General features: G+C 63.8%; 51 protein-coding genes (1 of these 51 only partly in view). 31 read left to right on the top strand and 20 right to left on the bottom strand.

Annotated elements, in window-relative coordinates; translation table 11 throughout:
- Positions 1–221, bottom strand: a 221-nt coding sequence (locus tag ABD654_RS03960; protein WP_344702499.1) for a hypothetical protein, incomplete at its 3' end; no start/stop codon positions are given.
- Positions 222–848: 627 nt separating this feature from the next.
- On the opposite strand from ABD654_RS03960, the gene ABD654_RS03965 reads away from it, so the two are divergent.
- Together ABD654_RS03965 and ABD654_RS03970 are read left to right on the top strand one after the other, a co-directional pair.
- Complete coding sequence (locus ABD654_RS03965) at positions 849–2,027, top strand: methyltransferase (protein WP_344702500.1); 1,179 nt, start codon at positions 849–851, stop codon at positions 2,025–2,027.
- 35 nt (positions 2,028–2,062) lie between these two features.
- Positions 2,063–2,338 (top strand): TIGR03643 family protein, encoded by a 276-nt coding sequence (locus ABD654_RS03970; RefSeq protein ID WP_344702501.1) that lies wholly within the window; start codon positions 2,063–2,065, stop codon positions 2,336–2,338.
- A gap of 67 nt (positions 2,339–2,405) precedes the next feature.
- Here the strand turns inward: ABD654_RS03970 and ABD654_RS03975 are convergent, their stop codons facing one another.
- Positions 2,406–3,947, bottom strand: coding sequence for a cryptochrome/photolyase family protein (locus ABD654_RS03975; protein WP_344702502.1), 1,542 nt, complete (start codon positions 3,945–3,947; stop codon positions 2,406–2,408).
- Positions 3,948–4,068: 121 nt separating this feature from the next.
- Complete coding sequence (locus ABD654_RS03980) at positions 4,069–5,316, bottom strand: dicarboxylate/amino acid:cation symporter (RefSeq protein ID WP_344702503.1); 1,248 nt, start codon at positions 5,314–5,316, stop codon at positions 4,069–4,071.
- A 173-nt stretch (positions 5,317–5,489) separates the two neighbouring features.
- Between ABD654_RS03980 and ABD654_RS03985 the strand changes: the two genes are divergently transcribed.
- Both ABD654_RS03985 and ABD654_RS03990 read left to right on the top strand, forming a co-directional pair.
- Positions 5,490–6,518: a CNNM domain-containing protein gene (locus ABD654_RS03985; RefSeq protein WP_344703080.1), complete on the top strand. Its 1,029-nt coding sequence runs from the start codon at positions 5,490–5,492 to the stop codon at positions 6,516–6,518.
- A gap of 65 nt (positions 6,519–6,583) precedes the next feature.
- Positions 6,584–7,360, top strand: coding sequence for a ZIP family metal transporter (locus ABD654_RS03990; protein WP_344702504.1), 777 nt, complete (start codon positions 6,584–6,586; stop codon positions 7,358–7,360).
- Positions 7,361–7,448: 88 nt separating this feature from the next.
- Here ABD654_RS03990 and ABD654_RS03995 read toward each other — a convergent pair whose 3' ends face one another.
- Positions 7,449–8,468, bottom strand: a complete 1,020-nt coding sequence (locus ABD654_RS03995) for an isocitrate dehydrogenase (protein ID WP_344702505.1) — start codon at positions 8,466–8,468, stop codon at positions 7,449–7,451.
- A 252-nt stretch (positions 8,469–8,720) separates the two neighbouring features.
- Between ABD654_RS03995 and ABD654_RS04000 the strand changes: the two genes are divergently transcribed.
- Together ABD654_RS04000 and ABD654_RS04005 are read left to right on the top strand one after the other, a co-directional pair.
- Complete coding sequence (locus ABD654_RS04000) at positions 8,721–10,205, top strand: SulP family inorganic anion transporter (protein ID WP_344702506.1); 1,485 nt, start codon at positions 8,721–8,723, stop codon at positions 10,203–10,205.
- A 63-nt stretch (positions 10,206–10,268) separates the two neighbouring features.
- A complete protein-coding gene (locus tag ABD654_RS04005) occupies positions 10,269–11,129 on the top strand; it encodes a universal stress protein (RefSeq protein ID WP_344702507.1) in 861 nt (286 codons plus the stop codon).
- Here ABD654_RS04005 and ABD654_RS04010 read toward each other — a convergent pair.
- Positions 11,126–12,301 (bottom strand): FAD-dependent monooxygenase, encoded by a 1,176-nt coding sequence (locus tag ABD654_RS04010; RefSeq protein WP_344702508.1) that lies wholly within the window; start codon positions 12,299–12,301, stop codon positions 11,126–11,128. The genes ABD654_RS04005 and ABD654_RS04010 overlap by 4 nt on opposite strands.
- Positions 12,302–12,388: 87 nt before the next feature.
- On the opposite strand from ABD654_RS04010, the gene ABD654_RS04015 reads away from it, so the two are divergent.
- The 4 genes from ABD654_RS04015 (at position 12,389) to ABD654_RS04030 (ending at position 16,184) form a co-directional block, all read left to right on the top strand.
- Entirely contained in the window at positions 12,389–13,267 is an 879-nt protein-coding gene (locus ABD654_RS04015) for an NAD-dependent protein deacetylase (protein ID WP_344702509.1), read from the top strand.
- A 42-nt stretch (positions 13,268–13,309) separates the two neighbouring features.
- Positions 13,310–14,779: a protein adenylyltransferase SelO gene (locus ABD654_RS04020; RefSeq protein WP_344702510.1), complete on the top strand. Its 1,470-nt coding sequence runs from the start codon at positions 13,310–13,312 to the stop codon at positions 14,777–14,779.
- Between the two features lie 33 nt (positions 14,780–14,812).
- Entirely contained in the window at positions 14,813–15,859 is a 1,047-nt protein-coding gene (gene dinB / locus ABD654_RS04025) for a DNA polymerase IV (protein ID WP_344703082.1), read from the top strand.
- A 73-nt stretch (positions 15,860–15,932) separates the two neighbouring features.
- Entirely contained in the window at positions 15,933–16,184 is a 252-nt protein-coding gene (locus tag ABD654_RS04030) for a YkoF family thiamine/hydroxymethylpyrimidine-binding protein (protein WP_344702511.1), read from the top strand.
- A 13-nt stretch (positions 16,185–16,197) separates the two neighbouring features.
- On the opposite strand, the gene ABD654_RS04035 is transcribed toward ABD654_RS04030, so the two are convergent.
- The 3 genes from ABD654_RS04035 to ABD654_RS04045 form a co-directional block, all read right to left on the bottom strand.
- Positions 16,198–17,124: a sensor domain-containing diguanylate cyclase gene (locus tag ABD654_RS04035; protein WP_344702512.1), complete on the bottom strand. Its 927-nt coding sequence runs from the start codon at positions 17,122–17,124 to the stop codon at positions 16,198–16,200.
- A gap of 175 nt (positions 17,125–17,299) precedes the next feature.
- On the bottom strand, positions 17,300–18,556 hold the full coding sequence (locus ABD654_RS04040) for a cytochrome D1 domain-containing protein (RefSeq protein WP_344702513.1): 1,257 nt from the start codon (positions 18,554–18,556) through the stop codon (positions 17,300–17,302).
- 3 nt (positions 18,557–18,559) lie between these two features.
- The gene (locus ABD654_RS04045) at positions 18,560–18,946 is read right to left on the bottom strand and encodes a c-type cytochrome (protein ID WP_344702514.1); all 387 of its coding nucleotides are present in this window, start codon (positions 18,944–18,946) and stop codon (positions 18,560–18,562) included.
- Positions 18,947–19,286: 340 nt separating this feature from the next.
- On the opposite strand from ABD654_RS04045, the gene ABD654_RS04050 reads away from it, so the two are divergent.
- The 9 genes from ABD654_RS04050 to ABD654_RS04090 all read left to right on the top strand — a co-directional run bounded on the left by ABD654_RS04050 (position 19,287) and on the right by ABD654_RS04090 (position 27,268).
- Positions 19,287–21,008, top strand: a complete 1,722-nt coding sequence (locus tag ABD654_RS04050; RefSeq protein WP_344702515.1) for a cytochrome D1 domain-containing protein — start codon at positions 19,287–19,289, stop codon at positions 21,006–21,008.
- A gap of 78 nt (positions 21,009–21,086) precedes the next feature.
- Positions 21,087–21,647: an Lrp/AsnC family transcriptional regulator gene (locus tag ABD654_RS04055; RefSeq protein WP_344702516.1), complete on the top strand. Its 561-nt coding sequence runs from the start codon at positions 21,087–21,089 to the stop codon at positions 21,645–21,647.
- Positions 21,644–22,156 (top strand): siroheme decarboxylase subunit beta, encoded by a 513-nt coding sequence (gene ahbB / locus ABD654_RS04060; RefSeq protein ID WP_344702517.1) that lies wholly within the window; start codon positions 21,644–21,646, stop codon positions 22,154–22,156. Before ABD654_RS04055 ends, ahbB (ABD654_RS04060) begins: the two co-directional genes overlap by 4 nt.
- Positions 22,156–22,623, top strand: coding sequence for an Lrp/AsnC family transcriptional regulator (locus ABD654_RS04065; RefSeq protein ID WP_344702518.1), 468 nt, complete (start codon positions 22,156–22,158; stop codon positions 22,621–22,623). The genes ahbB (ABD654_RS04060) and ABD654_RS04065 overlap by 1 nt, the downstream gene beginning before the upstream one ends.
- Entirely contained in the window at positions 22,598–23,143 is a 546-nt protein-coding gene (ahbB, locus tag ABD654_RS04070; RefSeq protein ID WP_344702519.1) for a siroheme decarboxylase subunit beta, read from the top strand. The genes ABD654_RS04065 and ahbB (ABD654_RS04070) overlap by 26 nt, the downstream gene beginning before the upstream one ends.
- 14 nt (positions 23,144–23,157) lie before the next feature.
- On the top strand, positions 23,158–24,360 hold the full coding sequence (nirJ, locus tag ABD654_RS04075) for a heme d1 biosynthesis radical SAM protein NirJ (RefSeq protein WP_344702520.1): 1,203 nt from the start codon (positions 23,158–23,160) through the stop codon (positions 24,358–24,360).
- 27 nt (positions 24,361–24,387) lie between these two features.
- A complete protein-coding gene (gene cobA / locus ABD654_RS04080) occupies positions 24,388–25,251 on the top strand; it encodes a uroporphyrinogen-III C-methyltransferase (RefSeq protein WP_344702521.1) in 864 nt (287 codons plus the stop codon).
- Complete coding sequence (locus ABD654_RS04085; protein WP_344702522.1) at positions 25,248–26,804, top strand: cytochrome D1 domain-containing protein; 1,557 nt, start codon at positions 25,248–25,250, stop codon at positions 26,802–26,804. Before cobA ends, ABD654_RS04085 begins: the two co-directional genes overlap by 4 nt.
- Positions 26,805–26,872: 68 nt before the next feature.
- Positions 26,873–27,268: a ribonucleotide reductase subunit alpha gene (locus tag ABD654_RS04090; RefSeq protein WP_344702523.1), complete on the top strand. Its 396-nt coding sequence runs from the start codon at positions 26,873–26,875 to the stop codon at positions 27,266–27,268.
- Positions 27,269–27,290: 22 nt separating this feature from the next.
- Here the strand turns inward: ABD654_RS04090 and ABD654_RS04095 are convergent, their stop codons facing one another.
- Genes ABD654_RS04095 through ABD654_RS04125 form a run of 7 tightly spaced genes read right to left on the bottom strand, consistent with a single transcriptional unit; the run spans position 27,291 to position 35,340 of the window.
- Positions 27,291–27,830, bottom strand: coding sequence for a nitrous oxide reductase accessory protein NosL (locus ABD654_RS04095; RefSeq protein ID WP_344702524.1), 540 nt, complete (start codon positions 27,828–27,830; stop codon positions 27,291–27,293).
- A 31-nt stretch (positions 27,831–27,861) separates the two neighbouring features.
- A complete protein-coding gene (locus ABD654_RS04100) occupies positions 27,862–28,686 on the bottom strand; it encodes an ABC transporter permease subunit (protein WP_344702526.1) in 825 nt (274 codons plus the stop codon).
- Positions 28,683–29,609, bottom strand: coding sequence for an ABC transporter ATP-binding protein (locus ABD654_RS04105; RefSeq protein WP_344702528.1), 927 nt, complete (start codon positions 29,607–29,609; stop codon positions 28,683–28,685). Before ABD654_RS04105 ends, ABD654_RS04100 begins: the two co-directional genes overlap by 4 nt.
- On the bottom strand, positions 29,606–30,961 hold the full coding sequence (locus ABD654_RS04110) for a nitrous oxide reductase family maturation protein NosD (RefSeq protein WP_344702530.1): 1,356 nt from the start codon (positions 30,959–30,961) through the stop codon (positions 29,606–29,608). The genes ABD654_RS04105 and ABD654_RS04110 overlap by 4 nt, the downstream gene beginning before the upstream one ends.
- A 5-nt stretch (positions 30,962–30,966) precedes the next feature.
- Complete coding sequence (gene nosZ / locus ABD654_RS04115; protein ID WP_344702532.1) at positions 30,967–32,841, bottom strand: TAT-dependent nitrous-oxide reductase; 1,875 nt, start codon at positions 32,839–32,841, stop codon at positions 30,967–30,969.
- Positions 32,842–32,844: 3 nt separating this feature from the next.
- Positions 32,845–34,980, bottom strand: a complete 2,136-nt coding sequence (gene nosR, locus ABD654_RS04120) for a transcriptional regulator NosR (RefSeq protein WP_344702534.1) — start codon at positions 34,978–34,980, stop codon at positions 32,845–32,847.
- Positions 34,981–35,037: 57 nt separating this feature from the next.
- Positions 35,038–35,340 carry a c-type cytochrome gene (locus ABD654_RS04125; protein ID WP_344702536.1) on the bottom strand — a complete coding sequence of 101 codons (303 nt, stop codon included), beginning with the start codon at positions 35,338–35,340 and terminating at the stop codon, positions 35,038–35,040.
- A 306-nt stretch (positions 35,341–35,646) separates the two neighbouring features.
- On the opposite strand from ABD654_RS04125, the gene hemN reads away from it, so the two are divergent.
- Both hemN and ubiT read left to right on the top strand, forming a co-directional pair.
- A complete protein-coding gene (gene hemN / locus ABD654_RS04130; RefSeq protein ID WP_344702538.1) occupies positions 35,647–37,032 on the top strand; it encodes an oxygen-independent coproporphyrinogen III oxidase in 1,386 nt (461 codons plus the stop codon).
- Positions 37,033–37,051: 19 nt separating this feature from the next.
- Positions 37,052–37,525, top strand: coding sequence for a ubiquinone anaerobic biosynthesis accessory factor UbiT (gene ubiT, locus ABD654_RS04135; RefSeq protein ID WP_344702540.1), 474 nt, complete (start codon positions 37,052–37,054; stop codon positions 37,523–37,525).
- Between the two features lie 14 nt (positions 37,526–37,539).
- Here ubiT and ABD654_RS04140 read toward each other — a convergent pair whose 3' ends face one another.
- The 3 genes from ABD654_RS04140 to ABD654_RS04150 all read right to left on the bottom strand — a co-directional run bounded on the left by ABD654_RS04140 (position 37,540) and on the right by ABD654_RS04150 (position 42,135).
- A complete protein-coding gene (locus ABD654_RS04140) occupies positions 37,540–38,463 on the bottom strand; it encodes a U32 family peptidase (RefSeq protein ID WP_344702542.1) in 924 nt (307 codons plus the stop codon).
- Positions 38,464–38,501: 38 nt separating this feature from the next.
- Positions 38,502–39,497 (bottom strand): ubiquinone anaerobic biosynthesis protein UbiU, encoded by a 996-nt coding sequence (gene ubiU, locus ABD654_RS04145; protein WP_344702544.1) that lies wholly within the window; start codon positions 39,495–39,497, stop codon positions 38,502–38,504.
- 136 nt (positions 39,498–39,633) lie between these two features.
- Positions 39,634–42,135, bottom strand: a complete 2,502-nt coding sequence (locus ABD654_RS04150; protein WP_344702546.1) for a penicillin-binding protein 1A — start codon at positions 42,133–42,135, stop codon at positions 39,634–39,636.
- Between the two features lie 188 nt (positions 42,136–42,323).
- Here ABD654_RS04150 and pilM point away from each other — a divergent pair, with 188 nt between their 5' ends.
- The 10 genes from pilM (at position 42,324) to eno (ending at position 52,753) form a co-directional block, all read left to right on the top strand.
- A complete protein-coding gene (gene pilM, locus ABD654_RS04155; RefSeq protein ID WP_344702548.1) occupies positions 42,324–43,388 on the top strand; it encodes a type IV pilus assembly protein PilM in 1,065 nt (354 codons plus the stop codon).
- Entirely contained in the window at positions 43,385–43,975 is a 591-nt protein-coding gene (locus ABD654_RS04160) for a PilN domain-containing protein (RefSeq protein WP_344702550.1), read from the top strand. The genes pilM and ABD654_RS04160 overlap by 4 nt, the downstream gene beginning before the upstream one ends.
- A complete protein-coding gene (locus tag ABD654_RS04165; RefSeq protein ID WP_344702552.1) occupies positions 43,972–44,631 on the top strand; it encodes a type IV pilus inner membrane component PilO in 660 nt (219 codons plus the stop codon). The genes ABD654_RS04160 and ABD654_RS04165 overlap by 4 nt, the downstream gene beginning before the upstream one ends.
- On the top strand, positions 44,628–45,164 hold the full coding sequence (locus ABD654_RS04170; RefSeq protein WP_344702554.1) for a pilus assembly protein PilP: 537 nt from the start codon (positions 44,628–44,630) through the stop codon (positions 45,162–45,164). The genes ABD654_RS04165 and ABD654_RS04170 overlap by 4 nt, the downstream gene beginning before the upstream one ends.
- Positions 45,165–45,218: 54 nt before the next feature.
- The gene (locus ABD654_RS04175; RefSeq protein ID WP_344702556.1) at positions 45,219–47,021 is read left to right on the top strand and encodes a type IV pilus secretin PilQ; all 1,803 of its coding nucleotides are present in this window, start codon (positions 45,219–45,221) and stop codon (positions 47,019–47,021) included.
- Complete coding sequence (gene aroK / locus ABD654_RS04180) at positions 47,021–47,578, top strand: shikimate kinase AroK (RefSeq protein WP_344702558.1); 558 nt, start codon at positions 47,021–47,023, stop codon at positions 47,576–47,578. Before ABD654_RS04175 ends, aroK begins: the two co-directional genes overlap by 1 nt.
- Positions 47,579–47,618: 40 nt before the next feature.
- Positions 47,619–48,719: a 3-dehydroquinate synthase gene (aroB, locus tag ABD654_RS04185; RefSeq protein ID WP_344702560.1), complete on the top strand. Its 1,101-nt coding sequence runs from the start codon at positions 47,619–47,621 to the stop codon at positions 48,717–48,719.
- Between the two features lie 137 nt (positions 48,720–48,856).
- Positions 48,857–50,521, top strand: coding sequence for a CTP synthase (gene pyrG, locus ABD654_RS04190; RefSeq protein ID WP_344702562.1), 1,665 nt, complete (start codon positions 48,857–48,859; stop codon positions 50,519–50,521).
- A 6-nt stretch (positions 50,522–50,527) separates the two neighbouring features.
- The gene (kdsA, locus tag ABD654_RS04195) at positions 50,528–51,391 is read left to right on the top strand and encodes a 3-deoxy-8-phosphooctulonate synthase (protein WP_344702564.1); all 864 of its coding nucleotides are present in this window, start codon (positions 50,528–50,530) and stop codon (positions 51,389–51,391) included.
- 72 nt (positions 51,392–51,463) lie between these two features.
- A complete protein-coding gene (gene eno, locus ABD654_RS04200; protein WP_344702566.1) occupies positions 51,464–52,753 on the top strand; it encodes a phosphopyruvate hydratase in 1,290 nt (429 codons plus the stop codon).
- 607 nt (positions 52,754–53,360) lie between these two features.
- On the opposite strand, the gene fdxA is transcribed toward eno, so the two are convergent.
- Both fdxA and mutS read right to left on the bottom strand, forming a co-directional pair.
- Entirely contained in the window at positions 53,361–53,684 is a 324-nt protein-coding gene (fdxA, locus tag ABD654_RS04205; protein ID WP_344703084.1) for a ferredoxin FdxA, read from the bottom strand.
- 160 nt (positions 53,685–53,844) lie between these two features.
- Positions 53,845–55,749, bottom strand: partial view of a DNA mismatch repair protein MutS gene (gene mutS, locus ABD654_RS04210; RefSeq protein ID WP_344702568.1) — the 3' portion only. It continues 666 nt past the right edge of the window; only the last 1,905 of its 2,571 coding nucleotides appear in the window; the start codon falls outside the window, past its right edge — the gene reads right to left on this strand; it ends in the stop codon at positions 53,845–53,847.

Below are 55,749 nucleotides of genomic sequence, written 5' to 3' on the forward strand. Positions count from 1 at the left end.
GTTACCGGAACGAGGCCAACTTCATCGCGATGATCTACCTGATCGGCAGCCCGGTGGGCCGCCTGCTGGATCAGGCCAAATCCACATGAAACGACGAAGAACCCATATAAAGCATCCTTTCCTGGCGGGACCATATTTATACTCAATGAGACAACTGACGTAGAAGAATGCGATGTCATACTACGTAATCCGCCGAGCGGCAAAGATGAACGTAGCATCATTACTGAAGCCACCTTTTATAGGCATAGCGTGTCCTGAATGGGTGCCCACTATCAGATCAAATATCGAAATCAAATATCGAAAAGGTGGGCAAGTTGACATGAGGAGATCAAGTCAAACTATTAATATTTACGGATCTCAGTAAGTTTGAGTAGGCGACTATAATATCCAAAGTATAATCAATTCTTTTGAGGCCTTAGTAAAGAAGATTGAATCTTCTGAGGTTCCGCCTGAGCAGAAGGAAGAGGCTAAAGGTATTCTTAACAAGCTCTTAGAGCATTCTGCAGTAGTGTCTGTTATTGGGGCGGTAGCCAATGAGATTTTTTTAACAAGTGAAACGAAAAACAGCTAAAACCACAAATAGCCGAAGGTTTGTTGATCGCGGATACAGTGATTTTAACTGCATCCGTAATGCTGCTTTTGGATATAGCACTCACATGAGGAGCAATGCAGAATTTACCAATCTATTTACCATTTCTCGCACCTTCGCATGGAGACACTGAACTGAGTGATAGCCAGGCGGCGTCAACCAAAGGCGTGAATCTGCTATCGTAGCGCTTGGTCAGCTATCGAAAAGCCGGAGCGGGCCAAGGCCCTGCGCTTATCCCACAAATCCACAAAATAAAGGTATGAACGTGTCCCAGGCAGAAAAACCGTACGTGCAGTGGCAGGAGGGGCAAACGCCTCGCCAGGCGCTTTGGCTTTCCGAGAGTGGTTACACTGCGCCGGCGCATATCGTACCCGTGGATGACCAGACGACGGCCGATCACGCTTACCGCCTGGCGTGCGAGGGCAACTACCTGCTGTGGCGCGGGGATTTTCATAATGCCCTGCAGCTCATGCAGGCCATGAACCGGCGTATCAAGCGGACCGAGCAGCGCAAGGCCAGCAAAGCCGCCAGGTCTGCCAAAAAGACTTCAGCCGAAAACACCACGGCCAACGCCTTCCACCAGCAGCGTCAGGCTCAGGCCCAGCGGGCGAGAACGCTGGGGCGGCTGCTGTTGGAGCTGGATGCCGGCTATGCCTGTGGCCTGCGCCGTGCGCCTGACCTGAGCGCCGCCTGCGAGGCCGCTTTTGGCCCGCTGGATGAGCCGTGCCTGATCTCGTTGCGCGACCTGCAGGGTGCACTGGGGGCCGCCCAGTGGCGCGAGAAAGGCGTTCGCATTGACGGGCTGGATCAACCGATTTTTCCGCATTACGGGGTGTTTGCGCCCACGCGGCATGAGTATGTGCCGCTGATGCAGGAGGCGCCGCTACCGGCCAAACACGACGTGGCCTTTGATATCGGCACCGGTACGGGGCTGTTGGCGATTATTCTGGCGAAGCGCGGGGCGGGGCAGGTCGTCGCGACCGACTCCAACCCCCGGGCGCTGGCCTGCGCTGAAGATAATCTTGAGCGCTCAGAGCTCTCGGGAGTACAGCTGCAGGAGGTTGACCTGTTTCCGACGGGGCAGCCGTTGGCCGACCTGATCGTGTGCAATCCGCCCTGGCTGCCGGGGAAGCCCAGCTCGTCGCTTGAGCTTGCCGTTTACGACCCCAAAAGCCGGATGCTGCGCGGCTTCCTGCAGGGCGTTCGTGCGCATCTGGCACCGCAAGGTGAGGTGTGGCTGATTCTGTCCGATCTGGCCGAGCATCTGCAGTTGCGCACCCGAGACCAGCTGCTGGCGTGGTTTGCCGAGGCGAAGCTGGACGTGAAATACCGGCTCGATACCCAGCCCAAGCACGGCCGCAGCCAGGACAGCTCAGACCCGCTCCATGCCGCACGCAGCGCGGAAGTGACCTCGCTGTGGTGTTTAACGCCGGCATAGGCGGGGATAGAGAAACGTTTGCTTCAGGAGGCGGCATGTCATCAGACACGCAGCAGCGAATCGACCGGTTCGGCCCGGCCGACACCTCGCGCATTATCGAAATGGCCTGGGAAGACCGGACGCCGTTTGAGGCGATTGAAACGCTTTACGGCCTGAACGAAAAGCAGGTCGTGGCCTTTATGCGCGATCAGCTTAAGGCGCGCTCCTTTCGGCGCTGGCGCAAGCGGGTGAGCGGGCGTAAAACCAAGCACCGCCAGCTGCGCCCGGCCGGGGTGCTGCGCGCTTACTGCCCTACGCAGTACAAGCCCTGACGTGCCGGCAGCACGACGCGCTCCCGCAATGGCCAGCGGCCCTGAGCGGCGCGGGGCACCGGCGCCGCTAGACGCGCTCGCCACTCTCAAGCCGGTGCAAAAAGCCTTCCGCCTGCTCCCAGAGCGCTTCGCGTTTTTCCGGGGCCATGCGGTCCAGGTTGCGGTAGGGCATGCGCAGGCGGTGATTGTCGCCGAGGGTGTCGCGCTGGCGCATGAGAAAGTGCCAGTAAAGCGCGTTGAATGGGCAGGCCTTCTCGCCGGTTGACCGGCTGACGCTGTAGCGGCAGCTTTTGCAGTAGTTCGACATCCGCTGGATGTACTTGCCGCTGGCGGCATACGGCTTGGAGGCGAGCAGGCCGCCGTCGCCGTACAGCGACATGCCCAGCGTGTTGGGCAGCTCGACCCACTCGTAGGCGTCGGCGTAGACGCTCAGATACCAGTCGCAGACCTCTGCCGGCGTAACGCCGGTGAGCAGGGCGAAGTTGCCGGTGACCATCAGCCGCTGGATGTGGTGCGCGTAGGCGTGGTCACGCGTCGCGCCGATGGCCTCGCTCAAGCAGTGCATGTCGGTGTCGCCGGTCCAGTAGAACCACGGGAGCTTGCGCGTGTGGCCAAGGGCGTTGTGCTCGGCGTATTCGGGCATGCCGTGCCAGTAAATGCCGCGAACAAACTCGCGCCAGCCCAGAATCTGGCGGATAAAGCCCTCCACGGCGTTCAGCGGCGCGTGCCCTTCGCGCCCGGCAGCCTCGGCGCGATCGATCAGATCCCGGGCGTCAAGCAGGCCCATGTTCAGGTACGGCGAGAGCACGCTGTGGAACAGCCACGGCTCGCCGGTGCGCATGGCGTCCTGGTAGTCGCCGAACAGCGGCAGCGCGTGTTCCATGAAATGGTCCCGGGCGCGCTCGGCGTCGGCGTGGGTGGTGCCCCAGGCAAAGGCGTCGAGCGTGCCGAAGTGCCGGCCAAAGCGGGTGCCCACCAGCTCGATCACCTCGCGGGTGACGGCGTTCGGCGTAAAGCGCGGCGGGGTTGGAATATCCAGCCCCTCGCGGGGCAGCGGCTTGCGGTTTGAGGTGTCGAAGTTCCACTGGCCGCCGGTGGGCTCGTCGTCGTCCATGAGCACGCCGTACTTGCGCCGCATGGCGCGGTAGAAGTCCTCCATGCGCACCCGCTTGCGGCCCTTTATCCAGCGTGAAAACTCGGCCGGCGTGCAGAAAAAGCGGTCGTCGTCGTGGCGATGAACCGGCACCCCCAGCCGCTCGGGCCAGCTGTCCATGTCGTGCGCCAGGCGCCACTCGCCGGGCTCGGTCACGTGCACCGCCCGGGCCTGATGGCGGTTAACCGCCCGTTCCAGCTCGCCGATCAGCGAGCCGGTGTTGTCGGCATCGTCCAGAGCAACGTACTCAACCGTTTGCCCGGCCGCGCGCAGCTCTCGGGCGAACTGGCGCATGGCGGAAAACACCAGCGCAATTTTTTGCTGGTGGTGGGCGACGTAGGTGGCCTCGTCGGCCACCTCGGCCAGCAAAACGACGTTATCGGCCGGGTCGGTGCCGCGCAGCGCGGCAATGTTGGGCGTCAGCTGGTCGCCGAGAACAAGGGTAACGGTGGTCATGGGCGCTCCTGCAGGAAAACCGGGGGCAACGAAAGGAAGGCAGCCGTTGCGGTAACCGGACGAAAAAAAACGCCCTCTCCGCACGGCGAAAAGGGCGCTTGCTTGCAAGCTACTTAACGCATCAGGCCTTGTTGGGGCCGTTGTAGATTTCTTCGTCCAGTTCGCCTTCGCTTTTGCCCACCAGCGTTGTCACCATCAAATCGCCGGCGACGTTGACGCTGGTGCGGGCCATGTCGAGGATGCGGTCGATGCCCGCGACCACGGCGATGGCTTCCAGCGGCAGGCCGACCTGGGCCATGACGATGGAGAGCATGATCAGCCCCGCGCCGGGCACGCCGGCGGTGCCGATGGAGGCGAGCGTGCCGGTCAGGATGATCATGCCGTAGTCGGCCATGCTCAGGTCAACGCCGAGCATCTGGGCGATAAACAGCGTGACCACGCCCTGGTACAGCGCGGTGCCGTCCATGTTGATGGTGGCACCCACCGGCAGCACAAAGCCTGATACACCTTCGGAGACGCCGAGGTTTTTCTGCGCGCAGCGGATCGAGACCGGCAGCGTTCCGGAGGACGACGCCGAGGAGTAGGCCACCACCAGCGCGTCGATGATGCCGCTCAGGTAGCGCTTGGGATTAAGCCGGCCGAGCAGGCTGAGCAGCCCGCTGTACACCACCAGCACATGGATAACGCTTGCCAGATAGGCCACGCCGATGACCTTGGCCAGCGGCAGCAGCACCGCAAGGCCGTAGTTGCCGGCGACAAACGCAATCAGGCCGAACACGCCGAAGGGGGCAAACGCCATGACGATCTCGGTGAGCTTGTACATGGCCTCGGCAAAGCTTTCGAAAAGACGTACTACCGGCTCGCCTTTCTCGCCGATCAGCATCAGCGAAATGCCCAGGCCCATGGCAAACACGATGATCTGCAGGATGTTGCCCTCGGCCAGCGCGTCGATGGGGTTTTGCGGCACCAGGTTGACCAGTATCTCCACCAGCGACGGCGCTTCGTTGGCCTGCATGGGCTGGTCAAAGCTCATGTCGACCCCGGCACCGGGCTGAAACAGCGTCGAGGCCAAAAGTCCGATGGCGATGGCAAACGCGGTGGTGATCAGGTAAAGCCCGATGGTGCGCGCGCCGATGCGCCCCATCTTTTGCGGGTCACGCATGGCGGTAATGCCCACCACCAGCGTTGAAAATACCAGCGGCACGATCAGCATCTTGATCGCGCTGATGAAAATATCGCCCAGCGGCTTGAACACGCCGGCGTTTTCGCCCATCAGCGCGCCGGCGATAATGCCGAGAAACAAACCGGCAAGAATGCGCTGCCAAAGCGGTATGCGTCGCCAGAAATGAATAGGGGAACCGGCTGCCATGATGCGTCTCCTATGATGTTTGTAACTGTTGTTGTACAGCAGTGCAGCGATTCTAACGGTAAATACATCGGAGGATAAACGTATTTCTCTCAACGGTGCGGCGCGGCCAGGCCTTGACGGTTATTGCGGTGCGCGTCTATAACGGCGCGGTATTCCCATCGCGCCGAGGGCCTATGCTGCTGCTGATCGTTATTGCCGTTGTTGCCATCGGCTTTTCGTTTCTGTGTTCGATTCTTGAGGCCGTTTTGCTGTCGATCACGCCCAGCTATATTGCCCGGCTGCGCGAGGAAAAGCCGGCCCTGCACGCCTCGCTTGAGCGCTTCAAGGCCAATATAGACCGCCCGCTGGCGGCGATTCTTACGCTTAACACCATCGCGCACACGGTAGGGGCCACCGCCGTGGGCGCCCGAGCGGCGACGGTGTTCGGTGAGTCCTGGGTCGGCGTGGTTTCAGCGGTCATGACGCTGGGCATTCTGGTGTTTTCCGAGATTATCCCCAAAACGCTCGGGGCCACGCACTGGAAGCGCCTGGCGGTGATCCTGCCGCCGGTACTCAAGGTGATGACGGCCATGCTGCTGCCGTTTATCTGGCTTTCAGAGCAGCTGACGCGCCGGCTGGGCGGGCGCGACGAGAACGCCGTTGACCTGCGCGACGAGATCAAGGTGCTGGCCCGGGTGGGCCAGGAAAAACAGGTGCTCGACGCCGACGAGACCCGCACCATTACCAACGTGCTCAACCTGCACGAGATTCCCGTGTCACAGGCGATGACGCCGCGCATTGTATGCCAGACGGTGCTGCCGCACATGACGGTAGGGGCGTTTGAGGCGCAGTACAGCCAGACGCCGTTTACCCGCTTTCCGGTGATGGACAGCGGCGAGCAGGCGTTTGGCTACGTGCACAAGGTCGATATGTACCAGGCCGAGCGGGACGCCACCATGAAATCCATGATGCACCCCATCGGCCGGCTGGCCGCGGAAGACAACGTCGAGCAGGCGTTTACCGCCATGCTCGATGACAATCATCACATGCGCGCGGTATACGATGCCCACGGCAGCTTTGTCGGGCTGATTACCCTGGAAGACGTGATCGAAACCCTGCTGGGCCAAGAGATCGTCGATGAAACCGACCGCGTAGACAACCTGCAAAGCTATGCCCGCCAGCGCTGGCTGCAGCGGATTCGCCGGGCCCGCCAATCGCCCTGAGGCGCCGGCCGCGTTAAGGTAGTCCGGGCTATTACGGCAAACGCAGGCAAACGGGCTGATCAATCATGCAAGACACGTTGTTATTGGGATTTTTGGGGAGCCTTACGGCCGGCATGATGACCGCCGTGGGTGCGCTGCCGGTGCTGATGGGGAAAACGCCCGGGCGCGCGTTTCGTGATCTGGCGCTGGTGTTTGCCGCCGGGGTAATGCTGGCGGCGTCGTTTTTTTCGCTGATTATTCCCGCGCTGGATGCAGCCGGCGAGCACTATGCCAGCGGCGCTGTGCCGGCTGCGATCGTGTGCCTGGCCATTCTTTTTGGCATGGGGGCTATTGCCCTGTTGAACGAACGCTTGCCCCACGAGCATTTTACCCAGGGGCGTGAGGGGCCCGAGGCCGCCTCGCTACGCCGGGTATGGCTGTTTGTCTTCGCCATTTCCATTCACAACCTGCCGGAAGGGCTGGCGGTGGGCGTAGGCTTTGGGGCCAACGGTCTGGAAGGCGGGATGCCGCTGGCGCTGGGTATCGGCCTGCAGAACATGCCGGAAGGGCTGGCGGTGGCCGTGGCGCTGATGGGCGAAGGCTATTCACGCGGGCGTGCGTTCGGCATTGCCCTGCTGACAGGGCTGGTCGAGCCGCTTGGCGGGCTGTTCGGTGCCGGGGTGGTAACGCTTTCGCAGATGCTGCTGCCCTGGGGGCTGGCGTTTGCCGCCGGCGCCATGCTCTACGTCATCAGCCACGAAATCATCCCCGAAACCCACCGCAGCGGGCACCAGAACAAGGCCACGCTGGGCCTTGCGCTGGGGCTTGTGATCATGCTGTTTCTGGACGTCTGGCTGGGCTGAGCGGCGCGATTCTGGCAAGGCCGCGCCCGTCAGGCCGGTGCCGAAAAGCCCGGGAAGGATGCGGTTATGGCGTTTTTCCCCGGCGGCTTCAGGCGCGGGCGGTGGCGTATTCCACCAGCGCCTCGGCGAAGGTGTCGGTGGTGCCGCTGCCGCCCATGTCCGGGGTGACCATGTCGCGGCGCTTTTCCAGCACGTCGCGGATGCCTTCGCGGATGGCGGTGCCCTTGGCGTTCATGCCCAGGTGGTCAAGCATCTGGGCGGCGGCCAGCAGCAAAGCGCAGGGGTTGGCGATTTTTTGCCCGGCAATGTCCGGCGCGGAGCCGTGGACGGCCTCGAAAATGGCCGCTTGCTCACCGATGTTCGCCCCCGGCGCCAGGCCCAGCCCGCCGACGAGACCGGCGCACAGGTCGGAGGTGATGTCGCCGAACAGGTTGGTGGTGACCACCACGTCAAACTGGTAGGGGTCCATCACCAGCTGCATGCAGGCGTTGTCCACGATCATTTCTTCAAACTCGATCGACGGGTATTCCTTGGCGACCTCGCGGGCAACGTCGAGGAACAACCCCGAGGCGGTCTTGATGATGTTGGCCTTGTGCAGCGCGGTGACTTTCTTGCGGCCCTTGTTTTTGGCCAGCTCAAAGGCGTAGCGCACGATGCGTTCGGAGCCCTTGCGCGTCACCTTGATCTGGGAGATGCCGGTGTTGCCCTCGTCGAGCATTTCCTGGCCGTCGGATAGATAGGCGCCTTCGGTGTTTTCGCGCACGGTAATCATGTCGATGTCGGCGTAGCGCGAGCGCGTACCGGGAAAGCTCACCGCCGGGCGCACGTTGGCGTAGAGGTCAAAATGGCGGCGCAGCTGCACGTTGATCGAGGAAAAGCCCTTGCCGATGGGCGTGGTCAGCGGGCCCTTGAGCGCGATGCCGTGCTTTTCGATGGTGTCCAGCGTGGTCTGGGGGATCAGCGTGCCGTGCTGGTCAAGCGCGCCCAGCCCGGCATCAACGATGTCATAGTCAAAGCCGCAGTCCAGCGCGTCGAGTACGCGCAGGGTGGCATCCATGATCTCGGGGCCGATGCCGTCGCCCTTGATGACTGCAATAGACTGGCTCATTTCATGCTCCTTAAGCTAAACGCTGAACGGCGGACGCGCCGGATGAAAGAACAAGGCGCGGGATGACCTGAACGGCCTCACCGCGCGCATCTGCGGCGCTATGGTACGCCAAGCGGACGTAAAACGTCACCCTGAACGGATGGTCTTCGGCAGGGCGGGATCGCAACCGCCGGCGGCGGGGCATGCACCTGGCGCGGGGGACAGGTAGAATGCGTCTCCCTTTGCCTCAACCTCCAACCGTGGGACGGATCAATGATTGAGTCGTTCAAGCAAACCTGGCTTTCCAACCTGAGAGCCGATGTGCTGTCGGGCGTCGTGGTGGCCCTTGCGCTGATCCCCGAAGCCATTGCCTTTTCCATTATCGCAGGCGTCGACCCCAAGGTGGGGCTTTACGCCTCGTTTGCCATCTGCGTGATCATCGCCTTTGCCGGCGGACGCCCGGGAATGATCTCGGCGGCCACCGGGGCCATGGCGCTGCTGATGGTGACGCTGGTGAAAGAGCACGGGCTTGAGTATCTGCTCGCCGCGACGCTTTTGACCGGGGTGTTGCAAATTGCCGCCGGCTACCTGCGCCTGGCCGATCTCATGCGCTTTGTTTCGCGCTCGGTGGTCACAGGGTTTGTCAACGCCCTGGCGATTCTGATTTTTATGGCCCAGCTGCCTGAGCTTACCGGGGTGACCTGGCACGTCTACGCCATGACGGCGGCCGGTCTGGGCATCATCTACGGCTTTCCCTATCTGCCGAAAATCGGCCGGATGGTGCCGTCGCCGCTGGTGTGTATTCTGGTGCTCACCGCGGTGTATCTGGCGACCGGCATGGAGATTCGCACCGTGGGTGACATGGGCGAGCTGCCCGACAGCCTGCCGATTTTTCTCTGGCCGGACGTGCCGCTGACCCTGGAAACCCTCAAGATCATCTTTCCCTACTCGCTGATGCTGGCCGTGGTGGGGCTTTTGGAATCGATGATGACTGCCACCATCGTTGACGACCTGACCGATACCCAAAGCAGCAAGAACCGCGAGTGCAAAGGCCAGGGGATTGCCAACATCGGTGCCGGGCTTTTGGGCGGCATGGCCGGCTGTGCGATGATCGGCCAGTCGGTGATCAACGTGAAATCCGGCGGCCGTCAGCGCACCTCCACGCTGGTTGCGGGCGTGGGACTTTTGTTTTTGGTGGTGTTTCTCTCTGACTTTGTCTCGCTGATTCCCATGGCCGCGCTGGTGGCGGTGATGATCATGGTCTCCATCGGTACGTTCAGCTGGGAATCCATCCGTGACCTGAAAAAACACCCCATGAGCACCAACATGGTGATGCTGGCAACGGTGGCGGTAACCGTGACCACCCACAACCTGGCGCTGGGCGTGTTCGTCGGCGTTTTGCTGGCGGCGATGAACTTTGCCAACAAAGTGGGCAATATTCTCTACGTCGGCTCGCGCGACGTTGAAACCGGCAAGTCCCGGGAATACCAGGTCGTCGGGCAGGTGTTTTTTGCCTCCTGCGAGCGTTTTGGCGCAGCGTTTGACTTCAAGGAAAGCGTGGATCACGTCACCATCGACCTGTCCCGGGCGCATTTCTGGGACATCAGCGCGGTGCAGGCGCTGGATCGTGTGGTGATCAAGTTCCGCCGCGAAGGCACCGAGGTCAACCTGATCGGTCTTAACGAGGCCAGCGCCACCATCGTTGACCGCTATGCGATTCACAACGACGCACAGGCCGTGGAAAAACTCATGGGCTGACGCCAGGGTACCCGCTACGCCGGCGCCGGCAACGCCCGGCCCGGCCTGTTAAGGAGAGCCAAGATGACCGAACACGTAATGGCCGCCGTTGACGGCTCGTCGTTTTCCGCAAGCGTGTGCGACTACGCCGCCTGGGCAAGCACCGCGCTTGCCACGCCGCTGACGTTTCTGCACGCGGTGGACAACCATCCGTCCACGGTGGATGAGCCGGATCTATCGGGTAATCTGCCCCTGGGCGCGCGGGAGGCGCTGCTCAACGAGCTGGCGGATCTGGATGAAAAACGCGCCCGCATCAACCGCGAGCAGGGCCGGCTGATGCTGGAAGAAGCCTGCCGCCGCGCCGGGGAACAGGGAGTGGAAGACGCCCGTTCGCGCCAGCGTAACGGCACGCTGGTGGATACCCTGGCCGAGTACGAAAGCCAGATGCGGCTTTTGGTGCTGGGCAAGCGCGGAGAAAGCGCCGATCAGGCCAGCGGCCATTTGGGGTCAAATCTGGAGCGCGTGGTGCGCGAGATTCGCCGGCCGATTCTGATGGTGCCGCGCGCCGGCTTTACCCGGCCCAAGCGGGTGATGTTTGCCTTTGACGGCAGCAAAACGGCGCGCAAGGGCGTAGAAATGCTCGCCAGGAGCCCGCTTTTTTCCGGGCTTTTCTGCCACGTTGTTTCCGTGGGTGCGGACACCGCCGAGCACCGCATGGCGCTGGCCTGGGCGGTGGACGTTTTGCAGCAGGCCGGGCTTGAGGCCGAGGGCTCGATTCGTGCCGGTGAGGTCGAGGCCACGCTGCACGCCTTTGAAGCCGACAACGAGATCGACATCACCGTGATGGGCGCCTACGGCCATTCGCGTATCCGCCAGTTTCTGGTGGGCAGCACCACGACCAGCATGCTGCGCAACGCCCATGTTCCGGTGCTGATTTTACGCTAGCGCCGCGGGGTAAACGGGCTTAGGCCGTTGGCCTGGCGCGACATGAAATACCGGGCGGCGGGCAGCCGCTCGGCCATTTCCAGCCCGCAGTCGCCGAGCTTTTGCAGCGGGCGCGGGCCGGTAAACAGGTGGTGAAAGCCGTCGGTGGCGGCGAGCATGGCCTGGTTGGCCAGCCGGCGCTTGACCTCGAAGCGGCGCAGGGTACCGGCATTGCCGGCGTCGCGCCGGGCAAGAATCTGCTCGGCCAGGGTGTCGGCGTCGTGCAGGCCGATGTTGAGCCCCTGGCCGGCCAGCGGGTGGACGACGTGGGCGGCGTCGCCGATCAGCGCCAGGCGCTTGCCGATATAGCGCTTGGCGTGCTGGCGCTTGATCGGAAAGCTGGCGCGCCCGGTAACGCGCAGGATATTGCCCAGCCGTTTGGGAAAGGCCGCCTCGATGGCTCGGGCCAGCGCGTCGTCGGAGAGCATCTCCCGGGCCCGGGTGGTGCCGTCGCGGTCGTACCAGATCAGCGAGGCGCAGTGGCCGGGCAGGGGCAGCAGCGCCATGGGGCCGGTGGGGGTAAAGCACTGCCAGCTGGTTTCCTCCGAGGCAAGCTCGGTCTCGACGTTGGTGATCAGCGCCCGCTGGCGGTAGTCGTAGCGGCTGACGTCGATGCCTGCCATCTCGCGCAGGCGCGAATGGGCACCGTCAGCGGCGACTACCAGCGCGGCGGAAAGCGTTTTGCCGTTGTCCAGCTCCAAAAGCCGAGCTTCGCTGCCGGCCACGGTGGAAAGCGGCGCGCAGCGGGTGTAGCGCGTCACCCCGGGCAGGCGCTCAAGGCGCTGCCACAGGGCGTAGCGCAGCGCTTTGTTTTCCACAAAGCAGCCGAAGTTTTCAAGGCCGCTTTCCTCGGCGGTGAACACGCTGTGGCCGCGCCCGTTCTGGCTGAAGCCTTCAATGCGGCGAAACACGTGGCTGCGCTCCGGGGGAATAGACGTGCCGCCGGCCTTGATGAACGCAAGCGAGCGGGCGTTGAGCGACGAGATGCGCAGATCAAAGTCTCCCTCGGGCTTTACCGGGGCGTCGCCGCGCTCCACAAGCCCCACGTTGACGCCTGCATGGCCCAGCCTTGCCGCCAGCGCAGCGCCTACCATGCCGCCGCCGACGATAACGATTTGATGATCGCGCTGCATGATGCGTCCTCCAGTGGGTAAAATGATGGTGTGCATAGCACGGCCAGTATCGTCGAGTTATATAGGCCTTGCCTAGAGGAGAAGCCGATGTCGGCAGCGTACACAGCAGCGTACAGCGCAGACGCTATTGCCCGGGCCGGGGCAGCCCTGGCCGCGTTTATTCGCCGCGAGCAGCGCCTGTGGATTATCACCGGCGCCGGGGTGAGCACCGACAGCGGCATTCCCGACTACCGCGACGCCAGGGGCGAATGGAAGCGTTCGCCGCCGGTGCAGCACGGCGACTTCATGGCCTTTGAAGCGGTGCGCCAGCGCTACTGGGCCCGCGCGCTGGCGGGCTTTGAGGCGATGCGCCGGGCGCCGGTCAGCGGGGCCCACCGGGCGCTGGCCGAGCTTGAGGCCATGGGCTTTGTCGAACAGCTGGTCACGCAAAACGTGGACCGCCTGCACCAGCGCGCGGGCTCTCGCCGAGTGATTGATCTGCACGGCCGGGCCGATACCGTGAGCTGCACAAGCTGCGGCTACAGCATCATGCGCTATGCCCTGCACGCCGAGATGGCCGCGCGCAACCCGGCCTTCACCGGGCTTGACGCCGGCCACGCCCCGGACGGCGACGCCGACATCGAGCTGGATTTCAGCACCTTTGAGGTGATCGACTGCCGGCGCTGCGGCGGCATTTTCAAGCCTGACGTGGTGTACTACGGTGACGTGGTGCCCAAGGCGCGCCGCGAGGCCGCGCGCGCCGGGCTTTTCCGCGCCAACGCCGCCCTGGCCGTGGGTACCTCGCTGATGGTGTTTTCCGGCTACCGATTTTTCCGCGACGCCCACGCCCGGGGCATGCCGCTGGCCTCGCTCTCGCTTGGCGTCACCCGCGCCGACCCTATGCTCAGCGAGAAATGGTGCGCCCCGCTCACCCCGGTATTGGAATACGCCGTGGCACAGCTAAAACAGCAAAGCGGGGCGGCATAGGCTGCATATCTATACGTTGTTTGAGGTTTGAGGGAGCGCCTTGTGTTTACGCTTTATCACCGCTACGCCGAGCTGCCCGACACGCTCTGGGCCGACTGCCGGCCCACCCCTGCGGTTGCGCCCAGCCTGATTGTGTTCAACACGGCGCTGGCGAGAGAGCTGGGCATGGACGAGCAGCCCGACGACGCCACGCTCGCCGACTACTTCAGCGGCAGTGCGCCGCTGCCCGGCGCCCGGCCCATGGCGCTTGGCTACGCCGGCCACCAGTTCGGCCACTTTGTCCCCAGGCTTGGCGACGGCCGCGCGCTGCTGCTGGGCGAGGTGGTGGACGCCGACGGCCGGCGCCGAGATATTCAGCTCAAGGGCAGCGGGCGCACGCCGTATTCCCGCGGCGGCGACGGCCGCGCGCCGCTGGGGCCGGTGCTGCGCGAATACCTGGTCAGCGAAGCCATGGCGGCCATGGGTATACCCACCACCCGGGCGCTGGCCGCCGTGGCCACCGGCGAGCAGGTCATGCGCATGCCCGCAGAGCCCGGCGCGGTGATTACCCGAGTGGCGTCGAGCCACCTGCGCGTGGGCACTTTTCAGTTTGCCGCCGCCCGGGGGGATAAAAAAGCGCTCAGAGCCCTGGTGGAGCACGCCATCGAGCGCCACTTTCCAGCGGTCAAATCCCACGACGGCAACGCCCGCTATCTGGCGTTTTTCGACGCGGTAATGCGCCGCCAGGCCTACCTGGTGGCCCGCTGGATGGGCGTGGGCTTTATCCACGGCGTGATGAACACCGATAACGCCAGCATCGCCGGTGAGACCATCGACTACGGCCCCTGTGCCTTTATGGAAGCGTTCGAGCCCGACAAGGTGTTCAGCTCCATCGACCAGGGCGGTCGCTACGCCTTTGCCCGCCAGCCGGCCATGGCCCAGTGGAATCTGGCCCGGCTGGCCGAGTGCCTGCTGATGCTGATGGACGGTAAGGAAAATGCCCTGGTGGAAGAAGCCACCGCCGCGCTGCGCCGCTTCGACGAGGTCTTTGCCGAAGAGCGCAGAAAAGTGAGCGCCGACAAGCTTGGCCTTGCCGCTGAAAGCGAGTGCGCCACGCCGCTGATGGAGGCGCTGGAAAACGTCATGCAGCGGGGCAAAATGGACATGACCGCGACGTTCGATGCGCTGTATCACCTCGCCGCCGACCCCGGTGAGGCGCGCCGCGACGCTCTGCTGGCGCTCGGCGAGGCGCCCGGAGAAGTGGTGCAATGGCTTGAGCGCTGGCAGGGTGAGCAGACGGCCGGCCACAGCGCCGAGCGGCTGGCCGCCATGCGCCGGGCCAACCCGGTGATTATCCCGCGCAACCATCGTGTGCAGGAGGCCATCAGCGCCGCCGAAGACGGCGACTATCAGCCCTTTTATACGCTGCTCGCCGCGGTGATCGCACCGTTTGACGACACCGCGAATGCCCGCCGGCTGGCCGCGCCGGCCACGGCAGATGAGCGCGTGCTGCGCACCTTCTGCGGCACCTGAGTCGCCACGATCATGCCCTCTGACGCGCCGGCGCTGCGTAAAATCATCCATCTGGACTGCGACTGTTTCTACGCCGCGGTGGAGATGCGCGACAACCCCGCGCTTGCCGAGATTCCCATTGCCATCGGCGGCAGCGTCGAGCGCCGTGGCGTGGTTGCCACCTGTAACTACCCGGCCCGGGAATACGGCATTCACTCGGCCATGCCCATGGCCCAGGCGCTCAAGCGCTGCCCGCACTTAACCGTGATTCCCAATGATATGCCCAAGTACAAGGCGGTGGCTCAGGACGTGTTTGCCATCTATCGCGAGCTGACCCAGCGCATCGAGCCGCTGTCGCTGGACGAGGCGTATCTGGACGTTACCGGGGTGAGCGCCTATCAAGGCAGCGCGACGCTGATGGCCGAGGCCATTCGCGCCCGGGTGGCGCAAGAGGTGGGGATTACCGTATCCGCCGGCGTGGCACCCAACAAGTTTCTGGCCAAGATCGCCAGCGACTGGCACAAGCCCGACGGGCTTTGCGTGGTGCCCCCGGAGGCCATCGATGAGTTTGTCCGCGCGCTGCCGGTCACCAAGCTCCACGGCGTGGGGCCGCGCACCGCCGAAAAGCTCGCCGCGCTGGGCATTGAAACCTGCACGGACGTGCGCAAACGCACGCTCCCCGAGCTTGTCGGGCACTTCGGCGTTTTTGGCAAGCGCCTTTATGAGCTGAGCCAGGGCATCGATGAGCGCCCGGTCAAGGTGCATCGAGAGCGCAAATCGGTGAGCACCGAGCAGACCTATCCGCAAGATTTGCCCACGCTTGCCGCCTGCCACGGCGAGCTGGGCGCGCTGATCGATGATTTAACGCGCCGCTACCGCCGGCTGGACCCGCCGCCCGGGGTGCGCGGGGCTATGGTCAAGATCAAGTTCAACGACTTCACCCAGACCACCGTGGAACACGCCGGCAGCGTGGTGGATGAGGCGCCCTTTGCCGCACTGCTTGACGCCGGCTGGCAGCGCGGCCGCCGCCCGGTGCGGCTGCTGGGCGTGGGCTATCGGTTGGCCGAGCCGGCGCCGGCGCAGCAGCTCGCGCTTTTCTGAGCCGGTGGCCGCCGTCGCAAGCGCGCCGTCTGTGTTAGCGTGGGGGCGTAGTCATCAACGCCCAGGAGGCACTATGTATCTGTCCGTACAGCTTAGCTACTATCCGCTCGCCGATGACTTCAAGCCGCCGGTACGCGAGGTGGTCAAGCGCCTGGAAGCCAGCGGGCTGGAAGTCTATTCCAACCGTATGAGCACTCAGGTATTCGGCGAGTTCGACGCGGTGATGGATGCGCTGTCGGCGCTGATGAAGTGGTCGTTTGAGACCTACGGCAAGGCTGCGTTTACCGCCAACTTTCTTGAAGGCGACCGCCGCCCGCGCGGCTGATGCCGTCCGGGCGTCAGTCGGCGGCCTTCACGACCCGGTTGCGCCCGTCGCGTTTGGCGCGGTACATGGCGCGATCGGCATGTTCCAGCAGGCGTTCCGGCGTCTCGCCGTCAAAGCCGGCCAGGCCTACAGAAATCGTGACGGTCAGGCGCTGCGGCGTGACCGGCGTTTCTGCGATCAGCCGGCGCAGGCGGTCTACGGCCTGTTCGGCGCTGGCGGGGGTGACGCCGGGCATAATCAGCAAAAACTCTTCGCCGCCCAGCCGCACCGCGATGTCGGTGCGGCGCATATCGTCTCTGATCAGCTGGGAAAGCGCTTCCAGCACCGCATCGCCGGTGGCGTGTCCGTGGGTATCGTTGATGGCCTTGAAGGCATCCAGGTCGCACATGGCAACGCTTAAAGAACTTGCGTAGCGCCGGCAGCGCGTGACTTCTTCTTCCAGCCGGGCAAGCCCGGCACGACGGTTCAAAAGCCCGGTAAGCGGATCGTGGCGGGCCATGTGCTCCAGGTGTTCGTTGGCCTGGCGCAGCCGCTCTTCCAGCCGCTTGCGTACGCTGATGTCGATAATAAACGTCATTTTGCGCGGCCGGCCGTCGTCGCCGATCATGCGGGTGGCTTCGGCGATGATGGTGCGTAGCTGGCCGTCTTTACGGCGTACTTCCCATTCCTGATGCAGCTCGCCCCGGTCGTCCCCGGCGATGAAGTCGTCGTGCAGGTGGCGCATGGTCGAATGGCTGGCCTTGGGTACCACCAGCGTAAAATGCTGGCCGACCAGCTCTTCCTGGGTGTAGCCGTAAAATTCGCAGTAGGCGGGATTGACGAACTCGAAAAAGCCGTCGGCATCGGTTACGCAGGCGCCGAGCGGCGTGGCGCGCAGCACATCCGCTGTGGTAAAGGGCAAACAAGCGGACGGCGAGGCCGGGCGGTTGGGATGATTCATGGGCTAAGCTCCGGCGGCACACGACAACGAGGCCGGCGCTGGGCCCGGCATGACGGTACGGCGTGATACGAAAGAAACGCAGGATAGCCTGTGATGCCGAACGGGTGCAATGCCAATACCCCCGCGACAGGCCAGCGGCCGCGGGGGTGTTTATAGCCGCTAAGGGCAGGCCGGGCTAAAGCCCGATACGCTGCGCCCGGTCGGTGAAGAAAATGCCGCTGGGCGAGGCGCTTTTCAGCCGCGCGACTTCTTCCAGCGTGCGGGTGTCATACACCGTTACCCGATCGCTGTCCCGGGCCGATACCCACACCTGCTCGCCTTTGGGCGTGAACTCCATGTGCAGCACCGCCTCGCCGGGGGATAGCGTGGCGATGACTTCGCGCTTTTCGGTGTCGATGACCTGCACCACGTCGTTGTTCGGGTGGGCGAAGTTGACCCACAGCTGGCGCTTGTCCGGCCGGCTCATGACAAAAATCGGCTGGCCGTGAACGGGGATGCGATCGGCAAGCGACCAGTCGGCGGTGTCGGCGACCAGCACTTCGTGGCGGCCAACGGCGGGGAAAAACGCCTGGCGTCCGGCCATGGTCCAGCCTTCCAGGTGCGGCATCTTGTACACCGGCAAGCGTTCCTCGCCGCGGCCGTAGTCGGGCAGAATGCGGGTAACGCCGTTTTCCGGATGCCACAGATCCAGCATCGCCAGGCCATCCTCGCCGAACAGCCCGGCGATGTAGTAGCGTCCGTCCAGGCCGATCAGCGCGTCGTAGGGCTTTTTGCCGATGTCGGTAAAGCGCGTGACGTCGAATGCTGCCTCGCCGCCCTGTGCCTCCCCGGCGCCCGACTCCTGGTTTATGTCCACCACGTGGATTTCGCCGGCGTCAAACAGGCTGTAGACAAAGCGATTGCCCGGGGCGTCCACCAGTCCCACGACCCGGGAGCGCTGCTCCTCGCCGCTGTCGTCCTCGTACAGGGCGGGAAACTCGGCCACCGGTTCCAGGGTTTGGCTGTCGAAGATGCGCACGCCGCCCGGCTCGTAGTTGGACACGGCGACCAGCGAGCCGTCCTGGGAAATCGCCCCGCCGATGCTGTTACCCGACTGGATAATCCGGTGGGTGATCTCGCCGCTCAGCAGGTCCACCCGGCTCAGCCCGCCGTCGCGGCCGAAAACAAACGCAAAGCGGCCGTCTCGGGCAAACTTCACCGATGCGTGGGACAAATCGCCCAGGCCGTCGACGCGCTCCAGCACTCGGTGGGCGCTGGTATCGACGACGGCGATGCGGCCTGCTGCGCGTTCGACAACCACGCCCAAATCACCGGTGCCGCGCAGCTCGGCGGGTGAAAGCGCAGCGCAGCCGGCCAGCAGAGCAAGGCCTGCGGCGGTCAGCACCCCTCGGTACAGTGGCCGGAGAGGGCGCAAGCGATCAGGCATCATCATGGGTTACTCCTTTGGCGCATGTTCGGATAGCGGGTTGTGGTGGATCAGCTGATCGGCGAGCCAGCGAGCATCCTCGGCGCTAAGCAGGTGCTTCCAGGCCGGCATGGCCGTGCCGGGTACGCCGTTGAGAATCAGCGCGGTCAAGGCTTCATCGCCGTAGGCCTGCATGCGTGCCGGGGCCAGCGCCGGGCCTAGCCCGCCACGCAGCGTCATGCCGTGGCACGAGCCGCAATCCTGATAGAGCAGGGTGTCAAGCTCGGCCTGGCGCGCGGTGGAAAGTTCGTCGTTCGCCGCTGCGCCGGCGGCAAGCGCCAGCAGGCCGGCGGCGAACAGCCTTTTGACGGTATGGCGCGTTCTCCGCGCTGGGTTGCGATCGCTGTTTGGCGCCATGTTCCCTCCCGAACTCCGGCCGGAAACGAAATAGGTCTCCGATATACTTGTTTACAGTCTTGCTGCCCGCCGCTCTCGATATCTTGATGTACGTCAATAAAGCGCCTTTGCTCGGATGTTCTGAATTTTTTTTAAAAGCGCAATACCTCTTGAGAGGTAGCAAACGTGGCGATTGACGTACATCAAGAAAGGCGGCGGTTACGCGCGCAAAAAGCGTTAATGAGTATGAGAAAGGCATCTTTGTGCGCCACACTGGTTTCCACAACAATAAGCATCGTACCTGACGAAAACCGTGCAATCCGATGCTGCTATCGGTCTATGACATAGAGGTGTGACGATGATGAGCAAGAAGGGATACCGGACGCCGTTGGCCGTGGCCATTGCCACGATAGCGCTGGGTATGGGCGCTGCCAACGCTCAGCACAAAGACGTGGACGGTGCTGAGGCGGCGTACAAAGGGGGCGAGTCGGCGGTGGATGCCGCATCGGCCAAGGCGGTACGCACGCCGGGCGCGCCAGATTTAACCGAAGCGGAATTCGCAAAAGCCAAGGAAATCTATTTTCAGCGCTGTGCCGGCTGCCACGGCGTACTGCGCAAGGGGGCCACGGGCAAGCCGCTGACCACCGACATTACCCAGCAGCGCGGGCTTGAATATCTGAAAACCTTCATCAACTACGGCTCGCCCGCCGGCATGCCCAACTGGGGCACCTCGGGCGATTTCACCGCAGATGAAGTCGAGCTGATGGCCAAGTACGTCATGCACGAGCCGCCGGTACCGCCGGAGTTTGGCATGCCCAAAATGCTCGACACCTGGGAAGTGCTGGTGGCCCCGGAAGACCGGCCCACCGAGAAGATGAACGACTGGGATATCGAGAATCTGTTCTCGGTGACCCTGCGCGATGCCGGCCAGATTGCGCTGATCGACGGCAACACCAAGGAAATCGCCAAGGTGCTGGATACCGGCTACGCGGTGCATATTTCGCGCATGTCGGCGTCCGGGCGCTATATCTTCGTTATCGGCCGGGATGCCAAGGTCGACATGATCGACCTGTGGATGGAAGACCCGAGCATCGTGGCCAGCATCAAGATCGGCATGGAGGCGCGTTCGGTCGAGACCTCCAAGTTCAAAGGCTACGAAGACGACCTGGCCATTGCCGGTGCCTACTGGCCGCCCCAGTATGTGATCATGGACGGTCAGACGCTGGAGCCGAAGAAAATCGTCAGCACACGCGGCATGACCGTGGATACGCAAGAGTATCACCCGGAACCGCGCGTAGCGGCGATCGTGGGCTCCCACCAGCATCCCGAGTTCATCGTCAACATCAAGGAAACCGGCAAGGTGCGCCTGGTCAACTATGAAGACCTGGACGCCATCTCTACTGTAGAGATCGACACCTCGCGCTTTCTGCACGACGGCGGCTGGGACGCGTCCGGGCGCTACTTCCTGACCGCGGCCAACGAGTCCAACCAGATCGTGGTGATCGACGCCAAGGATCGCGAGCTGGAAACCATCGTTGACGTGGGCAAAACGCCCCACCCGGGCCGCGGCGCCAACTTTGTTGATCCCGAGTTCGGGCCGGTATGGGCGACCAGCCACCTGGGCGATGCCACCATTCAGCTGATCGGCACCGATCCTGAAGGCCATCCGGAAAACGCCTGGAAAGTCGTGCGCAGCATCGACGGCCAGGGCGGCGGCTCGCTGTTTGTCAAGACGCACCCGGAGTCCGACAACCTCTACGTGGATACCGCACTGAACCCCGGTGAGGATATCAGCCAGAGCGTTGCGGTGTTCGACATCAACAACCTGGAGGCCGGCTTCGAGGTGCTGCCCATTGCCGAATGGGCCGACGTGGGCGAAGGACCCAAGCGCGTGGTGCAGCCGGAGTACAACCAGGCGGGTGACGAAGTATGGTTCTCGGTGTGGAACACCATGGACCAGAAGTCCGCGCTGGTCGTTGTGGATGACAAAACGCGCGAGCTCAAGAAAGTCATCAAAGACGAGCGGCTGGTCACGCCGACCGGCAAGTTCAACGTGCTAAACACGCAGAAAGATATCTACTAGGCTGAAAACGCCGGGCCGGCGATGTTTTGCCGGCCCGGCACACGCAAGACGATGGATGCCGATAGCGGGGAGCTGCTTATGCTGCAGCGGATGCACGAAAAAACGCAAGATCTTGACGCCAGCGAGCTGGATACCCTTGATCGCCGGCTGCTGGATACCTGCCAGCGCGGCCTTCCCATCGAGCCACACCCTTACCGTGCGCTGGCCAAGCGCCTTGACAGCACGGAAGACGAGATTCTAGACCGCCTTGCGCGGCTGCACGCTTCGGGCGTGATCAGCCGCGTAGGGCCGGTGTTCGACCACGCCCGGGCCGGTGCCAGCCTGCTTGCGGCGGTGGCCGCCGACGATGCCGAACGCGACGCCGTGGCCGCCGAGATCAACCGCGCGCCGGGCATCAATCACAACTACCTGCGCGACGCCGCCCGCGGCTATAACCTTTGGTTTGTGATGACCGCCCCGGACCCGGCCGAGCTGGAAGCGCGCCTCGATGCCCTTGAGCGGCGCATCGAGCGCCCCATACTGCGCCTGCCCATGGTCGAGAGCTTTCATATCGACCTGGCGTTTCCGCTGCCCTGGTCCGAGCTGGACAGGCGTGAGCCGGACGCAGAGCCGAGTCAAACCACGGAGACGTTCTTGTGAGCCCGCACGATGCACAGGCTCAGCGCCGCCTGCAAAGTCTGCTGGAGCAGGGGCTGCCGCTTACGCCGCGCCCCTGGCGCACGCTTGCCGACCAGGCCGGCATGACCGAGGCCGACGCCATGGCCTGCGCCCGGCGCTGGCAGGACGACGGCCTGATCAAGCGCATGGGTCTTGTGGTGCGTCACCGCCGGCTGGGCATGGCGGCCAACGCCATGGTGGTATGGGACATCGCCGACGACCGCGTGGGCGAGGTGGGCCGGGCCCTTGCCGCTGAACCTGCGGTGACGCTTTGCTACCGCCGCCCGCGCCGGCTGCCGGACTGGCCGTACAACCTGTTTTGCATGATTCACGGCGTGCGCCGGGCGCGCGTGCTGGCCGAGCTTGCCGCCATTATTGCCCGCCAGGGGCTGGATGACGTGGCCCATCAGGTGCTGTTCAGCCACCACGCCTATCGCCAGCGCGGCGCACGCTATATCGACCATACCGGCCAAGCAGAGGAGACACGCTGATGAATACCGCCCCGTCTGCCGAGCTGGACGCCGTTGACCGCGCCATTATCAACCGCCTGCAGGACGGTTTGCCGCTGGTCGAGCGGCCCTTTGCCCGGGTGGCCGACGAGCTGAACCTCAGCGAAGGCCGGCTTTTGTACCGCCTGGAGCAGCTGCGCGATCGCGGCGTGCTTACCCGCTTTGGCCCCATGTATCACGCCGAACGGCTGGGCGGCGGGCTTACGCTCGCTGCTCTGCGGGTACCCGAAGACGACTACGAACGAGTGGTCGAGCAGGTCAACGCCTTTGCTGAGGTGGCGCATAATTATCGCCGAGAGCATTCGCTCAACATGTGGTTTGTGCTGGCGACCGAAACGCCCGAACGCATCGCCGAGGTGATCGCCGAGATCGAGGCCGAGACAGGGCTTGGCGTCTATAACATGCCCAAAGAGGAGGAGTTTCATGTGCGACTCCATCTGCCGGTCTAAGCCGGAACGTGCCGCGGCCATGCCGGCGTTTACCCCGGATGCCACTGACCGCGCCATTGTGCTGGCCACCCAGGCGGGCCTGCCGCTTTATCCCGACCCCTGGAAGGCGGTGGGCGAGCAGATCGGCACCAGCGGTGCCGAGGTGCTCAAGCGCATGCAGGCCATGCAAAAAGCCGGCGTGATTCGCCGGGTAGCGGCGGTGCCCAACCATTATCGGCTGGGCTATGTGGCCAACGGCATGAGCGTATGGGACGTGGACGAGGCCGAGATTGAACGGCTGGGTCGGGAGATTGCCGGCGTCGAAGGCGTCAGCCACTGCTACCGCCGCCCGCGGCACCTGCCGCACTGGCCGTACAATCTTTTTGCCATGCTGCACGGCAAAAGCCGCGACGAGGTAGAGCACCAGGCGGAAAAGCTGCGGCTGCGGCTGGGCAGTGCCTGCCGCGGCTATCGCATTTTGTATAGCTCGCGGATTCTGAAAAAGACCGGCCTGCGTCTGGCGGGCGCGGCCACATCGTAAGTGAGGGAGACGCCATGTTTCGCGTAACGCGCTATATGCAGTCGCTGATGGCGCCGGCTCCGGTGGCGCCGGCACGCAAGCCCAAAGGGCCGGTGGTCATCTGGAATTTGATTCGCCGCTGTAATCTGACCTGCAAGCACTGCTACACCACATCGGCAGATATCGACTTTGCCGGGGAGCTCGATACCGCCGAGGCGCACGCGGTGCTCGACGACCTCAAAGCGTTCCATGTCCCGGCCTTGATACTCTCCGGCGGCGAGCCGCTGATGCGCCCGGATATTTTCGAGCTTTCCCGCCGTGCCCGGGAGCTTGGCATCTACACCGGGCTTTCCACCAACGGCACGCTGATCACTGAAGACAACATCGACGCCATTGCCGAGGTAGGCTACGACTACGTGGGCATCAGCATTGACGGGCTGGAAGCCACCCACGACGTGATTCGCCAGCGAAAGGGCGCGTTTCGCGAGTCCATGCACGCAGTCAAGCTGTGCAAGGAGCGCGGCATCAAGGTGGGGCTGCGCTTTACTCTCACCCGGGAAAACGCCGACCAGCTGGGCGATATTCTAGCGCTGATCGAGCACCACGACGTCGACAAGTTCTATCTTTCCCACCTCAACTACGGCGGGCGCGGCCGGCGCCACAGCAAAAACGATGCCTGGCACGAGATGACCCGGGCGGCGATGACGCAGCTTTTCGACCACTGCCGCGATGAGCTTGAGCGCGGCATTGTGCGCGAGTACGTCACCGGCAACAACGACGCCGACGGTCCCTTTATGCTCATGTGGGCCCAAAAGCACTTCCCCGACCAGGTGCCGGCGCTGACCGAGCGGCTGACCCACTGGGGCGGCAACGCCTCGGGGGAGTATATTGCCAATATCGACAACCTGGGCAACGTTCACCCGGACACTTTCTGGTGGGATCACCACCTGGGCAACGTCCGCGATCGTCCGTTTTCCGAGATCTGGCGCGACACGCAAGACCCGCTGATGCAAGGCTTTCGCCAGCGGCCGCGCCCGCTCAAGGGGCGCTGCGGCGAATGCCAGTACCTGCCCATCTGCAACGGCAATACCCGGGTGCGCGCGTGGAAAGTCACCGGTGACCCCTGGGAAGAAGATCCCGGCTGCTATCTGACCAACGCCGAAATCGGCCTGCCTGACGCCCCAACGCGCCAGCTGCATGCGCCGTTCACCCCCATTCAAGCCGTGGAAATCGTTTAGCGCCGCGAGCGTTCAAGGAGTGATGGCATGGCATTACATCGCGTGGTATATGACGTGGCCGGGGCGACGCTGGCACCGGGAGAAGTGGCCATGGTGGGCGCCGGCCCCGGCGATCCCGGGCTTTTGACGCTCAAGGCGCTGGCGCTGATCGAGCAGGCCGACTGCCTGGTCTATGACCGGCTGGTTTCCGCCGAGGTCATGGCGCTGGCCCGGCCCGATGCCGAGGCGTTTTATGTAGGCAAGGCGTCGCGCTGCCATGCGCTGACCCAGGACGAAACCAACGCGCTGCTGGTGCGCCTGGCACGGCAAAACCGGCGCGTGGTGCGCCTGAAAGGCGGCGATCCCTATATTTTCGGCCGCGGCGGCGAAGAGGCTGAAGTGCTGGTGGCAAACGGCATTGCCTTTCACGCCGTGCCGGGCATTACCTCGGCTCAGGGCTGTGCGGCCTACGCCGGCTTCCCGCTGACCCACCGCGACTACGCCCAGAGCGTGACCTTTGTGACCGGCCACTGCAAAAGCGACGGCAAGCTGGTGCTGGACTGGCAGGCGCTTGCCACGCCGCACCATACAACGGTGTTTTACATGGGGCTTGCCAACGCCGCGCTGATCAGCAGTGAACTGATGCGCGCAGGGCTTGCCCCCGGGCATCCGGTGGCGCTGATTGAGCGCGGCACCACGCCTGAGCAGCGCCGAATTATTACCACGCTGGGTGACATGACCGCCGCCATCGAACGGGAAGAGCTGGTGCCCCCCACGCTGATGGTCGTAGGCGAGGTCGTGGCGCTGGCCGAGACGCTGATGCCGGCAACGCTGAGCGTACCGACCCCGTCGGCCACGCCGGCGCAGGTGCCTACGCTGGCTCTTGCTCCACGGGAGAAAGTTGCTTTATGAAGCCGTTTGCTTTTTGCCTGCCGCTGCTATGGGTGGCCGCCACGCCGGCGTTTGCAGCCGACCCCGACGCGGCCGCCGCGCTTTATCAGACCCACTGCGCCAGCTGCCACGGCGAGACCCGCCTTGGCGGCATCGGCCCGGCGCTTTTGCCGGGTAACCTGTCGCGCCTCAAGCCCGCCGCCGCGGTGGATGTGATTGCCAACAGCCGCCCCGCCAGCCAAATGCCCGCCTTCGGCGAGACGCTGGCCGAAGGGCAAATCGAGGCGCTGGCCGAGTGGCTGTACCGCCCGCCGGCGGTACAGCCGCGCTTTGGCGAAGCAGAGATTCTGGCAAGCCACACGGTGATGCACCCGGACGGCAGCCTGCCGGATACGCCGCGCTTCGATGCCGACCCGCTGAATCTGTTTATCGTGGTGGAAACCGGCGACCACCACGCCAGCCTTCTCGACGGCGACACCTTCGAGCGCATCCACCGTTTTGAAACGCGCTATGCGCTGCACGGCGGGCCCAAGTACACCCCGGACGGGCGCTACGTCTTCTTCGGCTCTCGGGACGGCTGGATCACCAAGTACGATCTGTACAACCTGGAAGTCGTGGCCGAGGTGCGCGCCGGCATCAACATGCGCAACATTGCCGTTTCCGGTGACGGCCGCTACGTGATGGCGGCCAACTATCTGCCCCACAGCCTGGTGCTGTTTGACGCTCACAACCTCGATGTGATGCAGGTCTATCCGGTGGAAAACGCCGCGGGAAAAAGCTCCCGGGTCAGTGCGGTGTACGCCGCTCCACCCCGAGGCAGCTTTATTGCCGCGCTCAAGGACATCAAGGAAGTCTGGGAGATCCCCTGGCCGCTGCCCACCGAATCGGTGGTGTCCACCGGCCACATGAAAACCCCGCTGGCGCCGAGTCGTGATCCGGCCCTGGAAAGCTTCAAGGTGCGCCGCATTGCGGTGCCGGACTACCTTGACGACTTCTTTTTTGACCCGGGCTACGAGCACGTCATCGGCGCGTCCCGCGGCGGGCAGGGCGGTATGGTGGTCAACCTGGACAGCGGCGAGAAAGTGGCTGACCTGCCCTTGAAAGGCATGCCGCATCTGGGCTCAGGGATTACCTGGGAGCAAAACGGCCGGCGGGTGATGGCGCTGCCGCACCTGGGCCGGGCTGAAGTGTCGATCATCGACATGGGCACCTGGGAGACGGTCAAAACCCTGGAAACCGACGGTCCGGGCTTTTTCATGCGCAGCCACGAAAACTCCCCCTACGCCTGGGTGGACGTCTTTTTCGGCCCCAACCGCGATCGGGTCCACGTCATCGACAAACAAAGCCTGGAGATCGTTGAAACGCTGACCCCGGAGCCGGGCAAGACCGCCGCTCACGTGGAGTTTGACCGCGACGGCGAAAAGCTGCTGCTCAGCCTTTGGGAAGACGACGGTGCGGTGATCGTCTATGACGGCGATACGCTGGAGGAGCTCAAGCGCATTCCCATGAGCAAGCCCTCGGGCAAGTACAACGTGTGGAACAAAACGCGCTATGAGGAAGGCACCAGCCACTAGCGGTTGGTTTTCCCGAGCACAGCCGTCACACTCGCCTGTTTACCGTCAGCGATATCAAGGAGGCCGACATGGCCATTTCCAGTTTCAACGATCTTCTCGGCGAGGCGCGCAGCCAGCCGCGCGCCCAGCGGCTTTTGCTGGTGTTTGCCAAGGCGGAGCTTCCTGACTTCCCCGACGACGAGCAGCGCCGGCGCTTTGAGCAGGGCGAGGGCGGCGTGCTGGTGCCCACGGTCTGTGCGGATAAAACGCCGGACGAGCTTGAGGACTTCAACGCGCTGCTCAAGGAAGCCGAGCAGACCGGCGCTGAATGGGACCTGTTCTTTGTCGCCGGCATGGACGATGTGCACGGCGACGAAGAAATCCAGAACCAGCTGAGCAAAATGACCGAATCGCTGCAGATGGGCAACGTCGACTCGTTTATTGCCTTCGATAAAAGCGGCGAGGCGATGAGCCTCAACGGCTGAGGTCGGGCAGGTCACGCATTTTTTAACGCGATGTCGTGTGTGAAGGTGTTGCGCCTCCGCCGAGGTTGGCCAGCTGTTCCAGCGTAATGTCGTCAAACCCAACGATTTTGCCGCCGTGGTCTTTTATAAAGGCTTCGGCGGCGTTTTTGTCAGCGAAGGGGGCCAGGGTGTGGCCCATGCTGCCGCGGCGGCTGTGGCCGAGGACGTAGACGGCCTCACGGGCGCGGATAAACGCCTCGTCAGCGGGGCTGTTCCAGTCGGTCGCTCCCATGTCGTGAACGTAGGCGTGGGAAAGTTGCGCTTCGTTTTCCGGCTGGCGCAGAAAGGTTAACAGCTCCGCGGTGGAGCAGAACTTCAGTGCGCGGGCGTCGGCGCTCATAAACGCCTCGCCCTTGGGGCCGGGGTGGGCGGCAACGGTCATGCCGCAGACGTGGCAGCTGTCGCCGGAGGCAATGGGCTCGGGGGCGGCCAGCGTTTCGGGCGCAGACTCCCCGCAGCCGGCCAGCACAAGGGCGGCGGCAAGCAGCCCGGCGAGGAAGAAAAAGCGTGATAAACGGGGCATGGGCCTCTCCTTGATAGAAAGCGTTGAGCGTTCAGGCGGCGCGGCGCTGAAAGCGCCACAGGGCAAGCCCCAGCGGCAGAGCCGCCCAGCCCAGCAGCAGAGCGGTCAGCGTTGCCGGATGAAACGCCCCGGGGGCGGCAATGGCGGTGACGCCGGCGTGCTCCCGGGCGGCGGCAAAGCCTGCCAGGTTCAAAAGCCGGAAGCACTCGGTGGGGTTTAACAGCAACAGCCAGGAAAGCCAGTCGCCGCCCTGCTTGACGCTGACCAAAAGCGCCAGCAGCGCCATGTCAAACACCAGCACGAAGAAAAACCATACCCCCAGCGCCAGCCCCGCTGCGCGCTGCTTTTCTGCCGCACCCACGCTGATCAAGTAGGCAAAGGCGATAAAGATCCAGCCCAGCAGCACGGTGCTGGCAATCAACAGTCCCATGCCGCGCGCAAGCGCCCCCAGCGCCACGCCGTCAGCGCCCAGCGCAATGGTCACCCCGGCGATGCCAAAGCCAAGCGCGGTGGCCGCACCCAAAATCAGCCCGTGGCCGCAGAATTTGCCCAGCAAAAGCGCCGAGCGGCTGACCGGATAGGTAAGCAGCAGCAGCAAGGTGCCTGCTTCGCGCTCGCCGACCACGGCATCGTAGGCCAGCAGCAAAGCGATCAGCGGAATCAAAAACACGGCCAACGTGGTCAGGCTGACCAGGGTGCTGGCAAGCGAGGTAAAGCCCAGCCCGCCGCTGGCCGCCGCCCCGGCCCAGGCAATGCCCACGGCGAGCACGGCCAGCACCAGGGTGATGGACAGCACCCAGCGGTTGCGCAGGCCGTCGCGGAACTCCTTGCCGGCGATAATCACAATGGCGTTCATGGCGTTACCCTCTGGGAAAAGTGCCGGTAAAGATCTTCAAGCGTCGGCGGCTCCACCGCGATATCGGTGACGCCCTGCAGCGCGGCGAGCCGGCGCAGGGTAGCGAGCTTGGCGCTTTCGGGCACGGCAAGCTCGGCGTGCGCGCTGTCCTGCGCCAGTACCGCGACTCCGGGCGGCTGCGCCAGCGACTGCCGGTCGGTGTCGGTAAGCCGGCCGCGTACGCGGATCACCACCGGCAGTGCGGCGTCTTTGCGCAGGTCTTGCATGCTGCCAAGGGCCAGGCGCTTGCCGCCGCCGAGCACCAGCGCGCGGTCAATGTAGGGCTCGATGCCCGGCAGAATATGCGAGGACAGCACCACACTGCCGCCCCGGCCGCGCAGCTCGTCCAGCGTGGCATAGAAGTCGCGGGTGGCCGCCGGATCCAGGCCGGTGGTGGGCTCGTCGAGCAGCACAAGCGAGGGCTCGCCCAGCAGCGCCTGGGCCAGCCCCAGCCGCTGGCGCATGCCCTTGGAGTAGGTTTTGACCCGGCGGCGGGCGGCGTGGCCAAGCCCGACCTTTTCCAGCAGAGGGGTGATCTGGCGGCGGTCGGCGCGCTTGAGCCGGGCAAAGTAGGTCAGCACCTCAACGCCGGTAAGGGCTTCATAGAAGCTGACGTTTTCCGGCAGATAGCCCAGACGCTTGCGCAGAGCGGCGGCGTGGCGGCCGTCCGGTGCATGGCCCAGCACGGTGACCGCGCCGCTGCCCGGCGAGAGCAGGCCGAGAATCAGGTGCATGGTGGTGGTCTTGCCCGCGCCGTTGTGGCCCAGCAGCGCCAGCACTTCGCCCTGGCCGGCGCTGAAGCTCAGGGCATCAAGCCGGGTCAGCGCGCCGTGATGCAGGGTCACGCGGTTAAACTCGATCACCGGTGTGGGCGCGTGGCTCATGGCGTGGTCTCCTTGGGGCCTGGGGGTGCGCTTGCGGGCCGTGCGGGGTCGGCCATCAAGGGCGCGCCGTCGCGCACGCCCTGGGGGCGAAATACTGGAAACTGACGCTGCACCCAGCGCAGGGCCAGCACGGCGGGGCTGTCCATCAGGATTCTGGCGGCGGGGTAGCGCCATAGTAGCCGGTCCATGGCATCGTTGGGCTCAAAGGCGGTGTCGCCCACGCCGTCGCCGTCCATGTCCCAGCCCAGGTAGTTGCTCCAGTAGTTGCCGTTCCACGCCTGGGTTCGGGTAGCGACGTATTTGACCTGCTGGCGGTTGTGCACAAAGGCGTTGCCGGTTACCACGTTATCTTCAGAGCCGGCGGTCAGGTGAATACCGATGTCGCTACCTTCAAGCCGGTTATTCTCAAAGCGGTTGAACTGGGCGTTGTAGACAAACAGCGCCTTGCCGTCGTTGCCGCTGATCGTCCCCGCGCCGCCCTGCTGGCGAATCCCCCGGATGTGATTGCCGCGCAGGGTGGAGTCGGTGATGTTGTTCATCAAAATGCCGTAGCGCAGGTCGTTTTGCGAGTCGTTGCCCACCACGGTGAGCCGCTTGGACTGCATCAGCGCATAGCCGGTGCGGGTGTCTTGTGTGACGTTGCCTTCCAGGCGGTTGTCGTGGGCGTACATGTAGTGCACGCCGTAGCGCAGATCCTGCATATGGTTGCCACGCAAAAGGGTGTCGCGGCTGGTGTCGATGTAGATGCCGTCGCGGGTTCGGCGGATGTCGTTGCCTTCCACGCGGACGTTTTCCACGTTGAACAGGTGCACGCCGTTGCCGCGGTCCTGAGAGCGCCGGCCGGCGTCGCCGCGGATAACGTTGTTCTTGATGACCGCGCTGTGTACGCCGTCAAGAAAAATGCCGAAGCCCGGGCCTTGGAGCCGGGCGTTTTTGACCACGCTGCCGGTGGCCTTGCGGGCGATAAAAATGCCCGCGTCCATGGCGGTCAGATCGCTGCCCCAGTTTTCTACGCCCACGCCGTCCATGACGGTCTCCGGGGCTTTGATGACCACGGCGTGGCCGTCGCCGCCGCCGTCGATCACCGCACCGCTTTTGCCGCGCAGGGTCAGCGTTTTATCCAGCACCAAAGGCGCGGGGTAGCGGCCTTCGGGCAATATAATCAGGTCACCGCCGGCGGCGTTGGCCACCAGCGGCTGAAGAGGTTGGCCCGGCGTTGCCGTCCATTCGGCGGCAAGCAGGGCAGTGCCCGGCCAGAAAACGCTGATCAGGCCGAGGCAGGCCGCCGTCAGGGCGGCCTTGAGGTGGTTCAAGGCGGCACCGTTGCCGGTGCCGCAGCTGCGTTTGCGCATAGGCGTCAGGCCTTTTCTACCAGCATGCGGCCGGTCATTTCCATGTGCATGGCGTGGCAGAACCAGTTGCAGTAGTACCAGTGCACGCCGGGCTTGTCGGCGGTAAAGGTGACGCTTGCGGTCTGCTGGGGGGAGATTTCCATCTGTACCCCGTGATTGACCATGCAAAACCCGTGGGTCAGATCCTCGACCCGGTCCAGGTTGGTGATGACCACCGTCACCTCGTCGCCCTGCTTGACCTTGAACTCGGTCATGCCGAACTGCGGGGCTACCGACGTCATGTAGACGCGCACCTTGTTGCCGTCGCGCACCACCTTGTTGTCGGCTTCCAGGTTGATGCCGTCGCTTTCGGCCATCTGGCGGGTGGTGGCAAAAAACGGATCGGTACGCGACCAGATGCGGCTGGGGTTGAGCTGGTCGGCGCGCAGCAGAATACAGTCGTGGGGCTCGGCGTAGGTCGGGCCGTCGTGGACGAGCTTCATTTCTTCGCCGGAAATGTCGATCAGCTGGTCGTTTTCCGGGTGCAGCGGGCCCACCGGCAGGAAGCGGTCCTTGGAGAACTTGGACAGCACCACCAGCCACTTGCCGTCGGCGTCCTTGGTCTCGGTCAGGCTGGCGTGGTTGTGCCCCGGCTGGTAGTGCACGTCGAGCTTCTGGCGCAGGTAGTTGACGTCTTCGCCGCTATAGGCGCGGATGGCGTCGGCGATGTTCCACTTGGCCACCTGGCTGTCGATGAACAGCGTGGTATAGGCGTTGCCGCGGCCGTCAAAGGTGGTGTGCAGCGGCCCAAGCCCCAGCTCGGGCTCGCCGACAACCGCGCCGCGAGGTTCGATGGCGTCGTCAAACAGCGCCGGCAGCTTGTCGATAGCGATGATCGAACAGGTGGGCGAGAGCTTGCCGTTGGCGATGAAGTACTTGCCGTCCGGCGAGGTGTTCACGCCGTGGGGGTTTTTCGGCACCGGAATGTAGCGGGTGAATTGGGTGCCGTGACGGCCGTTGAGCACCGGCACGTCGGAGTCGCCCAGGGTTTCGTAGTCGCCGGCCTTGACCGCGGCTTCAATGGCTTCGACGTCAAACACCACCACCCAGTCGCGCTCGGCGCGCATGGTGTCGGTAAGCGTCATGCCCATTTCCGAGTTGTAGCAGGTGGACGCCACAAAACGGCCGGTGTAGTCGGCGTCGGTGTTGTCCAGGTTGCCGTCGACGATTACCTGCCAGGCCACTTCCATGGTTTCAGCGTCGATGCCGTTGAACATGGTGGCGTACTTGTCGGGGTCTTCCAGATCCCGGCCGTCGTTGATCTGCGGGATCGGCAGCTCAGCGTTGGCAAACACGTACTTGGTGTGCGGCACTTTCTGCAGGCGCAGCCCGTGGATGGCCTGGACGTTGGGAATGGTGGTGATCTTGTCCGTCTTCATGATGTCCAGACGGATGCGCGCCACGCGGGTGTTGGCCTTGTCGTTGATGAACAGGTACTTGCCGTCGTAACTGCCGTCGGTCATGGAAACGTGCGGGTGGTGGGAGTCGCCGTTGAGAAAACGCGAAGACTCGCCCAGCACTTCCAGAGATTCGTTGGTAATCCCCCAGCCGGTGGCGCTGTCGACGTTGAATACCGGAATGCGCATCAGCTCGCGCATGGAAGGCACGCCAAGCACGCGCACTTCACCGGAGTGGCCGCCGCTCCAGAAGCCGTAGTATTCGTCGAGCTCGCCCGGGGCGACCTCAATGCCGCTTTCTTCCGCCTTGGCCTGGCGGCTGGTCATCAGCGCGCCGGTGCCAAAGCCGCTGGCAAGGCCCGCGCCGGCCACGCCGGTGACTGCGCTGTTGCGCAGAAAGTGGCGGCGGCCGAGGTTTTTCACGTCGTTGTGTTTCTCGCTCATGTGTTACTCCTGTTGCAGGGCGGGAATACGCTCTAGTTGGCTGCTTCCGGCCTTGGGGTCGTGGGTGGCAACGGCGGGCCGGTCAGCGGCCATGCGCGCTGCCTTTTCCCGACGCTTGCGCCGCTTCACCATGGGCGGGCAGCGCTGTTCATCGTGATAGGTAATCTGGCAGTCCAAACAGTAGTGGCACTCGTTGGCGTTGATATGGCCGTCGGGATGAATGGCTCCGACCTCGCATTCGTGCTCGCAGATCTGGCAGGGCGTGCCGCAGCTGCCGCGGTGGCGCTTGAGCCAGTCGAACAGGCGCAGCCGGGCGGGAATGGCAAGCCCTGCGCCCAGCGGGCACACGTAGCGGCAGTAGAATTTGTGGTTGAAGGCGGAAACCACTACCAGCCCCAGAGCGTAGGCCACAAAGGCCCAGTCGCGCTGAAAGCGCAGCGTAATAGCCGTTTTGAACGGTTCTACCTCGGCGTAGCGCTCGGCGGTGCCCAGCGAGTGCAGCGACACGGCAAAAAGCGCCAGCAAAATAATGTATTTGATCGCCCATAGGCGCTCGTGCAGGCCAAACGGCACCTCGATCTGTTTGACCTTGAGCTTGCGCGCGGCCTGGTTGACCAGATCCTGCAGCGCGCCAAACGGGCACAGCCAGCCGCAGAATACGCCCCGCCCCCAGAGCAGCAAGGTGAGCGCGACGAACGACCAGAGGATAAACATCATCGGATCGATGAGAAAAGAGCCCCAGCTGAAATCGGTGATCAGCGCGTGGGTAAAGGTCAGGATGTTGACCACCGACAGCTGCGCCAGCGCGTACCAGCCGATGAAAAACAGCGTGTAGAACTTGAAGGCGAGCCGCAGCGGATTGAGAACGCGCGGATGGCGGGCGAGCACGTCCTGGAACAGCATAATGCCGGTGAGCACCAAAAGCCCCGCGCCGAGCACGCCGATCTGAAAGGCCTTGTCGCGCCAGACCTGCACCCAGATGGGCTCTTCTACCGGCGGCTCGGGGCGTTCGACGTAGGCCTCGGGGATCGAGTAGTCGGCGTCAAAGCGGACGAATTCGGTATCCAGCGGGCCGGAGGCGCGGCGCACCAAAAGCGACAGCTGCCAGGGCGCGCCGGGGTCAAAGGCGGCGTCTTCGCGGATGATAAAGACGTCACGCTCTTTGAACGCCGGGGCGTTATCAATGGCAAGCTCTCCCAGGCGGATATGGTCGCTGTCGTGAAAGCTGATCGAGCGGCTGCCCTGGGTCAGCTCCACGCGGTCGAAAATCCCGCCGCGCACGTAGCCTGAGCCCTTGAACGAATAGTCGCCGCGCCCCATCAGCGCGACGGCGTGCTCACCGGGCTCAAGCTCTTCCATCAGCGATGCGTAACCGTCGTCGCCGAGCAGGTTGCGCCCGGCGGTAGGCGCGTTGAGGTAGGTGTAAAAAAGCTCAATGAAGGTTTTGTCCGCCGGCTGCGGGGTGTGCATGTAGTCCTCGGCCGGGGTGCCCACAAAGGCTTCGTCCACCTCGCCGTGGTTTAGATGCAAACGGCGAATCGTGCCGTCGCCGGTAAGCGCCTGCCAGTCGGCCGGCGTGTAGACGCCTTTCTTTACACGGGCGGGCGGCATGGCGGACGGGTCGGCAATCAGCGCCTGCTCGGCGGCTACCCGGCGGGCAGCGCGCATGATGGTGTCGCCGGCAACGATCACGGTGACCGTGGCCCCGGAGACGGCGTCAAGCTCGCCGCCGACCTTGAGGCGGTCGTTGACGTGCGCCCCTACGTGCGCGTCGGCAAAGTTTTCCAGCTTCGACTCGGGAATGCCCACCAGCATGATCGGCTCGTCGTGGCCGAGCACGTCGGTCTGTGCGATTTTACCCTCGGTATCGATGCCCACCAGTATATTGATGGGCTTGCCCGAGTAGGCGGGAATGGGGGCTATGTCGACGGTCTCGAAAGCATAGCCAAGCAGGGTATCGCCGCGCATCACGCGGCTGACCGGCCACTGGGAGTCAGCCGGCTCCAGCCGATTGGCCGAGGGGAACCCCGCCTCGATATCGGCCAGGTTCATGGCCTGGCTTGCGGTGGCAACAAGCGCAAGGCTCAATGCCAAAAGCCAGCAACAGACGGCGCGCAGCCGGCGGGCGGGGTAGTGCATGGGGCGCTCCTCGGCGAGAGGGTGCTAAAGGAAAAAGAACGGCTCGTCGTGCAAACGCTACAGCGTCGGTTCGAGCATATAGTCCACGGCGGCTTTGACTTCATCATCGGAAAGGGCCGGCTGGCCGCCCTTGGCCGGCATGGCCTGAAAGCCGTTGATGGCGTGGTCGTACAGGGTGTCCATGCCTTTTTCCTGGCGCGGTGCCCAGGCGTCGGCGTCGCCGCGAATCGGCGCGCCGGCCGCACCGGTCATGTGACAGGCCATGCAGGCCTGGTTGTAGGTCGCTTCGCCGTCGGCCTGGACGGCGGTGGCGGTCAGGGCGAAAGCGAAGGGCAGTAGAGCCACGGCAAGGCGTTTCATATATGTATTCCTTATGCATCTTTTGTGGTGTGTCGCATTGCCGGCACAAACGGGCAGCGCCGAACGCGTGTTCCAAGGGTAGGCAGCACCACTGCGACGAACGTTGACACAGGTCAGGTTTCCCGCGGATGTCTATCCTAAGATGGCGCGCCTGCTCCTGAAGATATACGGTGTGGCTACCCCGGGGCTGCGTGGCATTCGGCCGCACGGGTCGCACGGTCCGCGGCTGGTATATTCCGGGGGAAATCGGCGGCCACCACGCCGCGTGGTGGCCGCCAACGTAAAGACGAAAAAGGTCTGGATGTCATGCAAGACGAGCTGCTGTTTGATCGCGCACTGGTGGAAAAATACGACCGCCCGGGGCCGCGCTATACGTCCTATCCTACCGCACCGCAGTTTCACGCGGCCTTCGCCGAAGACGACTACCGCGCCGCCGCTGCGCGCAGCAACAACGCTGAATCACCCAAGCCGCTGTCGGCCTACGTGCATATCCCGTTTTGCGAAAGCCTGTGCTACTACTGCGCGTGCAACAAGATTATTACCCACAACCGCGAGCGGGCGGCGGAATATCTGGACTGGCTGAAAAATGAAATCCGCCTGCAGGGCGAGCTGTTTGACGCCTCCCGACGCATGACCCAGCTGCACCTGGGCGGCGGCACGCCGACGTATCTGAGCAACGACCAGCTGGCCGAGCTGATGGTCGCGCTCGACAACGCCTTTCACTTTGCCGCGCCACAAGAGCGCGAGTTCTCGCTGGAAGTCGATCCGCGCACCGTCACCGCCGAGCAGATTCACGAGCTGCGCGCCCTGGGCTTTAACCGCCTGAGCTTTGGCGTGCAGGATTTTGACCCGGACGTTCAGCGTGCGGTCAACCGGGTTCAGAGCGAAGAGCAGGTGGTAGGCCTGATGCAGGCGGCGCGCGATGCCGAGTACGCCTCCATCAGCGTGGATCTGATCTACGGTTTGCCGCTGCAGACGGTGGCCAGCTTCGATGCCACCCTGGACAAGATTGTGGCACTGCGCCCGGATCGCATCGCCACCTACAGCTATGCCCATCTGCCGTCGCTGTTCAAGGCGCAGCGGCTGATCCGTGACGAAGACATGCCGCCGCCGGAGCGCAAACTGGAGCTTTTGGAGCTGATTATCCAGCGGCTGATGGCGGCAGGCTATGTGTATATCGGCATGGATCATTTCGCCCTGCCCGATGACGAGCTGGCGCGCGCCCGGGACAACGGCACCCTGCAGCGTAATTTTCAGGGATACTCGACGCATGCCGACTGTGATCTGATCGGTCTTGGGGTCACCGCCATCGGTAAGGTCGACGACACCTACAGCCAGAACGTCAAGGAAACCGCCCAGTATCAGCATCGTCTGGAAAGCGGCCGGCTGCCGGTGATGCGCGGCTACCGCCTGACCGACGACGATCGCCTGCGTCGGGACGTGATCAGCACGCTGATGTGCCACGGCGAGCTTGATTTCAAGACCATCGAGGCCGACCATGGCATTGACTTCACCGAGTATTTTGCCGATGCCCTGGCATCGCTTGCACAGATGCAGGCCGACGGGCTGGTAGAGGTAGGAGAGCACCGCCTTGACGTGCTGCCGGCCGGCCAGCTGATGATGCGCAACCTGGCGATGGCCTTTGATGCCTATTTAAACCCCGCCGAGGCGCGCTATTCGCGCACGGTATAAGCGCTTTCAAGGAGTTTTTATGTCAACGTTGCCGTTTGCTGCCCGCGTGCTGCCCTCACCGGCGCGGCTGATCGCGCTGGTGGACCCGCGCGTACCGCTTGCACTCAAGCGCCGCGCGGTGGAGCCGCTGCTCAACCGCACTTTCGCCGAGCCGCTGGCCGAGGGCGAGTTCGATGCGCTCGAAGGCCGTCGGGTGACCCTTGACGTGGAAGATCTGGGCGTGCGCTTGACGCTTGCGCTCGACGACGCGCGCTTTGTTTTGAGCAAAGAGGCCGGGGAGGCCACCATACGCGGCGGCTGGCGGGAGTTTTTGTGCCTGGCGACGCGCCGGGAAGATCCGGACGCGATGTTCTTTCAGCGCCGGCTGATGATCGAAGGCGACACCGAGCTTGGGCTTACGGTGAAAAACCTTCTCGACGGCCGCGAGGAAGGCTTGAGCGAAGGGCGTCTGGGCGAGGTGCTGCGCCGCCTTGACGCCCTGGTTGCACGGTAGTAGTGCGTATCAGGCTATGCCGTATTCGCCCGGGTGTGCTCCATGCCCGGGCGGCCGTGCCAGTAGCCGTCGCAGATTTCAGCCTCGATAAGCGTAAGCGGATCCGGGGCCGCCAGCTCACCGCGCCGGGCCGCATCGAAGTCGGCTACCACCTCGTCCATGCCCTCAGCGCGCGGGCTTAAGCGCGCCACGCTTGCCCCGGATGCGGCAATAGAGGCGACGTCGTGGCGCAGATCCTGGCAGGCGCCAGACAGCGTCTGGATGCCGTTCAGGGTAAACACTTCCTTTGATTCCTGAGAGCGCAGCGCCAGGCCTTCCGGATGCTTTTGGCAGACGAACTGGCAGCGGTCCTTGGGCTTTTGGTAGCGCCGGGCGGTAAAGCAGCGCGACGACCACGCCAGCGGCAGGTGACCGTAGGCAAACACCTCGCAGGCGGCGTCCACGCCCTGTTCGCGGCTGTCCGCCAGCAGCCGGGTCAGCTCCTCGCCGGACATTTCCACCGGCGCGTTAAAGCGCGTCATCCCCGCGCGCTCCAGCACGCCGATGGCCGCGGCGTTGTACAGGTTGAGCGCCGCGCCGCCGACAAATGCAAGGCCCGCGCCGGCGCAGCGCTGCACCGCGCTCTGGTCGTTGGCCTCCACGCAAAACTCGCCGTTGTCGCACAGTTTGCGCAGATCGCGCAGGTCGGCTTCGGACTCGATCAGCGTCTGGCTGGAAAGCACCACTTCCTTGCCGCTCTGGGCAAGCTCGCGGCCGATTCCCAGCCAGTCGTCAAGCTTCATGTCCCGGCGGCGCGAGCACACCGACTCGCCGAGATAGACGATATCCACCGGCCAGTCGGCAGCGTCGCGGTAAAACTGCGCGTAGCGCTCCCGGGTCCAGTAGAACAGCACCGGCCCCAGCGCCAGGCGCAGCGGTGAATCAGAGCGATCAGCCATGTCTTCCTCCCGTTTTCAAAGAGCTATTTTTCAAAGAGCTATTTCCAGCGGCGTTCGTAGGCGCCAAGGGTGGTGGTGGAGCCCTCGGAAACCTCGCCAAGCCCTGCAATCCAGGCCGGATCGGGATGAAAGCGTCCGGGGGCGGCGTCCAGCCGATCAATCGCCGAGCGCCAGATGCCGGCGACCTTGGAGACGTAGGCCGGGCTTCTTTGACGGCCCTCGATCTTCACCGCGCTGATGCCCAGCTCGGCAAGTTCGGGCAGAAGTTCCAGGGTATTCAGGCTGGTGGGTTCTTCGATGGCGTGGTAGGTCTCGCCTTCGACTTCAAAGCGGCCCTTGCACAAAGTCGGATAGCCGGCGTTTTCGCCCGGGCCGTAGCGGTCGATAAGCACGCCGTTGAGCCGCGACTCAAGCCCTGAGTCGGTTTCTTCCCAGCGTACGTGGGCCGCCGGCGAGCACACGCCTCGGGTGTTGGGCGACTCGCCGGTGAGATACGACGACAGATAGCAGCGCCCCTCGGCCATGATGCAAAGGCTGCCAAAGGCAAACACTTCAAGCTCTATCGGCGAGTGCTTGGCCAGATCGCGCACCTGGGTAATCGACAGCACCCGGGGCAGCACCGCGCGCTTGATGCCGAACTGCTCGTGGTAGAAGCGCAGCGCTTCATGGCTGGTGGCCGAGCCCTGCACGGAAAGGTGGCGAGAAAGATCGGGATAGCGCCGGGCGGCGTAGTCCAAAAGCCCCATGTCGGCGAGAATCAGCGCGTCAACGCCAAGCGCGGCGGCGTCGTCCACCGCACGGGTCCACATGGCCCAGCCGTCGGGCTGGGGGTAGGTGTTGATCGCGCAGAACACTCGCTTGCCCCGGGCGTGGGCATAGTCGATGCCCTCACGGGCGCGCTTGTCGGTAAAGTTCAGTCCGGCAAACTGGCGTGCGTTGGTGGTGTTTTGAAAACCAAAATAAACGGCATCGGCACCTTCATCTATGGCGCGCTTGAGCGCGGGTAGATTGCCGGCCGGGCAGACAAGCTCCATGATACGTCTCCCGTTACAGGTAAGCCCGTCATGGTAAAAGAGGTCCTGCCGGAAGCGGTTGACACAGGTCATGCCCTGCAGGGAAGCGGCGCACGATATTGCAGGGTGCGCCGACACCCCGGCCTGGCCCGAAAGGCTAGAAAATCGACTCGGCGGTGCCGGAGCCCTGAGAGCCGCTGGCCTTTTCCAGCTCGCGGCTGATGCGCCGGGGCTGATAGCCGGGCAGGTGATCGGCGTCAAACAGCTCGCTGATGCCGCCGGGCTGGCCCGAACGCAGGCGCAGGCCGGTATCCGGATCGATGCGCGCCTTGACCACGCCTTCGGGCTTGTCCGGCCAGGCTTCAGGCGTGCCTTCCAGGGCACGGCCCATGAAGGCTTTCCAGATTGGCAAAGCCGCCTGGGAGCCGTATTCGGCGATGGTCTGGTTGCTGTCCTTGCCCACCCAGACGGCGGTGGCGATATTGCCGTTGAAGCCGGCAAACCAGGCGTCCCGGAGGGCGTTGGTGGAGCCGGTCTTGCCCACGATGTCGCCGCGCTCAAGGGTCAGCGCGCCGCGGCCGGTGCCGTGCTCGATCACACCGCGCAGCATATCACGCAGGATGTAGACCGCCTCAGGGTCGGCGATGCGCTGGGCAACCGTGTAGGTGCTGCCTTCGATTTCGACGCTTTGCTGATCGTCGGCGCAGTCGCGGCAGGCGACCACGGGGTCGGCTTTGTATACCTCGGTTTTGCCGCTTTTCTCATCGCGCACGATGTGCTTGATGTACCAGGGCGCGACCTTGAAGCCGCCGTTGGCAAGAATGGCATAGGCGTTGGTCATTTCCAGCGGCGTCAGGCTGGCGCTGCCCAGCGCCAGCGATAGCCCCCGGGGCAGGTGTTCCGGGTTGAAGCCGAAGCGTTCAAGAAAGTTGATGGTGTAGCCAAGCCCCATGCTCTGCAAAATGCGGATGGTAACCAGGTTGCGCGAGCGCGCCAGCGCCGGGCGCAGGCGCATGGGGCCGTTGAAGTCGCGGCTGGAGTTCACCGGCCGCCACAGCGAGTCGCTGCCGTCGTCGACGACCACCGGGGCGTCGTTGACCACGCTTGCCGCGCTCATTTCGCCGTCGTTGAGCGCTGCCAGATAAATGAACGGCTTGAAGATCGAGCCGGACTGGCGGCGGGCCTGGATGGCGCGGTTGAACTTGCTGGCGTTGAAGTCAAAGCCGCCCTGCAGCGCGATAATCGCACCGGTGCGCGGCCGCTGGGCAATCAGCGCGCCTTCGGCGTTGGGGCGCTGGGACAGGCGCAGGGCGCTGTCATCGCCGTCGATAACGCGGACCAGATCACCGCGCCGGGCAATCGCCTCGGCGCTGCCCTTGCCGGTCCATTTCAGGCCGTCCCAGCGCAGGGTGTGGATCTGTTTGTCGTCGGTGAGCACGCGCATCTCACGATCGCCGCTGCCGATCACAATGGCCGGCTTTAGCAGGCCGTAGCGCGGGGTGCGCTTGAGCACCTGGACCCAGTTGCTCACGTCGCCTTCGATGCCTTCCACCTCGGTCTGGCTGCGTTCGGCGGCCTGACGGGCGGTCTCGCGGATTTCCGGCGATTCGGCAAGCTCTTCTTCAAGGCCTTGGGTGGCGGTGTTTTCCTGGGCTTCGACCAGGCTTGCGGGAATGTCGCGCTGCTCCGGGCCGCGAAAGCCGTGGCGGCGGTCGTAGGCCAGAAGGCCGCGGGCCAGCGATTGGCGCGCTACCGGCTGCAGCTCGCTGTCGATGGTGGTGTATATATGGTAGCCGCCGGTGTAGGCGGCGTCACCAAACTGCTCAATGGCGAACTGCCGCGCCATCTCTGCGACGTAGGCGGCCTCTACCTCCGTTTGCGTTTCGTAGCGCTGGGCGGTGATGGGCGACTGTACGGCCTTTTGGTAGGCCTGCGGGTCGATAAAGCCCAGCTCGCGCATGCGAAACAAAATCCAGTTGCGCCGAATCAGCGAACGCTCAGGGTTGGACAGCGGGTTGAACGCCGAGGGTGCCTTGGGCAGCCCGGCAATCATCGCCGATTCGGCAAGCGTCAGCTCGGCCAGCGGGCGGTCGTAATAGGTCTTGGACGCGGCGGCCACGCCGTAGGCGCGGTGGCCCAGAAAGATCTTGTTGACGTAGAGAGACAGGATTTCCTGTTTGTCGAGCACCTGCTCCATCTGCAGGGCGAGCAGTATCTCGCGAATCTTGCGGGTAAAGGTTTGATCCAGCGTCAGCAGGTAGTTGCGTGCCACCTGCATGGTAATGGTGGAGCCGCCGGACTGGATGTCGCCGCCGCTGCGGGCAAGCTCCACCGCCGCGCGCAAAAGCCCCCGGGGGTCGACGCCGGGGTGCTCAAAGTAGTGCTGATCCTCCGCGGCGACCAGGGCGTTGATCAGCGGCTGAGGGATGTCTGAATAGGCCACGGGAATGCGCCGTTCTTCGCCGTACTCGCCGATGAGCTGGCCGTCCCGGGTGTAGATGCGCAGCGGCGTGTGGAGATCGAAGTCCTCCAGCTGGCGCACGTCGGGAAGGCCGGGGGCAAAATACAGAGCGGCACCGATCGTTGCCAGCGCCACGGCTCCCGCCAGGGCGGTGAGTATGCCGATCAGAGAAAGCGCAAGAGTGCGAAAAAACGTCATGGAAACAGGGTACCCGTGAAAAAAGAAAGAGCATGTCGGGCCGAAGACCGGCACCTGTGCCGGCACATTATAGAAAGCCGGCGCCTTGCCCACCAGCGTTGATGCCGTCGCGTCGGCGGCGTGTATCACCGGCGTTAAAATAATGTAACATCGTTATCTTCTGGTACATGCGGAGCCTTAGCAACGTCATGCGCTTTTGGAACAGACAAAACGGCTTGATCGGCATTGATATTACCTCGGTGACGGTCAAGCTGCTTGAATTGAAGCCCGCAGGCCACAGCTACCAGGTAGAAAGCTACGCGGTGCGGCCGCTGCCTGACGGCACCGTCGACGAGCGCCGTATACAAGACATCGATGCGGTTGCCGATGTGCTTGGCCGCGCCGTCAAGCATGCCCGGCCTTCCACGCGCAAGGCCGCCGTTGCCGTACCGGCCAGCTCAGCCATCACCAAAACGCTGCTGCTTCCGGCCTCGCTAAGCGAAGAGGAAATCGAGGCGCGCATCATCAGCGAGTCGGATCATCATATTCCGTTTCCGTTCAACGAAGTGGCCTTCGATTTTTACTGCCTGGGGCCGTCAGCGCTGAACGAAGACGAGCAGCGCGTGCTGCTGGTGGCCTGCCGGCATCAGGATATCTCGCAGCTGACCGACACGCTTGAGCTGGCCGGCCTGGAGCCGGTGGTGGTGGACGTTGAGTCGTTTGCCATGGAACGTGCCTTCGAGGTGCTCCGCCAGCAGCTCGGCGAGCGCAGCCGTGATCCTGACGCCTGTATCGGGCTGGTGGACGTCGGTGCGACGATGAACGCTTTTCACGTCATGCGCGGTGAAAACATCGTGTACAGCCGCGATACCGTCTTCGGCGGGCGCCGGCTGACCGATGCGATCTGCCATCGCTATGACATGTCGGTACAACAAGCCGGCTATGCCAAAAAGCACGGCGGGCTGCCCGATGACTATCAAACAGAAGTGCTCGAACCGTTTCTCGACACGATAGTGCAGCAGGTCGGGCGTTCGCTGCAGCTGTATTACTCGGCCGGCCGGCATCACGAAGTCAGAGAAATCGTGCTGGCCGGCGGCTCCAGCGTGCTTCCCGGCCTTGCCGAACGTATCGCGGCGGACAGCGGCATGCAGGTAACCGTGGCAAACCCGTTTGCGCGCATGGCGGTGAGTCGACATATTGACCGGGACGCGCTGACCAGCGATGCGCCGGCCATGCTGACCGCGTGCGGACTGGCCATGAGGAAGCCGCAATGAGCGTAGACATCAATCTGCTGCCCTGGCGCCAGGCGCGGCGCGAGCGGCGTACGCGCCGGATGCAGCTGTGGCTGGCGGGCATGGTGATCGCGGGGACGGCACTCGGCTTCGGCGTGGCGCAATACTATCAGGCCGCGCTGCAAAGCCAGCAGGCGCGCAACCGCTACATTACCCAGCAAACCCGGCAGCTGGAACGCGCTATTGAAGACGTTGAGCGCTACGAGCGCCAGGTTGAGCAGTTCAACGAACAGCTGGCGCTGTTCACTTCGCTGCAGGGAGAGCGCCTGCAGACCCTTCGCCTGTTCAATGCCGTGGCCAAAAGCGTCGCCCAGGGCGTGGTTTACGAGCGCTTGGAGCGCACCGGCAGCCAGGTCAGCGTCACGGCCCGGGCGGGTAGCGACCGGCAGATTTCCGAACAGCTGCGGCGTATTGCCCAGCTGCCAACGTTTGGCGTGCCGCAGTTTTCCGAAGTGGAAAGCGAAAGCGATACCGTGCGACAGTTTCGCTTCCGGGTGGAGCAGCAGCCCCCGGATGACCGCCCCCCAGCAGAAAGCGCAGCGGAGCCGCGGCGGGAGGAGCCATCGTGAACATCACCCGAGACCGGCTTGCAAGAGAATGGCGCCAGCTCAAGCGCGTTGACTGGCAAGCGCTTGAGCTCAGCGAAGCCGGCAGCTGGCCGGCGCTTTTAAAGCTGATCAGCGCAGCTTTGCTGCTGGTGCTTGCATTTTCAGCCGTGTGCTGGCTGGTGGTGCGCGATCACAGCGCAGCGCTTGCCCAGGCCAGAGAGCAAGAGCATCGCCTGCTCGATGCGTTTCGCACCAAGGCGGCCAAGGCGGCCTATCTGCCCCAGGTACAAAAGCGCCTGGATAAGCTGAGTACGCAGATGCAGGAAGTGCGCAGAAGGCTGCCGACGTCGGTGGAAATTCCCTCGCTGCTCGACAGCATCAACGATGCGGCGGTGGAAAATCACCTGACCATTGACCATATCCGCTCAAAGCCGGCGGTGGACAAGACGTTTTACGTAGAGCACCCGTTTAGTATCCGGGTGCGGGGCAGCTATCATCAGATTGCCGGTTTCGTGGCGGAAATGGCCGCTCTGTCGCGCGTGGTCACCCAGCACGACTTTATTCTTGAGCCGCTGTCCGAGCCGTCCGGGGCAACGCTCAGCCTTTCCATGCAGGCGCGCACCTATAGCTATCAGTCGTCTGCCGCCCGCTCGCCTAGCCAAGAGCAGGGGCCATGATGCGCCTGCTGGCCATGGCGGCTGTCGTCATGCTGGTCGCCGGCTGTACCGATCCCGGGCTTGACCGGCTTTCGGCAAGGCTTGACGACATGCAGCGCGCCGCCGACAAGCCGGCCAGCGTCAGCGTGCCGGCCATGCCGGTGTATACCCCGGTCGACTACGCCTACGCCGGCCAGCGCAGCCCGTTCATGGCGCCGCAAGAGCTGGCGCGCCAGAATGTCAGCAAAACCTTTGACGGCGAGCTGGCCCCCGATCAAAACCGCACGCCGGAACCGCTGGAGCGCTATCCGCTACCCGAGCTTGAGCTGGTCGGCACCATGCACATGGGCGAACGCCAGCGCGCGCTGATCCAAACGCCCCAGGGAGATGTGACGGCGGTGCGCGTGGGCAGCTATATAGGCGTCAACTTCGGCCGGGTTGATGAGATTGCGCCGCGCCGGCTGGTGGTGGTGGAGCGCATTTTTACCCCGCGCAAAGGCTGGCAAAAGCGCCGTGTTGACATGGCGCTTGCACGCGATGAAAACGGCGCGTGACGGCGCGTGCCCTATCAACAAAATGACGCTACCAACGTTGGACAAGACATGCTGATGACAATAATACGGCGGCAGGCCGGAGTGTTACGGCTGGTATGCGCCGCGCTGTGGCTGAGCGCGGCGGGCGCCCAGCCGGCCGTGGCGCAGCCGGGAGCGGCGGTGGAGGATATCGATTTTCACCGCGGCCCGGCAGATGCCGGCCGGCTGGCGATTACGTTTAAGCACGGCGGCGTGCGCCCGGAGGTGAGCAAAAGCGGCAATAATCGCGTTGTGGTGGACCTGGGTGACAGCCCGCTGCCCGCCGCGCTCAACCAGATCTATGACGTAACGGATTTCGGCACGCCGGTGACGCGTATCGTGCCCCAGGTCAGCCCTGGCAGCACCCGGCTGCAGCTGAGCATCGACGGCCCCTACGCCATGGTGACGTCGCACAGCGGCCGTGTCGTCACCGTGGTGATCGAGCCGGCCGGGACGGCGCTGCCAAACGCGCCTTCAGCGCCCGATGCCGGCGGGAAGGCGCAGTATTCGGGCAAGCGGTTGAGCCTGAACTTCCAGGATATTCAGGTTCGCGCCGTGCTCTCGACGCTTGCCGACTTTACCGGCCTGAACATTGTGGCAAGCGACAGCGTCGACGGCCGGGTTACGCTGAACTTGAACAACGTGCCCTGGGACCAGGCGCTGGAGCTGATCTTGCAAAGCCAGGGGCTTGCCAGCCGTAAAAACGGCAATGTAATGGTGGTAGCGCCGGCGGAAGAACTTGCCGAGATGGAGCGCCAGCGGCTGCAGGCGCGTACCCAGCAGCAAACCCTGGCGCCGCTGCAGACGCGCTTTATCGAGATCAAATACGCCCGCGCAGAGGATCTGGCACAGCTTTTGCGCGGCGGCAGTACGGCAAGCGAAAGCCCTGATGCAGGCGAGAGGCGTAGTGCCGGCCAGACCCAGGCCGGCCGCAGCGGGCAGACCCTTGGGCAGGTCAGCGGCGGCCGCAGCGGATTTGGCCTGCTGACCGAGCGCGGCCGCGTCGCCGTTGACCAGCGCACCAACACCCTGATGGTGCAGGATACCGCCGAGCAGCTTGGCGTGATTATCGATACGCTGGATCGTCTGGACGTGGCCGTGCGCCAGGTGCAGATCGAGGCGCGCATTGTGATTGCCCGGGATTCAGCCTCTCAGGAACTGGGCGTTAAATGGGGCCTGTCCTCCGGCAGCAGCAACGGCAATGTCGACCTTAGCGGCGCGGTTACCGCATCAGGCGCCCGGGAAAACAACGGCCTTTCTGTCGACATGGGGCCCGGGGGCAGCGGCGCTACCACCTTCGGATTTGGCTACCTGTCCGGCGATATCTTGCTGGACCTTGAACTCAAGGCGCTGGAAAGCGAAGGCAAAAGCCAGACCATTTCCCAGCCGCGCATTATTACGGCCAACCGGCGCAAGGCGACCATCAGCCAGGGGGAAGAGCGGGCCTACCAGAGCGTAGACGGCAACGATAACCCGGACACCGAGTTCAAAGAGGCGAACCTCTCGCTGGAGGTTACCCCGCAGATCACCCCGGATGATCGCATCATCATGGATCTTGTGATCAACAAAGACAGCTTTCGCGACTCTGAATTCGACGGCGAGCCGCCCATCGACACCAACACCATCGAAACCCAGGTGCTGGTGGATAACGGCCAGACCGTGGTGCTTGGCGGTATTTTGAGCACCGAAGAGCTGCGCCAGGTTGCCAAGACGCCGCTGCTGGGGGATTTGCCGGTGATCGGCAAATTGTTTCGTTCTACCGAAAAGCGCAACGAAAAGGTAGAATTGCTGGTGTTTATCACTCCACGGCTTCTCGACGATGGTCTGGCGGTTCGCTAATGCAGCAGGTACCCAATCTTTTTTTAATTGGCCCCATGGGGGCCGGCAAAAGCACCATCGGCCGCTTGCTGGCAAGTGAGCTGTCCCGGGAATTTCTCGACAGCGACCACGTGATCGAGGCGCGCTGCGGTGCTGATATTCCGTGGATTTTCGATGTGGAAGGCGAGGCCGGCTTTCGCCAGCGGGAAATGCACATGATCGACGAGCTGACCCGGCGTGAAGACGTTGTGCTGGCCACCGGCGGCGGCGCGGTGCTGCGTGAAGAAAACCGCCGCGCCCTGCGCGAGCGCGGCACGGTGGTGTATCTGTTCACCACCGTCGAACAGCAGCTCAGGCGTACCGCCCGGGACCGCAGCCGGCCGCTTTTGCAGTGTGACAACCGCGAGCAGGTGCTGAACGCCATGTATGCCCGGCGCGACCCGCTGTATCGCGCCACGGCAGATCTGATAGTTCGCACCGACCGGCGCGGGCCCCGTTCCGTGGTCAACGACATTTTGCGCCGTGTGCGGCGGCTGGCGGACCCGCTGCAGCACAGCGATACCCGAGCAGCGCCCTGATCGCTGCCGTTTCGCCCCTTCAATCGCTTGAGGTAATGCCATGAAGCCCATCGACGGCGTGTTGCGCACGCTCAGCGTTGCCCTGGAGGCGCGCAGCTACCCCATTTATATCGGCACCGGCCTGATCGGCCGCGCCGACGCCATTGCGCCGTACCTGGCCGGCCGGCAGGTGATGATTGTCACCAACGAGACCGTCGCCCCGCTGTATCTGGATGCCCTGCGCGCAGCGCTGCCCGCCGGGCTGGACGTGCGCACGGTGGTGCTGCCCGACGGCGAAGCCTACAAGTCGGTGGAATACGTCGAGCGTATTTGGGATGCGCTGCTTGAGGCCGGCTTCAACCGCCGCTGTACGCTGATTGCGCTGGGCGGCGGCGTCATCGGCGACATGACCGGCTTTGCCGCCGCCAGCTACCAGCGCGGAGTGGCGTTTATTCAGGTGCCCACCACGCTGCTGGCCCAGGTGGACTCTTCGGTGGGCGGCAAGACCGGCGTCAACCATCGGCTGGGCAAGAACATGATCGGCGCGTTCTGGCAGCCCCGGGCCGTGGTGGTAGATATCAACACCCTGGCTACGCTGCCGGCGCGCGAACTTTCCGCCGGCCTGGCCGAGGTCATCAAATACGGTCTGATCCGCGACGCCGACTTTCTCGCCTGGCTGGAAGCCAACATGGCCGCGCTGCGTGACGGCAGCGGCGATCGGCTGGCCTACGCCATTGCCCGAAGCTGTGCGATCAAAGCCGAGATAGTGGCCGAAGATGAAACCGAACAGGGCGTGCGCGCGCTTTTGAACCTGGGCCACACCTTCGGCCACGCCATTGAGGCCGAGCAGGGCTACGGCGCCTGGCTGCACGGCGAAGCCGTGGGCGCGGGCATGGCCATGGCGGCGGCGCTTTCCCACCGATTGGGCTGGATCGATGCCGGCGCGCTCAAGCGCTGTCGGGCCGTGATTCAAGCCGCCGGGCTGCCCCTTGACCCCCCGCGCGGCATGGGCCGCGAGGCGTTTTTGACGCACATGCGAAGAGACAAGAAAAACATTGACGATACGCTGCGCCTGGTCTTGCTGCGCGCGCCGGGGGAGGCCTGCATCAGCGCTGAGACGCCGGCTGCGACGCTCGACGACCTGTTGGACGGCTATCCATAAGCAGCGCTTCGTGTCTTGCGGCTGAAGGCGTTTTGTCCACCGGCAAATTGAGCCTTATCGGCGATTCTGCTATTCTGCCGCCCCATCCTGGCGTGGCTCTCTGCCGTGCCTTCTGATCACGTTTCGACAGGTTTTCCATGACACGATATATCTTCGTGACCGGCGGCGTTGTGTCCTCTCTTGGCAAGGGCATCGCCTCCGCCTCGCTGGCGGCGATCCTTGAAGCGCGCGGCCTCAAGGTCACCATGCTCAAGCTCGACCCCTACATCAACGTCGACCCGGGCACCATGAGCCCTTTTCAGCACGGTGAAGTATTCGTCACCGAGGATGGCGCCGAAACGGATCTGGATCTGGGCCACTATGAGCGCTTCATTCGCACCCGGATGACCCAGGGCAACAACTTCACCACCGGGCGTGTCTACGAGCACGTACTGCGCCGCGAGCGCCGCGGTGACTACCTGGGCGGCACGGTGCAGGTGATCCCGCACATTACCGATGAGATCAAGCGTCGGGTCTACGCCGGCGGCGAAGGCTTCGACGTGGCGCTGGTGGAAATCGGCGGCACCGTAGGCGATATTGAATCATTGCCGTTTCTTGAAGCCATCCGCCAGATCAGAAGCGAGCTGGGCGCCAGCCGGGCGATCTATATGCACCTGACGCTGGTGCCCTACATCGCCACCGCCGGGGAAACCAAGACCAAGCCCACCCAGCACAGCGTCAAGGAGCTGCGCTCCATCGGTATCCAGCCGGATATCCTGATTTGTCGCAGCGAAGTCGAGCTCGAGGAAGCCGAGCGGCGCAAGATCGCGCTTTTTACCAACGTAGAAGAGCGCGCCGTGGTGCCGCTTCAGGACGCCGACACGATCTATCGCATCCCGCTGATGCTCCACGAGCACGGCCTGGACGATATCGTCTGCGACAAGCTGCGCCTGGACGCCGGTGAAGCCGACCTGACCGAGTGGATTCACGTGCTTGACGCCAAGCTCAACCCGCTGAAATCGGTGAGCATCGCCATGGTGGGCAAGTACATGGAGCTGCTGGATGCCTACAAGTCGCTCAACGAAGCGCTGATTCACGCCGGCATTCAAGGGCGCATCAAGGTCAACATCGACTACGTTGACGCCGAGGACATCGAGCGCCACGGCACCGAGCGGCTGGCGGGCAAGGATGCCATTTTGGTCCCCGGCGGCTTTGGCGAACGCGGCGTGGAAGGCAAGATCATGGCCGCGCAGTTTGCCCGGGAAAACAAGGTACCTTATCTGGGCATCTGCCTGGGGCTGCAGGTGGCGGTGATCGAGTTTGCCCGTCACGTCGCCGGCTGGGAAGACGCCAACTCCACCGAGTTCACCCACGATACCCAGCACCCGGTGGTGGGGCTGATTACCGAATGGCTCAACGCCGAAGGCAAGATCGAGCTGCGCGACGCCGCCTCGGATCTGGGCGGCACCATGCGCCTGGGCGGCCAGATTTGCCGCCTGGAGCCGGGCACCCGAGCGCGCGATGCCTACGGCGCCGATGAAATCGTCGAGCGTCATCGCCACCGCTTTGAGGTCAACGACCAGTTCGTTGAAGGGCTGGAGGCAGCCGGGCTGATCGTTTCCGGGCGCAGCGTTGACCGCACGCTGGTGGAAGTCGTCGAGCTTGCCGAACATCCCTGGTATGTGGCCTGTCAGTTCCACCCGGAGTTCACCTCAACGCCCCGGGACGGCCATCCGCTGTTCAGCGGGTTTATCAGCGCAGCGGTCGAGCACAAGACCGCCCGCACCCGCGCCCATTCGGCAAAAGCCGCGCACCAGGAGTAGTCCTGCATGAGCCAGCTGCTCGACGTTGACGAACGCTGTGTTGAAGTCGCCGGCCTGCGCGCTGCCAATTCGCTGCCGCTGATGCTGCTGGGCGGAATGAACGTGCTGGAGTCTGCGGCGCTGGCCGACGAGGTGGCCTGCGCTTTTGTCGAGGCTACCCGGGCGCTTTCGATGCCCTACGTCTACAAGGCCAGCTTCGACAAGGCCAACCGCAGCTCCATCCACGCGTTTCGCGGGCCGGGGCTGGAAAAAGGGCTGCAGATGCTCGCCGACATCAAGGCGCGCTACGGCGTGCCGGTGATCACCGACGTGCACGAGCCCTGGCAGGCCGCTCCCGCCGCCGAGGTGGCGGATATCATCCAGCTGCCGGCGTTTCTCGCCCGTCAGACCGATCTGGTGGTGGCCATGGCGCAAACCGGTGCTGTGATCAACATCAAAAAGCCGCAGTTTCTCGCCCCGCACGAGATGCGCCACATCATTGCCAAGTGCCGCGAGGCGGGCAATGACCGGCTCATGCTGTGCGAGCGCGGCACAAGCTTCGGCTATAACAACCTGGTGGTGGATATGCTCGGTTTCGGCGAGCTCAAACGAACCGGCTACCCGGTGTTTTTCGACGTTACCCACGCCCTGCAGCGCCCCGGCGGGCGCGCAGACGGCGCCGACGGCCGCCGCGCCCAGGTGGCTGAGCTGGCCCGGGCCGGCGTAGCCACCGGGCTTGCCGGGCTTTTTCTGGAAGCCCACCCCGACCCGGACCGCGCCCGCTGCGACGGCCCCTGTGCGCTGCCGCTGGAGCAGCTGGCCCCGTTTTTGCGCCAGCTCGCCACGCTGGACGAAGCGGTCAAGGGGTTTGCCCCGCTGACCACCGGCTAATCGCACTGCCGGCTCGGGTTTGCCGTGCGCCACAGACAAGACCTTTTCGGTCACGATAAAAAGGACACCTTGATGAGCAAGATTGTTGATATTCGCGCGTTGGAAGTGCTGGATTCTCGGGGCAATCCCACGGTGTTTGCCACGGTGTACCTGGCCGGCGGTGCCACCGGCGATGCCTGTGCGCCGAGCGGGGCCTCTACCGGCTCGCGTGAAGCGCTTGAGCTGCGCGACGGCGACAAGGCCCGCTACCTGGGCAAGGGCGTGCAAAAGGCAGTAGACGCGGTCAACGGCAGGATTCGCGAGGCGCTTATCGGCCTGGACGCCTGCGACCAGCGTGTTCTGGATCGCACCATGCTGGAGCTCGACGGCACTGACAACAAAGCCACGCTGGGCGCCAACGCCATTCTGGCGGTGTCGCTGGCCGCCGCCAAGGCCGCGGCCAGCGCCAGGGGCGTGGCGCTTTACGCCCACATCGCCGAGCTTTACGGCACGCCGGGCGTGTACAGCATGCCGGTGCCCATGATGAATATCCTCAACGGCGGCGAGCATGCCGATAACAACGTGGATATCCAGGAGTTCATGATTCAGCCGGTGGGCGCCAAAAGCTTCAGCGAAGCGCTGCGCGTCGGCGCCGAAGTGTTCCACGCGCTGAAAAAGGTGCTTGCCGAGCGCGGCCTTTCCACCTCGGTTGGCGACGAGGGCGGTTTTGCGCCGAACCTTGCGTCCAACGCCGAGGCGCTTGCCGTGATCAAGCAGGCCGTGGAAGCGGCGGGCTACACGCTGGGGGACGACGTTACCCTGGCGCTGGACTGCGCTTCCAGCGAGTTCTACGACAACGGCCAGTACCATCTGGCCGGCGAAGGCAAGCGCTACGACGCCGACGGCTTTACCGACTACCTGGTCGGTCTGTGCGAGGACTATCCGATCGTCTCTATCGAGGACGGCATGGACGAGTCCGACTGGGACGGCTGGAAAGCGCTGACCGACAGGCTGGGCGAGCGGGTTCAACTGGTGGGGGATGACCTGTTTGTGACCAACACCCGGATTCTCAAGCGCGGCATCGACGAGCACATCGGCAACTCGATTCTGATCAAGTTCAACCAGATCGGTTCGCTGTCCGAGACGCTGGACGCCATCAAAATGGCGCAGAACGCCGGCTTTACCGCGGTCATTTCCCACCGCAGCGGCGAGACCGAAGACACCACCATTGCCGATCTGGCGGTGGCAACCGCGGCCGGCCAGATCAAAACCGGTTCGCTGTGCCGCTCGGATCGCGTGGCCAAATATAATCGGCTGCTGGTCATCGAGTCTGAACTGGAAGGCGCGGTGTATCCCGGGCGCAAGGCCATCAAAGGCCAGTAGAGCCGGGCGGCCAGAAAAAGCGGCGGCGATGTCTCTTTTTATGTAAGATATTGCTTACACAGAGCGGCGATAATCGCGCTTAATGCGCCGAGCCGCGATTGCGAAAGCCGATAACTGCTTGTTTATACAACGTCAGCGTAAAGGGCGGGCCGAAACGGCTCGCCCTTTGTGTTTCTGGCGGTCTTGAAGTGTATGCGTAATATGCAGATACTGTGCACAGGAAAAGCGAGCCGGAGAGCGAACAAGCCGGCATGTGCTTGGAAAAGCACGTTCTTGGAAGAGCGGGCTTTTGAAAAAGAAGCTTCTTGGAAGAGAAAGCGCTTGGAAAAGACAGCTCGCAGGCAGGATGCCAGCGCCGCGCGCAAGCGCGACGACGCATACGCACAGTGCAGCACCACGCTGTAACGTGTGATCAAGGCGCGCCGGGTGAGACAGGAACCGTCGGCCCCGGCAGGGAAAGCGCCAAGGGACAACGTCGACGAAAACCCTTCGGGGAAGCGTCGGGGTCTGGCACAGGAAGCGCCAGAGGAATGCTGGAAGCGAGCGGCCTGCGGGCCGCTTTTTTTATGCCTGATCGCCGGTCACAGCCGGCGATCAGGCAAAGCCCTCAGCGCTCAAGCTTGTCGATCTTGCCGCTCTTGCCGTCCCACGCCTCGGCGTCGGGCAGCGGGTCTTTCTTTTCGGCAATGTTGGGCCACTCTTCTGCCAGCTCAGCGTTGATCTCGATAAACTGCTCTTGCCCCTTGGGTAGCTCATCTTCAGAAAAAATGGCCTCGGCCGGGCATTCTGGCTCACACAGCGCGCAGTCAATGCACTCATCCGGGTGAATCACCAGAAAGTTGGGCCCTTCGTAGAAACAGTCCACAGGGCAGACTTCCACGCAGTCGGTGTATTTGCACTGGATGCAATTTTCTGTCACGACAAACGTCATCGCGGTATCCCTCTTGCGCGGCCAAGCGTTGGTTCGGCCGCTGGTCATCAGTCACGTTGTAAAAGGCAAACGCGGCGAAGCAGGTAAAAGTCGGCGCCGGGCGCCGATAGGGCAGCGTGTTCCGGGTGCTTTGCCCGCACGTTGGTGGCCCGGAAGTATATTACAGACGGCCCTGCCATTCATATAACAGCTCAAGCGCCCGGCGCGGCGAAATGTCATCCACGTCGAGGGTTTCCAGCGCCTTGATGAGCGGATGTGACGCCTGGGCAAAGAGATCGGTTTGCCGGCAAGCCGGCGCTTCGACGCTTGGCTGGGCGGTCATTGACGCATCGTCCGGCGGCTCCAGGGTGCCGAGCTTTTCTCGGGCTCGTTGCAGCACCGGCGCCGGCACGCCGGCAAGCCGTGCGACCTGGAGCCCGTAGCTCTGGCTTGCCGGCCCGTCTTCGATGCGGTGCATGAACACAATATCCTCGCCGTGCTCGGTGGCCGTCAGGTGGATGTTGGCCACGCCGTTGCGCTGTTCGGGCAGCGCGGTCATCTCGAAGTAGTGGGTGGCGAACAGCGTCAGCGCTCGGGTGTCCGCCAGGTGCTCGGCGCTGGCCCAGGCAAGCGACAGGCCGTCGAAGGTGCTGGTGCCGCGGCCGATTTCATCCATCAGCACCAGACTCTGGGCGGTGGCGTTGTGCAGAATGTTGGCCGTTTCGGTCATTTCCACCATAAACGTCGAGCGCCCGCCGGCCAGGTCGTCCGATGAGCCAATGCGGGTAAAGATGCGGTCCAGCGGGCCGATGTCGGCGCTATCCGCGGGCACGAAGCTGCCGCAGTGGGCGAGCAGGGCAATCAGCGCTGTCTGGCGCATGTAGGTGGATTTACCGCCCATGTTGGGCCCGGTAATCACCAGCATGTGGCGCTCGGCGCTAAGCGCTACGTCGTTGGGCACAAACGGCTCGCGGCTGACCTGCTCGACGACCGGATGGCGTCCGGCGTGAATGGCAAGGCCGGTTTTGTCGGTCAGGGTGGGGCGTATCCAGCCAAGCGTCTCGGCGCGCTCGGCAAAGGTGCACAGCACGTCCAGCTCGGCCAGCGCTCGGGAAGTGGCCTGCAGGGTGTCAAGCTCGGCGTTGAGCGTTTCCAGCAGCGCGTCGTAGAGGTGTTTTTCCCGGGCCAGCGCTCGGGATTTGGCCGACAGCGCCTTGTCCTCGAACTCCTTGAGCTCGGGGATAATAAAGCGCTCGGCGTTTTTCAGCGTCTGGCGGCGAATATAGTCCGCCGGCGCCTCCCGGGCCTGGGCCCGGGGCAGCTCGATGTAGTAGCCGTGTACGCGGTTGTAGCCGACCTTGAGGTTGGCAAGGCCGGTGCGCTCGCGCTCCCGGGTTTCCAGCCGCACCAGGTATTCCCCGGCGTTTTCAGCCATGCCGCGCTGCTCGTCGAGCTCGGCGTCAAAGCCTTCGCGGATGACGCCGCCGTCGCGCAGCACCACCGGCGGGTTGTCGATGATCGCCCGTTCCAGGGTATCGGCGATGTCGGGGTAGGGCGTGATGTGCGGGCGCAGCGCGTCCAGCGCGCTGCCGTTTTCCACCGCGCTGAGGTCGCGTTCGAGATCCGGCAGCGTGGCCAGCGCATCGCGCAGCCGGGCGAGATCCCGGGGGCGGGCGCTGTAAAGCGCCACCCGGGCGAGGATGCGCTCTACGTCACCCACCCCGGCGAGCGTGTCGCGCAGCGCCATCCAGGCGGCGTCAGCGCCCAGCAGCGCCACGCCGGCCTGGCGGGCGCTAACCACGTCGCGCTGGCGCAGCGGACGATTCAGCCAGCGCTTGAGCAGCCTTGAGCCCATGGCCGTGGTGCAGGTATCCATAATGCTTGCCAGGGTGTTGTCGGCCCCGCCGGCGAGGTTCTGGTCGATTTCCAGGTTGCGCCGGCTGGCGGCGTCGATGACCACGGTGTCATCGCGGCTTTCCACGCCGATGGCGTTGACGTGGGGCAGAGCCGAGCGCTGGGTGTCCCGGGCGTAGTCGATCAGCACCCCGGCACTGATCAGCGCGGCGTGCAGATGCGCGCAGCCAAA

It is taken from the genome of Halomonas cibimaris (assembly GCF_039537045.1).
Lineage (GTDB): Bacteria > Pseudomonadota > Gammaproteobacteria > Pseudomonadales > Halomonadaceae > Vreelandella > Vreelandella cibimaris.

What these genes read in the sequence shown, in the direction of transcription:
- ABD654_RS03995 (WP_344702505.1), bottom strand. Translation starts at nt 8,468, where the DNA reads ATGAGCCAGTCTATTGCAGTCATCAAGGGCGACGGCATCGGCCCCGAG.
- aroB (WP_344702560.1), top strand. Translation starts at nt 47,619, where the DNA reads ATGAAGCCCATCGACGGCGTGTTGCGCACGCTCAGCGTTGCCCTGGAG.
- nosZ (WP_344702532.1), bottom strand. Translation starts at nt 32,841, where the DNA reads ATGAGCGAGAAACACAACGACGTGAAAAACCTCGGCCGCCGCCACTTT.
- ABD654_RS04010 (WP_344702508.1), bottom strand. Translation starts at nt 12,301, where the DNA reads ATGCAGCGCGATCATCAAATCGTTATCGTCGGCGGCGGCATGGTAGGC.
- ABD654_RS04035 (WP_344702512.1), bottom strand. Translation starts at nt 17,124, where the DNA reads ATGAATCATCCCAACCGCCCGGCCTCGCCGTCCGCTTGTTTGCCCTTT.
- eno (WP_344702566.1), top strand. Translation starts at nt 51,464, where the DNA reads ATGAGCAAGATTGTTGATATTCGCGCGTTGGAAGTGCTGGATTCTCGG.
- nosR (WP_344702534.1), bottom strand. Translation starts at nt 34,980, where the DNA reads ATGCACTACCCCGCCCGCCGGCTGCGCGCCGTCTGTTGCTGGCTTTTG.
- ABD654_RS03980 (WP_344702503.1), bottom strand. Translation starts at nt 5,316, where the DNA reads ATGGCAGCCGGTTCCCCTATTCATTTCTGGCGACGCATACCGCTTTGG.
- ABD654_RS03975 (WP_344702502.1), bottom strand. Translation starts at nt 3,947, where the DNA reads ATGACCACCGTTACCCTTGTTCTCGGCGACCAGCTGACGCCCAACATT.
- ABD654_RS03990 (WP_344702504.1), top strand. Translation starts at nt 6,584, where the DNA reads ATGCAAGACACGTTGTTATTGGGATTTTTGGGGAGCCTTACGGCCGGC.
- ABD654_RS04045 (WP_344702514.1), bottom strand. Translation starts at nt 18,946, where the DNA reads ATGGCGCCAAACAGCGATCGCAACCCAGCGCGGAGAACGCGCCATACC.
- ABD654_RS04100 (WP_344702526.1), bottom strand. Translation starts at nt 28,686, where the DNA reads ATGAACGCCATTGTGATTATCGCCGGCAAGGAGTTCCGCGACGGCCTG.
- ABD654_RS04015 (WP_344702509.1), top strand. Translation starts at nt 12,389, where the DNA reads ATGTCGGCAGCGTACACAGCAGCGTACAGCGCAGACGCTATTGCCCGG.
- nirJ (WP_344702520.1), top strand. Translation starts at nt 23,158, where the DNA reads ATGTTTCGCGTAACGCGCTATATGCAGTCGCTGATGGCGCCGGCTCCG.
- ABD654_RS04150 (WP_344702546.1), bottom strand. Translation starts at nt 42,135, where the DNA reads ATGACGTTTTTTCGCACTCTTGCGCTTTCTCTGATCGGCATACTCACC.
- ABD654_RS04090 (WP_344702523.1), top strand. Translation starts at nt 26,873, where the DNA reads ATGGCCATTTCCAGTTTCAACGATCTTCTCGGCGAGGCGCGCAGCCAG.
- ABD654_RS04000 (WP_344702506.1), top strand. Translation starts at nt 8,721, where the DNA reads ATGATTGAGTCGTTCAAGCAAACCTGGCTTTCCAACCTGAGAGCCGAT.
- aroK (WP_344702558.1), top strand. Translation starts at nt 47,021, where the DNA reads ATGCAGCAGGTACCCAATCTTTTTTTAATTGGCCCCATGGGGGCCGGC.
- ABD654_RS04065 (WP_344702518.1), top strand. Translation starts at nt 22,156, where the DNA reads ATGAATACCGCCCCGTCTGCCGAGCTGGACGCCGTTGACCGCGCCATT.
- fdxA (WP_344703084.1), bottom strand. Translation starts at nt 53,684, where the DNA reads ATGACGTTTGTCGTGACAGAAAATTGCATCCAGTGCAAATACACCGAC.
- ABD654_RS04055 (WP_344702516.1), top strand. Translation starts at nt 21,087, where the DNA reads ATGCTGCAGCGGATGCACGAAAAAACGCAAGATCTTGACGCCAGCGAG.
- ABD654_RS03965 (WP_344702500.1), top strand. Translation starts at nt 849, where the DNA reads ATGAACGTGTCCCAGGCAGAAAAACCGTACGTGCAGTGGCAGGAGGGG.
- cobA (WP_344702521.1), top strand. Translation starts at nt 24,388, where the DNA reads ATGGCATTACATCGCGTGGTATATGACGTGGCCGGGGCGACGCTGGCA.
- pyrG (WP_344702562.1), top strand. Translation starts at nt 48,857, where the DNA reads ATGACACGATATATCTTCGTGACCGGCGGCGTTGTGTCCTCTCTTGGC.
- ABD654_RS04095 (WP_344702524.1), bottom strand. Translation starts at nt 27,830, where the DNA reads ATGCCCCGTTTATCACGCTTTTTCTTCCTCGCCGGGCTGCTTGCCGCC.
- ABD654_RS04030 (WP_344702511.1), top strand. Translation starts at nt 15,933, where the DNA reads ATGTATCTGTCCGTACAGCTTAGCTACTATCCGCTCGCCGATGACTTC.
- ABD654_RS04125 (WP_344702536.1), bottom strand. Translation starts at nt 35,340, where the DNA reads ATGAAACGCCTTGCCGTGGCTCTACTGCCCTTCGCTTTCGCCCTGACC.
- ABD654_RS04005 (WP_344702507.1), top strand. Translation starts at nt 10,269, where the DNA reads ATGACCGAACACGTAATGGCCGCCGTTGACGGCTCGTCGTTTTCCGCA.
- ABD654_RS04040 (WP_344702513.1), bottom strand. Translation starts at nt 18,556, where the DNA reads ATGATGATGCCTGATCGCTTGCGCCCTCTCCGGCCACTGTACCGAGGG.
- ubiT (WP_344702540.1), top strand. Translation starts at nt 37,052, where the DNA reads ATGTCAACGTTGCCGTTTGCTGCCCGCGTGCTGCCCTCACCGGCGCGG.
- pilM (WP_344702548.1), top strand. Translation starts at nt 42,324, where the DNA reads ATGCGCTTTTGGAACAGACAAAACGGCTTGATCGGCATTGATATTACC.
- ABD654_RS03985 (WP_344703080.1), top strand. Translation starts at nt 5,490, where the DNA reads ATGCTGCTGCTGATCGTTATTGCCGTTGTTGCCATCGGCTTTTCGTTT.
- ABD654_RS04160 (WP_344702550.1), top strand. Translation starts at nt 43,385, where the DNA reads ATGAGCGTAGACATCAATCTGCTGCCCTGGCGCCAGGCGCGGCGCGAG.
- ABD654_RS04085 (WP_344702522.1), top strand. Translation starts at nt 25,248, where the DNA reads ATGAAGCCGTTTGCTTTTTGCCTGCCGCTGCTATGGGTGGCCGCCACG.
- ABD654_RS04050 (WP_344702515.1), top strand. Translation starts at nt 19,287, where the DNA reads ATGAGCAAGAAGGGATACCGGACGCCGTTGGCCGTGGCCATTGCCACG.
- ubiU (WP_344702544.1), bottom strand. Translation starts at nt 39,497, where the DNA reads ATGGAGCTTGTCTGCCCGGCCGGCAATCTACCCGCGCTCAAGCGCGCC.
- ahbB (WP_344702519.1), top strand. Translation starts at nt 22,598, where the DNA reads ATGTGCGACTCCATCTGCCGGTCTAAGCCGGAACGTGCCGCGGCCATG.
- ABD654_RS04170 (WP_344702554.1), top strand. Translation starts at nt 44,628, where the DNA reads ATGATGCGCCTGCTGGCCATGGCGGCTGTCGTCATGCTGGTCGCCGGC.
- ABD654_RS04140 (WP_344702542.1), bottom strand. Translation starts at nt 38,463, where the DNA reads ATGGCTGATCGCTCTGATTCACCGCTGCGCCTGGCGCTGGGGCCGGTG.
- ABD654_RS04105 (WP_344702528.1), bottom strand. Translation starts at nt 29,609, where the DNA reads ATGAGCCACGCGCCCACACCGGTGATCGAGTTTAACCGCGTGACCCTG.
- ABD654_RS04175 (WP_344702556.1), top strand. Translation starts at nt 45,219, where the DNA reads ATGACAATAATACGGCGGCAGGCCGGAGTGTTACGGCTGGTATGCGCC.
- hemN (WP_344702538.1), top strand. Translation starts at nt 35,647, where the DNA reads ATGCAAGACGAGCTGCTGTTTGATCGCGCACTGGTGGAAAAATACGAC.
- kdsA (WP_344702564.1), top strand. Translation starts at nt 50,528, where the DNA reads ATGAGCCAGCTGCTCGACGTTGACGAACGCTGTGTTGAAGTCGCCGGC.
- ABD654_RS03970 (WP_344702501.1), top strand. Translation starts at nt 2,063, where the DNA reads ATGTCATCAGACACGCAGCAGCGAATCGACCGGTTCGGCCCGGCCGAC.
- ABD654_RS04110 (WP_344702530.1), bottom strand. Translation starts at nt 30,961, where the DNA reads ATGCGCAAACGCAGCTGCGGCACCGGCAACGGTGCCGCCTTGAACCAC.